The sequence below is a fragment of the Rhodoferax sp. BAB1 genome (genome assembly GCF_013334205.1).
GTDB lineage: Bacteria > Pseudomonadota > Gammaproteobacteria > Burkholderiales > Burkholderiaceae_C > Hylemonella.
Genome location: NZ_CP054424.1, coordinates 3,374,336 through 3,429,123, shown reverse-complemented (window position 1 = coordinate 3,429,123; position 54,788 = coordinate 3,374,336). Strand labels below are relative to the sequence as shown.

Genomic DNA, 54,788 nt, shown 5'->3' with positions numbered 1-54,788 from the left:
GGCTGCGCTGCAGTTCGGCCAGCTTGGTCTTGACGGCCTGGATGGTGGCCAGGGCATTCTTCCCGGTGCGCATGACGATGACGCCGCCGACAGCTTCGCCTTCACCATTAAGCTCCCCGATGCCCCGGCGCATCTCGGGGCCGATCTGCACGTTGGCCACATCCCCCAGACGCACCGAGATGCCTGCCGCGGTGGTCCGGATGGGGATGGCCCGGAAGTCGTCCAGAGATTGAAGGTAGCCACTGGCCCGGACCGCGTATTCCGCCTCGCCCAGCTCGATCACGGAACCGCCGGTTTCCTGGTTGGCACGTCCCACGGCCGCGCTGACCATGTCCTGGCTGATGCGGTAAGCCGCCAGCTTGTCGGGGTCCAGCACGATCTGGTACTGCTTGACCATGCCCCCGATGCTGGCGACCTCGGCCACATCGGCCACGGTCTTGAGCTCGAAGCGCAGGAACCAGTCCTGCAGGGCTCGCAGCTGGGCAATGTCCTGCTGGCCTCTGCGGTCGATCAGCGCGTACTGATAGATCCAGCCCACACCGCTGGCATCCGGCCCGATGGAGGAGCGGGCCGTGGCCGGCAGGCGCGACTGCACCTGATTAAGGTATTCCAGCACCCGCGAGCGGGCCCAGTAGAGGTCCACGTTGTCATCGAAGAGGACGTAGACGAAGCTGTCGCCGAACAAGGAAAACCCGCGCACCGCCTTGGTCCCGGGCACCGAGAGCATGGTGGTCGTGAGCGGATAGGTGATCTGGTTCTCGACGATCTGCGGCGCCTGCCCAGGCCAGGTGGTGCGAATGATGACCTGGGTGTCCGAGAGATCGGGCAGGGCGTCCAGCGGCGTGCGCAGCAGTGTCAACACCCCCCAGGCGCTGATGATGAGCGTCGCGATCAGCACCAGGATGCGGTTGGCGATGCTCCAGTGGATCAGGCGGGAGATCATTGGCCACCTCCGCTGCTCAGGCGTTCAAGCCGAGTGATCAGCGGCATGTCGCCGTCCTGCATCCTGAACTCGATCCTGACCTTCTCGCCGGCCGCCAGCTTGGCCGGGCGCTGTTCAGCCGGCGGCAAGCGGAAGTCCATCGTCATACCGGGCCACTTCAACGCTGGAACCGGTGGGTGCGTCAGGGTCACAGCCTCGCCCTCAATTTTCTCGATCACAGCGTCGGTCGCGTAGGCCTGTGTTGCGGCTTGGGCCGCCTGCGCTGGGCCCTGGTTGAACCGCTCCACCAGACCGCGCAGGCTGGCCTCGGAATCGATCAGGAACTGACCGGACACCACGACGTTCTGCCCCAGGTCCAGGCCAGCCAGAATCTCGATCTTCCCGTTGGCTTCGCGACCGGTTTTCACCTCGATGGGCCGGTAATACCCGTTCTCCTCGGCCAGCATCACCATATTGCGCTGTCCGGTACGGATCACGGCATCGCTGGGAACAAGCAAAGTGGCTTTGCGCGCGGCTCCGGCGAACTGCATCTGAACCAGCATGCCGGGCATGAGTTTTGTGCCCGGGTTGCGCAGCTCCAATCTGGCTTTGAGGGTCCGTGTGCTGGCATCCACCTGAGGCAGCAGGGCCTGCACCCGGCCTTCGAAGGTCGCATCCGGAAACGCCGGACTGCTGGCACGCACGGCCATCCCCGGCCTGAGCTCGGCGATCTGGCTTTCCGGCACCTCGGCCTCGGCCCAGACGGTCTGGGTCCCTTGCAGGCGCAGCAGCAGCATGCCCGGCATGACGGTGCCTCCTTCACGCACCATGAGTTCGGTCAGCACGCCGGCCTGGGGCGCGCGCAGGGTCAAGCGAGCTTGCAGGGATGCACTATCCGTCACCTGGCGTATCTGCGCTTCGGACATGCCGACCTGGCGCATGCGTTGCAGAGCGGACTGGCGCAGGACATCCAGATCAGGACCTTGCATCCGGGTGATGGCCAGGTAGTCTTCCTGCGCGGCCACCCAGTCCGGTACGTAGATGTCCAGCAGTGGTTGGTCCTTTGCCACGGTATCCAGGGGGGCACGTACATACAACTTCTCCACATAGCCCATAGCGCGACTGCTCAGCGTTGTCTGCAGCCGCTCATTCCAGGCGATGTTGCCGACTGCTGAGATGCCGGACGACAGAACACCTTCCATCACCGTAGACGTACGCAAACCGAGGTTTTGCTGGACGCGCGGACTGACGCTGACTGACCCGGCATCGGCATCACTGGCGCCGGCGTAGCGCGGCACCAGCATCATGTCCATGAAAGGTGACTTGCTCGGTGCGTCAAAGTTCTTGCCGGGCACCATGGGGTCCACGTAAAAAAGAATGGTGCGCCCGGTCTGGGGGTCTATATCACCTGCCTTCAAGCCCTCGCGCAGATGTCGGCGCGTGGCGTCCTCGCCCTGTGCCATGGACCAGGTTCCCGGGTCCTCCATAGGAGTGCTTGTGGTGCTTGCGGCCCCCGCTGTGGCTCCGCCAGTGGTCGAGGGCGCCATCCGAGCGCCGAGCCACCAGAAGCCGAGGGCTACGAGGGCCAGGATGAGGGCGACCCAATAGGCCGGGACTTGTATGGTTTTAATTTGAATCTTCATGGCTAAGCCTCATTCCCGCACCGGGGACGAATTCGGGATCAGAAATTCGAGCGCTGACCACAGACGAGCCGCCTGCAACTCGATGTCGGTGCGCTCTATGGTCAGCATCAGCGCCGCCTGACGGGCCTCCAGGACCGTCGTGAGTGGTGTCGTGCCGGATCCATAGGCGGCAAGTGCGGCTTCAACTCGCTGTTGCGCAAGCGGTAGCCGATCCCTGTCAATCAGTTGGAGTTGCGCCAGGGCAGCGCGCCAGTTGTGTTGCTGGCGCTCAATGCTCAGCATCTGTTCGCGTCGGGCTTCGTTTATTTCAGCCTCCAGTGCATCAACCTGGGCCAGGCTGGCAGCCAACTCTCGGTCCTGGCGTAGGGGGCGATCCCAGGTCAGCGGCACCGATAGCCCGACCGACATCATGTCTGAGTACTGCGGTCCACGTTTGCTCAGCGTCAACTCCACGCTCCAGTCGGATTCACGCTCCAGCTTTATCACTTCGGCATTAGCCCGTGCGGCTTCGACGCGTGATTGCATGGCGCGCAAGGCAATGTGCTGATCCATCGCCGTGGAGATGGGCTGTCCATCGAGGCTGGAGATGGAGATCGGCAGGGAATCGTTCAGCGCAATGCCGGAGGCAAGGCCCGTCCAGCGCGCGAGAGCGCTGCGCGCAGAGCCGTGGTCAGCCTGCATCTGCAGCAGCGCCTGCTCTAGCCGTGACATGGCATCCCGCGCAGCGATCGCATCGGTCTGGGAGCCACGCCCGCTGCGAAACGCCGTCTGCGCCGCGAGTACCTGACGACCAGCCTCATTGATCTGCGCTTTCAGCAAATTGACTTTGCGCTCGATAGCGCGCAGCTCAAACCAGGCGACGGCGGTTTCGCGCTGGATCTCTGTGGCCAGCATGCGCTTTTGCTCAAGGGAAGCCTCGGCTTCACGTTCGAATTTCTGGCTGCGTGCTTGACGCTTGGCCTGGCTGGGCAAGGTCTGCATGATCCCTACCGACTTCATCGTCATGAAATCATTGGTGGTGCTCCAGCGATCTGCACCGTTGACGGGCACATTGTTGAGAGACAGGTTCAGCACGGGATCTGGACGCTGTCCAGCCGCCACGGCCAATTCCCGCGCCGCTCGGGCATTGGCCGCGGGAACCGCCAGAGCTTGCGAGCGTTCCAGCGCGGCCGTGATGGCGGATCGCAAGCTGAGGTCTGCCGGATCTGGCTCAACGGCCCAGGCCGGCCTGAGTGCCAGCGCGAGCAGCAGCCCAGCGGTAACCCAGATGGCCACCCATGGAGTAAATGATGTTGTGCAGCTAACCGGCCTGTAGGGGCGGACGCCATGAATCGCCCCTGCTGGGGCGTGATGGGATAAATACATACTGACCTCCGGATACGGCAGAGCCAGGCCTAGGGCTTGGCCAGCGAATGCACGATCCCAGCCCGCAGGGGCGGGGACTCAATGCAGCGGGGTCAGATTAGGGCGGGAGGTCGCCAGATGGAACTTGGCCTTGCGGAGGGAGGCATAGTCTGGAACCATAGGGCGGGTTCCACATGGGTGTGCGCTAGGGAAAGGGGGGCCAGCATGGGCAGCGCCATGCTGGCCACTCCTCCGCACTCAAGCCCAGTTTTGCATGTCCTGCCCGTTCTCAGGGATGTGGCCAAGTCATTGCAGCATTCGGTAGCAGCTTCTTCCATGCCCATGTCTGATTCATCTGCGGCGCTCAGTGACGTCATGTCATGCATCGGGCAGGGTTGCGACATAGCGTTCAGCGTCGCACTGGCCGGCAGGGCCAATGCGAGACTCAGCAACAGGGTGAGCAGCTTGCGCATGGACGAATTATAGGAATCTTTAGAGAGATCGCCTGCCTAGGTGATGCGCGTTGAGTCTCAGCGCCTTAAACGCAGGGCGTTCCCGATGACCGACACGGAACTTAGGCTCATCGCCAGAGCTGCGATTAGCGGCGACATCAGCCATCCCGTGAGAGGGTACAGCACGCCCGCCGCCACCGGAATGCCTAGAGCGTTGTAGAGAAACGCAAACATCAGGTTCTGTTTCATGTTGCGCACGGTAGACAGCGAGAGCTCACGCGCCACAGCGATACCGCGCAGATCGCCCTTGACCAGCGTCACCTGTGCGCTGTTCATGGCCACGTCGGTACCCGTACCCATGGCAATGCCTACATCGGCTTTGGCCAGCGCCGGCGCATCATTGATGCCATCGCCAGCCATGGCCACCACCCGGCCTTCGCGCTGCAGCTGCGCAACGAGGTTCAGCTTGTCTGCCGGTTGAACCTCACCATGCACTTCATCAATGCCAAGCTTCAGGCCCACGGCTTTGGCTGTGGTCAGACCGTCACCGGTCGCCATCACGACACGCAATCCCGCGGCCTTCAGGACCTCCAGTGCCTCAGGGGTGCTGGTCTTGATCGGATCAGACACTGCGAGCAAACCAGCGAACTCTCCATCGACAGCCAGATACATGACGCTGGCCCCCTCGGCTCGGAGTTTTTCTGCCTGCGGCATCAGACCGTCTACCCCGATACCCGACTGCTGCATCAAAGCGGTGTTACCTAGCAAGATTCTCTGACCTTGCACCAGGCCACGCACGCCTATCCCCGAGCTGGACTCAAACTGACCGGGCTTGTCCAGAGTCAAGCCCTGGGCCCGGGCGGCCTGGACGATGGCTTCGGCCAGCGGGTGTTCGCTGCCCTGGTCCAGACTGGCAGCCAGACGCAAGACTTCTTGATCCGTAAACCTGAGCGTGGCAATGGCTCGATTAAAGGCGGGTCGCCCCTCGGTCAGGGTCCCGGTCTTGTCAATGATCAGCGTGTCGATCTTGCGCAGGTTCTCAATCGCCGCTGCATCTCGGAAGAGCACACCCTGCGTGGCCCCTCGTCCCGTGGCGACCATGATGGACATGGGTGTCGCAAGACCCAGGGCACAGGGACACGCGATGATGAGCACCGCCACTGCATTGATCAGGCCAAACACCCAGCTTGGCTCGGGTCCGAAGAACCCCCAGGCCAGGAAGGTTGCCACGGCTATTGCCACGACCGCTAGCACGAAGCGCCCCGCCACCTGGTCGGCCATGCGCTGCAGAGGAGCCTTGGAGCGCTGTGCCTGGGCCACCATCTGCACGATCTGCGACAACACGGTAGCGGAGCCGACTTTCTCCGCCCGCATGATGAGCGCCCCGCTGATGTTGAGCGTCGCGCCGATCAGCTTATCCCCCGCCTGTTTGCGCACGGGCAGGGGTTCTCCCGTGAGCATCGATTCGTTCACCGCGCTCTGCCCTTCGACGACGGCGCCGTCCACTGGCACCTTTTCACCGGGACGGACACGCAGTAGGTCCCCGATGTGGACATGAGCCAGCGGAACGTCCTCTTCACCACCATCCGGGCGGATGCGTCGCGCGGTCTTGGGTGCAAGCCCGAGCAGCGAGCGGATCGCCGCAGATGTCTGCGACCGGGCCTTTAGCTCCAGCACTTGGCCCAGCAGGGTCAGGGAGATGATGACGGCCGCTGCCTCGTAGTACACGCCCACGCGCCCCATGGACATGAACGAGGCCGGGAACACCCCGGGGACCACAGTAGCGACCACGCTGTACAGAAAGGCCGCACCTGTGCCCAAGCCAATCAAGGTCCACATATTGAGACTGCGTTGCATGACCGATTGCCAGCCTCGGGTGAAGAAAGGCATGCCCGCCCACAAGACGATGGGCAGAGACAGGGCTAGCTCCAGCCAGGTCTGCACACCCATGTCAAGGCCCGGCACCCGGTGCCCGGCCATGGCCAGGGCGGTGACCACCACGGTCAGGGGCAAGGTCCACCAGAAGCGTCGCTGGAAGTCACGAAGTTCTGGAACGTCCTCTTCCTCCAGAGCGGGCATGACGGGTTCCAGCGTCATGCCGCACTTGGGACAGGTGCCAGGGCGGTTCTGCCGTATCTCCGGGTGCATGGGGCAGGTGTAGATCGTGCCAGCCGGCTGAACCGAAGGTGCTGCCGTCGCCGGCTCGGCATCTGGCACGTGCGCGTGATGATCGTTCGGATGGGGGGAATGATGCCGGGCGTGGTCCATGGTTCAGGTACCGTCTTTTCTGTGGTCGTGATGCGCGTGGTGCTTTCGATGCCCATGGAACAGGTGCATCAGGGGGCACAGCATCAGAACCAGATAGGGCCACCAGCCCAAAACATGCCCCCAGTGCTCTCGCAACAGGTAGAAAACGGCGATTACGGCCACCGCCGCCCAAGCCAAGATCAGTGGCCGTCGCCACAGAGGTGTGACTTCCTCTGGGGACTGTTGTGGTGCGTTCATATTGAGTCCACCTTCCACTGTGTTCAATGCGTGCCGGTATCCCTGTCCAGCAGTGTCTTGGCTTGTTCGTAGGCCTCTGGGGTGATCTCCCCCCTGGCCAAACGCCGCTGCAGGAGCTCGTGGGGTGATTCACGCTCCCGTCGGCCCGCACGTCGCTGTGGCGACCAGCCGGTGTACACCAGGGCCACCACCAGAATCAGCCAGAAGACCCACCAGAGAGCATGCATGCCCCCCATGTAGTACCCATGATCGAAGTACATGGCTTCATCTCCTCGATTACTTGATCGTCGGGGCCGGCGGCAGGCGGTCCATCATCATTTGCATCATGGACTCCATCATCTCCATGCGCTTTTCCATCATCTGCTGGCGTTCAGCCATATTGCCCGCCATGCCAGGACCACTTTGCATGCCACCCTGCATGCCTTGCATCCCTGACATGCCTCGCATCTGACCCATCATGGTCATGCCTTCCTGCATCACTTTCATGTGCTCGGCCATCAGCGCCTGGCGCTCCTCCGGCGTCTTGGCCGCGGCCATCTTCTCTCGCATAGCCTGCATGGCTTTCATATGCTGGTCCATCGCGGCCATGCGGTCAGCCCCCATGGACCGAGGCGCCGCGTTGCCTGGCGTCGCAGCGGCCGCGCCTGCGGGATGGTGCTCTTGATGCTCTTCCTTGCTTTGGGCATAGGCGCCGATGGGCACCGCAGCGACGCACAAGGCAGCGATGAGATTGCGGATATTGATCATGGCTCACTCCTGGTTGGTTTGAAGATGACTCTGCTCACGAGACCTGAGAGCAGGAGCAGCCAGAGCTGTCCTGCGGACAGGAATTACTTTTCGGGTTGGATGTCGGACACGAAGAACTTGCCTCCTTCAGTGACGGCCATGAACTTGATCTTGTCCCCAGGCTTGACGTTGTTCAGAACACTTTTGTCCTTGGCGGTGAAGACCATGGTCATACCCGGCATGTCTAGGTGCTTGATGTCGCCGTGCTTGATCGTGACCTTGCCTGCGGCCTGATCCACCTTGCGGACCTCACCGTCCGTCATCATGGCCGCCCCAGACATACTGGAAGTGCCGTGATCCATCATCGCCTGGGCTGAACTAATCAGAGGCCACGTCACCCCCAGAGACATGGCGCTGATCAGCAGAATTTTCTTGATTGCTTTCATGACGTTACTCCAAATGAATAGTAGTGAGTGCGCGATCTGGGGTTTGACTTAATTCGAGAACACCGAGCTCTCATCGTTTTCCGACTCGAACGACGCCCTTCATGCCGGCCTCATAGTGACCGGGCATCAGGCAAGCAAAATTCACGGGGCCGGCTTTGGTGAACTGCCAGACGATTTCGCCTTGCTTGCCAGGAGCCAGCGTGACCTTGCTGGGCTCGTCGTGCTCCATGTCAGGAAACTTCTTCATCTGCTCCAGATGCTCCATCAGCTCCTGTTGCGTTCCGAGACTGAGCTCGTGCTTGACCTTGCCGACGTTCTTGACCACGAACCGGATGGTCTCGCCTTGCTTGACCTGAACGTCTGCGGGCATGTAGCGCATGCTGTCGTTCATTTCGATGGTGATCGTGCGACTGACCCGTGCTGCCACGCCGGGCTTGCCGATCGCCGTATCTTCATCACCATGCCCGTGGCCGTGGCCACCGGCATGGTTGCCGCTGGCAAAAGCCGAGCTGGACAGGGCAATTGCCATCAGGGCCATCACTTTGGCCAGGGTCTGTGTTTCGTGCGTCATGGATATCTCCTTGGATTAAAAAATCAGTGCCCGCTGTGGGACTGAGGCTTGCGAACTTTGACTTCGGTTGGTTTGCTGGGTGCCTGCACCCTGGGCATGGATTGGCCACCTTCGGCCTTGAACCGTGCAGGCTCGCTGAGAGGGCCTTCGTATTCGTGAGCAACCGTACCTTCGGGATGCTTGAACCAGCCCGGATCCTTGTAGTCACCGGGTTTCTGATCGCGTCGCACCTTGAGCACGCTGAACATGCCACCCATCTCGACCGAGCCGAACGGTCCTTCACCGGTCATCATGGGAGCGGTGTTGTCCGGGAGGGGCATCTCCATCTCTGTCATATCCGCCATGCCACGCTCCCCCATGACCATATAGTCCGGGATCAGGTTGTTGATCTTCTTGGACAGGCCACGGTGATCTACCCCAATGAGCGTAGGTACGTTGTGTCCCATCGCGTTCATGGTGTGGTGGCTCTTGTGGCAGTGGAAAGCCCAATCGCCTTCCTCATCCGCGAGGAACTCAATCTGGCGCATCTGACCGACTGCGACATCGGTAGTCACCTCATACCAGCGCGTGCTCTTCGGGGTGGGCCCGCCATCGGTTCCGGTGACAAGAAATTCGTGCCCATGCAAATGAATCGGATGATTCGTCATGGTCAAATTACCGATGCGGATGCGCACCTTGTCGTTCAGGCCAACGTTGAGACTGTCAATGCCCGGGAAAATGCGGCTGTTCCAGCTCCAGAGATTGAAGTCCAGCATGGTCATGATCTTGGGCGTGTAGCTGCCCGGATCGATGTCGTAGGCATTGAGCAGGAAACAGAAATCCCGCTGTACCTCGTCGATCAGTGGATTCTTCACTTTCGGGTGGGTCACCCAGAAGCCCATCATGCCCATGGCCATCTGCGTCATCTCGTCGGCATGCGGGTGGTACATGAAGGTACCAGGCCGGCGCGCCACGAACTCATAGACAAAGGTCTTGCCCGGCTGAATGGCCGGCTGGTTCAAACCCGCCACACCATCCATACCGCTGGGCAGGCGTTGTCCATGCCAGTGAACGCTGGTGTGCTCCGGTAGCTTATTGGTTACGAAGATGCGCACGCGGTCGCCCTCGACCACCTCGATCGTAGGCCCGGGGCTCTGACCGTTGTAGCCCCAGAGATGGGCCTTGAAACCGGGGGCCATCTCGCGTACCACCGGCTCAGCCACTAGGTGGAACTCCTTGACTCCCTGGTTCATGCGCCAGGGCAAGGTCCAGCCGTTGAGCGTGACCACCGGGTTGTAGGGACGACCACTGTTGGGAACCAAGGGAGCCATGGTGTCCGGGCTGGTCTGCATGACCGGTTCGGGCAGAGCGGCCATGGCAGCGCGGCTGACCGAGGCGGCAGCCACAGCGCCGCCAGCAATACCTGCAAACTTGAAAAAATCTCTTCTGGATGTCATTGCGGATTCCTTGGAAATCAATGGCCAGGGGTGGCAGCTGCGGGAGCAGCCGCAGCCGCCAACGCCATATTGGTCGGACGCCCGATCAGTGAGGCCTGCAGAGCCGCGTCAGCCAGCCAGAACTGCTGCTCCGTATTGATGGCAGCGATCACCGTGCTAACTTGATCTCTGGCATCCGCCAGCAGCTCGAAAACGCCGATGATCATTCCGTTGTAGCGCAGTTGGTTCTCGTCCGAGATCACCTTGCGCAGCGGGACCACCTCATCGCGGTGATGGCGCGCCACGTCATAGGCGGTCCGGTAGGCCGAATAGCTCTCGCGCAGACTTGAGCCAGCCGAGCGAACCGTGGCTTCCAACTGATTCGCGGCTGCCAGCGTACGTGCGCTCATCGCGTCCCGCTGCATGCCACCCCAGTCGAAGATCGGTAACCGAATCCCAATTTCGTAGCCACGCGGATCGGAACGGCTGCCTGATGCACTGTCTGTATTCGTGTTGCGCATCGCCGTGAGCTCGATGTCGGTGAAGCTGGTGACGGTGGTCAGCCCCTGAGATCGGGCGTAGGCTTCATAGTTCGACAATGCGAGCCGGATATCCAGCCGGTTGCGCGTTGCGTGCGCACCAGCAGTCTGGGGATCCATCGCCTGTTTGGGCAGATCGGGAAGACGCTCGGGCAGCTTGAGGTCTTTGGCCTGTGCTTCATCCAGGCCGAGGCGACGCACCAACTCCTCGCGTGTCGCCGTCGCCTGATGGTTGGCCGTCGCCAGTCGCGTCGCGGCATCGGCGTAGAACGCCTGTTCGCGGGCACGGCTGATGCGGCTGAAGTTGCCGGCGGCCTGCATGCGACGCGCGATTTCCGCTGTCGCTTCCGCGCTCTCGTACACCTGACGAGCGTACCGAAGGGTCTGCTGGGCCGCAACTGCGCGCACCCAAGCCTGGCGGACCTGTGTGACCTGGTCTACCACGTCGCTGGTCAAACGCAGCTGCGATTGCTCGATGCGGTAGCGTGAGATGCCCTGGCGCGCTGGCAGCGTCAACAGATCCAGGAGGCCAAACGACAGCGAACGTCCGATCTCCAGCTCGTCGCCTGCGACCATGCGCTCGTAGCTGAAAAAGGGATTGGCGATCCGGCCGACCTGGGCCGCGTCGGCTGATTCTGCCCAACCCTGAGCAAGCAAGGCTTGCAGAGAAGCGCTGTTGACCAGGGCCAGCTGTACGGCTTCACGCTGGCCGAGCGGCTTGGCTAGAAGGGCCTGGGCCGCCTCGGCCCGCTCCTTGCGTTCCTGCTCCGTGCGCGAAAGCGTCAGCTTCTTCTCGGTGAAGCTGCTAGCCTCTTCATTCACACGATCGACGTTCTGTTCCAGGCTGACGCTAGCGCAGCCCGAAAGAACTGCCAGAGCTACGGCCGATACCGTGAGCTTGGCGCCGCGAGATGTCAGGGTGCGTCTCATGGTTTGGAACCTCCGTGATGCCCTTCATGGGCCGTGGCTGCAGGTGCCCCGTCCTTGGCAGGGTCCGCCGTTCTGGCTTCCCTGGCATAGGTGCGCCAGCCACCGATACGGCCGACGGTGTCGTTGGCCTCCTGCCAGGACTGGACCGGCTGGTCCGTGTAGGCCTGATAGCCATTCAGGGGCGAGGTGTAACTCAACTGGGCCGGAGGCGCCAGCGGCTTCTGTTCAGCTGCGGTCTGCGCCAGGGCTGAGCTGGCAAGCAAAGCCATGGTCCAGGGAAGCAATTTCCCGAAAGACAGGCTATGGGTAGGGATGGTCATGGATTCCTCTTAGGTTGAGACGTTGATCTCAGGGAGGATTCTGTAAATCTGGGCCCGTCAGAAAGCTGACTTCAAGATTACATTTCTGTAATCTTGAAGTCAGCGACCAGAAACTCGTCAAACTGACGCCCAGTCGACTGTGGAGTGCATGCGTGAAGATATTGATCGTTGAGGACGAGCACAAAACCGGGGAGTACCTGCGCCAGGGTCTGCGGGAAGCCGGTTTCGTGGTCGATCTGTCACGAGACGGAACGGACGGGCTGCACCAAGCCCTCCAGGAGCCCTACGATCTGGTCATCCTGGATGTCATGCTGCCTGGCATCGATGGCTGGCAGGTCCTTCATGGCATACGCAAACGCGGGCTGCAGATGCCGGTGTTGTTTCTTACGGCGCGTGACCAGGTGGAAGACCGCATCAAGGGCCTCGAACTTGGCGCCGACGACTATCTGGTCAAGCCGTTTTCCTTTGCCGAGTTGCTCGCCCGGGTACGGACCATCCTGCGGCGCGGGCGCAGTGGCACGGAGCCGACCTCGCTGCTGGTGGCCGATCTGGAGCTGGATCTGCTGCGCCGCCGTGTCACCCGGGGTGGCCGGAAAATCGATCTGACGGCCAAAGAATTCGGCTTGCTGGAGCTGCTCATGCGTCGCCGGGGTGAGGTCCTGCCACGCTCCCTGATCGCCTCCCAGGTGTGGGACATGAACTTCGATGGGGACACCAATGTCATCGAAGTGGCCATGCGGCGGCTGCGGGTCAAGATCGACGAAGGCCGTGATGTCAAGCTCATCCAGACGGTGCGCGGCATGGGCTACGTGCTTGAAGCCCCGGAGGAGTCCTGAGTGCTTCGATCCCTATCGCTGACTTCCCGTCTTAGCCTGTTTTTCACGTTGCTCTCGGCAGCGGTACTCTTGGGCCTGGGCGTGATTTTTCTGATGGCGACCGAGCGCCATTTCATTGACCTGGACGACATCGCTCTGCAAGACAAACAGCGTCTGGTTGGCGAACTGCTCGCCAGGTCCAACTCGACGCAGGACGCCCAAGTCCGATTGAAGGAGGCGCTGGATCATCACCATGGCCTCTATGTACTGATCAAAGACGCGCAGGGAAGCGTCTTTTTTGAATCAGACGATTTTAATTTGCCAGAAACGGAAGCACTGCCTGCCCCCGGTAGCGCTCAGAAATCCCTGCACTGGACCAGCCGCAGTCGCGGCTACCACGGGCTGGCCCAGTGGGTGGAAAGCGATCGCAGCAAATCGCCCCGCAGACTCATCCTGGTCGCCATCGATACCGAGCACCACACCCATTTCATGGCACAGTTGCAGCGCACCCTAGTGCTGTATGCCGTATTAGCCACGCTGGTCAGCGGATTCGCCGGCTGGTTCGCCGCGCACCAAGGCATGGCCCCGCTGCGCGCCATGAAATCAAGAGCCTCGGACGTCAGTGGCCAGCAGCTCAATCCTCGTATGCCGGTCGAGGCCGTGCCCGTCGAAATGGCGGATCTGGCCAACGAACTCAACCGCATGCTAGATCGGTTGCAGCAGGATTTCCAGAGGTTGTCCGATTTTTCATCCGATCTGGCGCATGAGCTGCGCACCCCCATCAGCAACCTCCTGACTCAGACGCAGGTCGCCTTGTCCAACCGGCGTGATGCCGACACCTATCGCGACATCCTGGCGTCCAACGCTGAGGAGTTCCAGCGCCTGGCGCGCATGGTGTCCGACATGCTGTTTCTGGCCAAGACCGAAGGAGGGATCCAGCTTCCCAGCAAAGGGCTTTTCTCTGCTGCCCAGGAAGCGCAGGCTCTACTGGACTTCTACGAGGCCGTGGCCGATGAAAAAAATGTCCGCATGAGCCTGCACGGCGGCGGCAACATCCTGGGTGACCGGCTGATGTTTCGTCGAGCGGTGAGCAACTTGTTGTCTAATGCACTACGGCATACGAATACTGCTGGCGAGGTCCACATCGAGATCAGCGACACCGAGAACGCGACCCAGGTCATAGTCGAAAACACGGGCGATGAGATCGATCCGAAAATCATGCCCAGGCTGTTCGACCGCTTCTATCGTGCGGATCCGTCACGGGCGCAGCCGGACTCAGAAGGCGCCGGTTTAGGACTGGCCATCACGCGCGCGATCGTGGAGGCACACGGGGGCAAGATCGAAGTTTCATCGGCTCAGGGCCGAACAAGATTTACTCTGTGGTTCATCAAAGTGAGCCCTATGTAAGCGAGGACATTAGCAACATCTTTGCGTGCTCAACGGAGCTGCAGACCTGACGCAAATGTAATCAGCGGCACATCTTCATGTCAGGGCCGATCGACAGAATACGGGACGTGCATTCGCACAAGGTGCATGAAGTAACAGTGCACCTGTATTCAAGAAAGGATCTGATATGAACTCCCGCATCACCTCGCTCTTCGCCGCCGTCGTGCTCAGCACCCTGGCATCGGGCGCTTTTGCCTCCGACTCGCTGGCAAACAATGTCGACAAGACCTACCGTCTCAAAGACGGCGGCACTGTGTTCGTTTTCAAGGACGGAAAACTTGCCATGGCCGACAAGTTCGACCGCGCCATTCATGTCTCCAAGGGACAAGTCGTGGAGACGGCTGATGGTCAGAAGATCTCCATGACCAGTAGCGAGAGTGCGCGCCTGGACTTCCTGCAGCGGCAAGGCCACGAGAACTGAAGCCCCATCTAGGCAAGCCAAGTTTGAGGAAGTGCTCTCGCTCTTGGCGCTGGACCTCACCGGTCTTGGCGATGATCTATCTCGCCAAGACCCATGACATTTTCACCATCAGGTGATAGTCACCGGATCGATCAGTTCTCCGTGGAACATGGCAAGCTAAGGCTTATTGCGACGCCTTTTTTGCCTGTTGCGCATCTTGCGCCGGCGCCAGTCCGCATACATCTGATGAATGCAGTAGACAGCGATCAGCGCCAGCACAGAGAGGATGACGATCCGGAAGAACGTCACAAAGGGTGATGACATCTGAGCCCCCTGGACTTCCAAGCTATCCGACACACCACATCAGAAAATTCCCGCACTCATGGAAAGCTCACTTTCATAGGCCAGCGGGTCTGAATCAGGCACTGAAGCCTGTCGGGGTTCACTCCAACAAATTCCAGTGATCTACATCGTTGCCGTCTTATGGTAGGACGAACCTGGCAGTCATGGTCTTCCCGGCTTGCTTGACCAAAGCTACGGCCTTGGTTCCTTTATTGACCTTGAACTCTCCGGCCGCACCAAGCCATTCACCCTGAGGCACGAGCGCCACCGCCTGTTTGTCGGCTCCGTTGAGCAAGGTCAGTGTGGCTGTCGCGTTGCTCACGTCGACCTTCTTGCCGTGATCGCGCAGGTAGAGGCGCAGCTTGTCCTTCTGTGCCACCAGTTCAAAGTCGATGTCGCGGGCTTCGGCGACCACGCCGCCATGCATGGGTTTCTCGGCGTGGCTGTGTGGGCCCGCAGCATACGCCACGGTGCCCGAGAAAAGCGCAAGCGCAGTAATGATTGCTAGCAACTTCATGGGATTTCCTTTCGTTGAGGTAGGACTGCAGGGGGAAACTTGGTTTGCACAGATTCAGAACGCCTCGGCATTGCGGTCGTCGAGCAAGCGTTCGGCATCCTTGCGGCCGAAGAGCCAGAACATGACGGGGGTCAGGTAGGTGTCGAGGAGGGTGGAGCTGATCAGGCCCGAGAAGATCACCACTGCCACGGGATGCAGTATCTCGGTGCCCGGACGCTCGGCCTCGAACAGCAGGGGAGCCAGTGCAAAGGCCGTGACCAGCGCCGTCATCAGGACCGGGCTGAGTCGCTCCATCGAGCCGCGCAGGATCATCTTGTGATCAAAACTTTCACCCTCGGTGCGCATGAGGTTCAGGTAGTGGCTGACTTTCAGGATGCCGTTGCGCACCGAGATGCCCGCCAGCGTGATGAAGCCCACCAGGGCCGCCACCGACAGCGGCTGCCCAGAGATCCACAGACCTAGCACCGCGCCCACCAGGGCTAGCGGGATGTTGCCCATGATCAAGACGGACAGGATGACCGACTTGTAGCGGCTGTACAGCACCACGAACATCAACACCAGTGAGACGATGGACAGCAGGCCGACCAGGCGTGAGGCTTCCTCCTGTGCCTGGAACTGCCCCCCCAGGGTGATGAAATAACCCTCGGGCAGCCGGGTTTCGGCGACAACCCGGCGGATGTCGGTCACGATGTCCGAGAGGGCCCGGCCCTGGGCGTTGGCCGAGAGCACGATACGGCGCTTGCCATCGTCGCGACTGATCTGGTTGGGGCCATCCCCGTCCTCGATGGTCGCGATGCGCGACAGAGGTATTCGACCTGAGGGCGTCTCCAGCAGGATGTTGCCCAGACCCTCGACCGAACGCGCGGATTCAGGCAAGCGCACCACCAGGGCAAAACGCCGGCTGCCCTCGACGATCTGGGTGATCTTTTCGCCTTCCACCAGGCTTTGCAGGGTGCTCAGGATCTGCGGGGTCGGCACGCCGTACTGCGCCGCAGCCGCGTAATCCACCCGGACCTTGATCTGAGGCGCCAGCACCTGCTTCTCGATTTCCAGGTCGGCGATACCGGGGATGGCCGCCAGCCGGCCACGCAACACATCGGCCTGCCCACGCAGCGTGTCCAGGTCATCGCCAAAGATCTTGATGGCGATCTGGGAACGTACACCCGAGAGCATGTGGTCGATGCGGTGTGAGATCGGCTGGCCGATGGATATGGCCGCCGGCAGGTTGACCAGACGCGAACGGATGTCGGCGGAGATCTCGCCCATGGTGCGTTTGAGCTCACCGGCAGGGAGCAGGCCCACGTCGAGCTCGCTGACGTGCACCCCTTCGGCGTGTTCATCCAGTTCGGCGCGACCACTGCGTCGGCCGACATGGACGACCTCAGGCACCTGCTTGACCAGCGTCTCGGCCTGCTGCGCCAGGGCAGAGGATTCGGACAGCGTCACGCCCGGGTTGAGCCGCAGCCCGATCAGCAGCGTCCCCTCGTTGAACGGCGGCAGGAAGGTCTTGGGGAAAAACGGCACCGCGACCAATGAAATCAGCACCGCGAGGGCCGCCGTGACCAGTGCTGCCCGAGGCCGGTTCAGCACGGCTTGCAGACTGCTCTGGTACTTGCGCTTGAGCCAGGCCAGCAGGCGAGTATCCCCATGGTCCAGGGACTTCATGCGTGGTAGCAGGTAGAAGGACAGCACCGGCGTGACCGTCACCGAGACCACCAGCGAAGCCAGTGTGGAGACGATGAAGGCGATGCCCAGCGGCACAAAAAGGCGCCCCTCCATGCCCGGCAGTGCAAACAAGGGCAGGAAGACCAGCACGATGATGACCGTGGCGTACAGGATGGCCGAGCGCACTTCCATGGTGGCTGCCCCTACCAGCTCCAGGGGGTGCAGGCGATGGTCAGAGTGTTGAGCGCGATCCACCTTGAGACGGCGCAGCACGTTCTCTACCCCCACCACGGCATCGTCGACCAGCCCCCCGATGGCGATGGCCAGGCCACCCAGCGTCATGGTGTTGATGGACAAGCCGAAGTAGCGGAACACGAGGGCCGTCACGAAGATCGACACCGGGATGGCGGTCAGAGCGATGATGGTCGGCCGCAGCGTGCCCAGGAAAAAGAACAGGATCAGTGCTACAAAAATAGAAGCGCCGATCAATTTCCCCTGCAAGGTGGTGATGGAGGACTCGATGAAGCTGGCCTGTCGGAACGTCACTTTCGGGCTGTCCATGCCGGCTGGCAGGGAACGCTGCATGGCTTCCAGCGCTGACTCGATGGAACGCGTCAGCGAGATGGTGTCCGCAGCTGGCTGCTTCTGCACACCCAGGATCACGGCCGGCTTACCTTCAAAGCCGGCATCGCCGCGTTTGATGGCTGGGGCAAAGGTCACATCGGCCAGCTGGCGCAGCAGGATGGGCTGGCCGTTGCGGGCGGTGAGCGCCAGGTTCTTCAGATCATCCAGGCGCGACGTGCGGCCCAGGTTGCGGATCAGGTACTCGCGGCCGTTGAGTTCCAGAAAACCGCCCGAGGTGTTGGAGGAATAGCCTTTGAGCGCCGTCTCCAGCTGCTCATGCGTGATGCCGAGTTCCCCCATGCGGCTGGTGTTGGGCTGGACCTGGAACTGACGTACCTCCCCCCCGATCGGGATGACCTGCGCCACCCCGGGGATGGCCATGAGGCGTGGGCGCAGCACCCAGTCGGCGTACTCCCTCACCTGCATGGGAGAGATCTTGCTCGTATCGATCGGGATCGCGATCTGCATGATCTCGCCCATGATCGAGCTGATGGGGCCCATGCGCGGGGTCACGCCGGGCGGCAGACCTTCCTCCATGGCAGAAAGCCGCTCCGACACCATCTGCCGGGCCCGGAAGATTTCCGTGCTCCAGTCGAAGGTGACGTAGATGAAAGACAGGCCCGCACTGGAGACGGATCGCACGCTCTCCACACCCGGCAGACCGTTCATGGTCGTCTCCAGGGGGAAAGTAAGGAGCTGTTCCACTTCTTCAGCGGCCATGCCGCCGGCCTCGGTCATGATGGTGACCGTGGGTTTGTTGAGGTCAGGGAACACATCCACCGGGGTGCGTGAAAGCGTGAACGCGCCGTAGGCCATGAGAACCAGGCTGGCGATGATCACCAGTAGCCGGTTGCCCAGGCTGTTATCGAGTAGCCACTTGAACATGATGCGGGGCCCCCGGTCAGCGGATCTGGTTGATCAGGGCTGCGGCCTGGGTAGCCACCCGGTCGCCGGCCTGCAGGCCGGAGGTGACGGCCACGGAGGCGCCATCCAGGGGCTCGACGGTGACCACGCGCGGCTCGAACTGCTCCGGTGCCTTCTTGACCCAGACCACAGACTGGTTGGCGGGATTTTTCATGAGCGAGGCGGTGGGGACACGCAGGCCGCTGACGCGTGTCGCGGTCTGGACGTAGACCTTCAAGGGTTGGCCCACGGCCAGGCTGGAGAGCGCCACACCTTCACCCCGGAACAGCATGGGCAACGCCTGTTCGCGCAAGCTGCGGGCCGCGCCGACAAAGTTCAGGCGTATGGATTGCGTCCCGATGGCGACGCTGGCACCCGCCACATTGCGGGCCACTTCGGCGTCGTAGGCCAGGGCCTCGATGCGCAGGCGCGCAGGGTTGATGACCTCAAAGACCAGTTCACGGGCGTCGACGACCTGGCCCGCAACGACGTGGCTGGAGGCGATCACGCCGGACACCGGGGCCACCAGAGCGTCGCGATTGCTCAGTCCCGCGCCCACAGCGGCCACACGCTCGCCCAGGCTGCTGACTTCGCTCTCAGCCGCTTCCAGTTCCTTGCGCGGCACCGTGTCTGCGAGCTCCTGCAGGCGAGCCAGGCGCTTCTCTGCGAGGCTCTTGGCTGCACGCAGTTCGGCCAGCTGGGCCGACTGGTTGGAACGCTCGATCTGCCCCGATGACGGAAGCACATAGGCCAGTACCTGACCTTTGCGCACGCTTTGACCCACATTGGGCAGACCTTGTGGGCCAGGCTCGATGCGGCCCGCAACCATGGCCTGGACCTTGCCACCGGCATTGGGATCCATCACCACCTTGCCTGCCAGCTCGATTGAGCGGGGCAGCTCGGCGACACTGACGGTGGTGGTGCGCACGTTCAACTGCCGCTGGGCTGGTTTGGGCAGGAAAACGCTGCCATCGGGCAGCCGCTTGGGGCCGTTGCCGCTGACGGCTGCGGGGGCATCGCCGTGGTCATGTCCTTCGCCAGCCCATGTCAAGACCGGGCTACCGATGAGCAAGGCCAGGGTGGTGAACGCGGAAATGATATTCAGGTAACGGTTTTTCATGCTGCACCTCCCAGGAAAGGATGACGACGGCCAAATCGGCGACGCAGGCCCCAGACGATCAGGATCAGAACCACAAGAGCCAGGCCGGCATAAAGCAGCCAGGCGAGGGTCCCGGTCTGAGCGTGGCTGTGTTCGTCCTCATGCAGATCCAGCTCACCCGCCAGCAGATCGGTTTCACGGGCAGTCACCACCGTGGCCATGACGGCGTGCTGTCCGGGGGGGAGTTCCTGGGTCATGGTGGCGACAAACTCGCCGACGCCCTGGCTCTGGAGCGGGATTTTTTGCCCGGCCAGTTCGAGTTCCAGGCGCGCCTCCGGTACCGGGCTGTTGTCGGCACTGTGGTCCAGATAGAGCGTGAGCTGCTTGCCCTGCAGGATGCCCACCAGTTCGAAGCTCTCGGACACCGCCGCAAAACGCGGTGAAGCAGCACCTTCGGTCATGGCTGGGGCATCGCCGTGGTCGTGGCCGGGGCCCGCCCAGCTGGACGGGGTGATGCCCAGCGTGAGGACCGTGAGGCCCAGGGCAAGAAGTTGTTGAAATCGTTTCATGGTTGTTTCCGTTTCACGGGGTGTTTTGCTGGGGCAGCAGGCCCAGGGCCTGGCGCAGGGCCGAGATGGTGGCGGCAAGCTCGACACGGGAGCGGGCGGCCTGCCGTTCGGCGGCGATGGCTTCCAGCTCGATACGCAGGCGCGTGGGCAGATCGGTCTCGCCAGCGCGAAAGGACTTCTCGAAGAAAACGCGTGATTCACGTGCCAGCTGGGCCCGCCGCTCTGCAGCAGTTAGCTGCGTACGGGCCGATTCCAGGCGGACCCGGACGCTGTCCAGCGTGGCCTGGATACGGTCCTGTTCCAGGGCAAGTTGCGTTTCGGCTTCGATGGCCTGGGCCTGGGCGGACGCAATGCTGGCGCGATTGCGGCTGTCTGAACCGAAGGGGATACGTACGCCGACGGTGACGCTTTGCTGGTAGTTTTCACCGGACACACCGCGATCCCGACTTGTGGCCAGCATCAGCTCAGGCGTGGCCCTTGTCCTGGCCTGGGCCAGTTCTGCTGATTTGCGAGCGATCTCGGCGCGGTTGAGTAGCTCCACCACTGCGGGGTGCCGATCTCCCAGAGCGGCTGCGTCCCGCGCCGGCTCCGGTACCGGCTCGGCAGGCAAAGCGTCGGGCTGTGCCGTGCTATCGACGGGCAAGGTCAAACCGCTCAGAGCGCGCAGGCGCTGACCTGCTGCCGCCAGCGCACTGGCGGCCTCGGCCAGCTCGGCTTCGGCACCGGCCTGTGCGCCTTCGGCCTGATGTTGATCGGCACGGGCCAGATCACCAGCCCGTACACGCCGGCTGACATCGGCCGTGAGCTGCTGGGCATTCAACAAGCGCTCACGCGCCAATGCGAAGCCGATACGGGCCGATTGCCACGACCAGTAGGCATCACGCACCTCGGCAGCCGTCTGCAGCTGCGCCAGCAGGGTACTGCTTGCCGTGGCACGCTGTTCGGCTTCCGCGACGGCCATGCTGCGGGAACGCTCGTTCGGCAGCCAAAGCGGGATGGCGACAGCCGCCGTGTATTCACGACGACCCAGGTTGTTATTCAGTTGGTCGGTCTGGCCCGACAGTTCCAGGGCGACGGGCTCCGCCGTCCAACTTGCCGCCGCTTCCTTGCGCGCTGCGGCAGCATCCTGGCGAGCTTGCAGTGACCTGGCTTCAGGCTGGCGCTGCCAGGCGGCATTGAACACTTCGGTCAGTGTGAGGGTCGGGGCAGTACCGGGGATGGCTGGCGGCGGCTTGAGCTGAGCCCAGGCACTGCCGACGCTCCAGCCCAGCACGGCCAGTGCAATGCAAAAATTTCGTTCGATTCGCTGCATGCGATTCTCCAATGTGTGAAAGACATCTGGGGAATCGGCGAGGTGCGATCCTGGGATCGCTACGGACAGACCAAGCGCATCAGCGATGCGCCGGGTCAGAGAGGGGGCAGAAGTGCCTACCTCGCCGATCAGGCGAGGTAGGCCCAGTTGGGCCGTTCAGGCAGGGTGGGATGCGGAGAAGAAAGCAGGAAGCGCTCGCGGGTGTTCACGTCGGCCGCCGAGTACAGCACCGGCACGATGGTAGATGCGTGCAAGGCGGTGGCACAGCCTGCGTGACAAACCGGGCAATCGGCATCGACGGCGCCGAGGGTCTTGGTACTGGTGTCGTCTTCGGCCTTCTTGTCCGCGTGGTGCTGATGCTCGTGATGGCCAAAATGTTGGGCTGCTGCATCGGCCTCATGCTGGCAATACGTGCTCACTGCTGCCCAGCTGAGTTGCAATGGGAGCAGTGCCAGCAGAAGGATGGGGAGCCAGCGGCGCATGGACGGCATTCTAGCGGGCCTGGCCGAAACCTTGAACAGACCCTTTGCGGTCAGGGGAAAACGCAGAAGCAGGCCGCTTGAGTTTGGAGCGCACCCGGACAACATTGCGGTTCATCTGAAGCCGGATGACGTTGATGAAGAACCACTTCTTCCAACCCGTGACGTTGGTGCCATGCTCGCGATAGAACGCATCCGGGTTTTCATAGACGCCCAGGTCCTGGTGATGCCTTCGCTCTGGATGTAGGTGTCGGTTCCGCGCCATGACACCGGCGTGTCCGCTAGGTTGCCCGCCTGGCCCAACAGCCTATCGGCGAGTTCCTGCCGCACCGCTGGAAGCTCTCATGTGGGTAGTGGGACTTGGTGTCTCTCCATGGCGGCGATAAGCGGACAACGAACGTTTCGTTTGCCAGCGCCGCATAGAAGAATCAACCCGGAGAGCGCGGCTTCCATCCGCTGAAGATCCGCGAGCTTGAGCCTGACTTCGGCCAGCTTTACCTCCGCCTTCACCCGGGCTTGAGCACAACTCGCCCCATCCTCAAGTTGAAGCAACTGCGCGGTCTCGTCCAAGCTGAAGCCCAGCCGCTTCGCTGCCTTGATGAAGTTGAGTCGCGACTGGTTGGTCGGGCCATAACGTCGAATGCTGCCCACAGGTCGATCTGGCTCCGGCATCAGTCCCTTGCGCTGATAGAACCGTATGGTCTCGACATTGACACCGGCCACCTTGGCGAGGTCCCCAATGGTCATGCCAGGGTCATTCAGTGAATGTGAAGGGGTATTGCTCATGATGCTTGACTCTGTACTTTGGTACGGAAGTAAGCTTATCCCATGTCAACAAGTTCTACCGATAACCCGGACCAGGCAACTGGTGGCGGCAAGGCCCTGATCGCTGGCGGTGTGTCGGCGCTACTTGCGTCGGCCTGCTGCCTGGGTCCCTTGGTGCTGATCATGCTGGGTATCTCCGGGGCCTGGATCGGCTCTCTGACAGTGCTTGAACCCTATCAGCCGCTGTTCGTTGGTGTAGCAGCGATTGCATTAGTGTTTGCAGCACGCCGGATATGGCGTCCGGCGGCAGCATGCGAGGTGGGTCAGGTCTGTGAGCACCCCCTAGTCAATCGGTCCTACAAGGTGCTGTTTGCTCTGGTAGTGCTACTGCTGGGCACATCGCTGGTAGCTCCCTGGATTGCTCACTGGTTCTACTGACAGAGAGGTTCTACGATGAAGCGATGGATCATTACAGGAGCAATGATGCTGCTTGTGGGGCCCAGTTGGGCCACCCAGAAAAGTGCGGTTCTCTCGGTTCCAGGGATGACGTGCCCGACTTGCCCGTTCACTGTCAAGAAGGCTTTGACACGAGTCGATGGGGTCATCGATGTCAAGTCCAATCTGACCAAGCGGGAGACCACAGTGGTGTTTGACGGTGCCAGGGTCACAGTGGACGCCCTGACCAGCGCAATCAAGAACGCCGGGTTCCCATCAACCCTCGTGTCTGTAAATCCATGACCGACGTAATCCTGCAATCTGTCCTCACCTGCCCCGAATGCGGCCATGTGAAAACCGAAGAAATGCCCACCGACGCCTGCCAGTGGTTCTATGAATGCGCAGAATGTCACGCTGTCTTACGCCCGAAGGCGGGTGACTGCTGCGTGTTCTGCTCGTTCGGATCAGTGCCGTGCCCCCCGATCCAGGTCGGCGGTGAATCCAGTTGCTGCAAGCCCACGGATTGATCGTTCGCTAGGTTGCATATGGCCAGCCTAGGTCAGGATGTAATGACCGAACGCTTACGAAACTCTTATGGGCAATGATCTTCGCTCCGCAATCAAGACATTAATGTTTTGGCTCAGTTTGTAAGGGGCTTTCTCGGAAAGTCGTCCAGAGTAGCAACGCTACGCCAATACTGATGAACACGTCGCCGAAGTTGAATGCAGGCCAGTGCATTCCATTCCAATGGAAATCAAGAAAGTCCACGACCTTCCCCGTGATCATGCGGTCCATCACATTACCGACGGCCCCGCCAAGTATCAGACTCAGGCCCAGTGCCTCGTAACGCGGACGTGGCGTTTTTACCAAGAACGCCAGCCAGCCAGACACAAACAGCGCCAGAACGATGAAAAAGTAACGCTGCCAGCCTCCGGCATCAGCCAGGAAGCTGAAGGCTGCACCGGGATTCAGTACATAAACCAGATTGAAAAACGAGCTGACAGGAACCTGCTCACCAAGCGTCAGCATTCCGTCTATCAGACTTTTGCTTGCCTGATCCAGTAGCGCTGCAGATAAGGCCAGACCATGCCAGCGCCAGTTTGAGATTGGCATGAAGTTCATTTGCGCAACAGCCTCAAGCCGTTGAACACCACGATCAGGCTCGCGCCCATGTCGGCGAACACAGCCATCCACATGGTGGCGCTGCCCAGGATGCTCAGCACCAGGAAGACCGATTTGATGCCCAGGGCCAGGACAATGTTCTGCCACAGCACGGCCCGGGTGCGGCGTGACAAGCGGATGAGTTCCGGGATGCGCCGCAGGTCGTCGTTCATGATGACCACGTCGGCTGCCTCCATGGCTGTGTCCGTGCCGGCAGCGCCCATGGCGATGCCGATGTCCGAGCGCGCCAGAGCGGGCGCATCGTTGATGCCGTCGCCTGTCATCGCGGTGACGCCGTATCGGCCTTGCATGTCCTCGATGGCTGTCAGCTTGTCTTCGGGCAGCAGGTTGCCGCGGGCATCGTCAATGCCGGCCTGCCGGGCGATGGTCTGCGCGGTGTCCGGGTTGTCGCCCGTCAGCATGACCGAGCGCACGCCCAGAGCGTAAAGTTCGGCCAGAGCCTCACGTGAACTCTCCTTGATGGTGTCGGCCACGGCAAAGATGGCCAGCACCTGGCTGTCCATGGCCAGCATCGTCACGGTGCGACCTTGCGCCTCATGTTCTGCCAGCCGCGCTTCGATGGCCGGGCTGCACAGGCCCCGCTCTTCGATCAGGCGATGGTTGCCCAGGACCAGTATCTGACCATCTACGCGAGCCTGGATGCCCCGGCCGGGCAGGGCCGTGAATTGTTCCAGTTGCCCATTGCCCCGATCCAGATCCTGCGCGATGGCCTTGGACACGGGGTGATCGGAATGAGCTGCCAGGTCTCCCGCCCAGCGCAGCACCTGTGCTTCCTGGAGCGGCGAGGGCAGGACCTCGGTGGCCACCAGTTTGGGCTTGCCCTCGGTAATGGTCCCGGTCTTGTCCAGCGCGATGACCTTGATCTTGTGCGCGCCTTCCAGGTAGACCCCGCCCTTGATGAGGATGCCGCGTCGCGCTGCCGAGGCCAGGCTGCTGACCACCGTGACCGGCGTGGCGATGACCAGGGCACAGGGGCAGGCGATAACCAGCAGGACCAGTGCCTTGTACAGGGCCGCCATCCAACTGAGCTCCATGAGCCAGGGCGTCAGCAACGCCACGGCCACGGCAAGCGCGAACACTGCCGGGGTGTAGATGGCGGCGAAGCGGTCCACAAACTGCTGGGTCGGCGCCCGGCTGCCCTGGGCCTGTTCTACGGCCTGGATGATGCGGGCCAGCGTGGTGTTGCCGGCGGCGGCGGTCACGCGCACTTCGAGCGCGCCGGTGCCGTTGATGGTGCCTGCGAAGACCTGCTCACCCACCGCCTTGTCGATGGGCATGCTTTCGCCCGTCACGGGCGCCTGGTTGACCGCACTGTTGCCATCGACGACCACACCGTCAAGCGGAATGCGCGCACCGGGCTTGACCCGGACCACGGCGTCCAAGGCCACGTCGGCAGCCGCAGCCAGCAACCAGTCGCCGTCGGGCTGTTTGACCTCGGCCGTATCCGGCGTGAGATCCAGCAGGCTCTTGATCGCATTGCGCGCCCGGTCCACGGCCCGCGCCTCGATGAGTTCTGCAATGGCATAGAGAGCCATCACCATGGCCGCTTCGGGCCACTGGCCGATCAGGAAGGCGCCTGTCACAGCCACCGTCATCAGGGCGCTGATATTCAGTCGCCCTTGCCGCAACGCGGTCAAGCCCTTGCGGTAGGTTGAAAAGCCGGCCAGCCAGATGGCCGCCGCCGCCAGGGCCATGCCGGCCCCTTTGTAGACAGCGGTCTCCGGCGCGAAAAAGTCCAGCAGCTCAGCGGCGATGGCCAGCAGCAGGGAGGCGCCCAGACGCCCCAGCCCTGCGGCACTGGGGGCGTGCTGATCAGCCTGTTCCAACGGTGTTACGGGCTGGGGATCAAAGCCGGCCTGGCGGATGGCGTCCAGGGCGCGCGGCAGGACTTCAGCGGGGGCATCGATGCGCAAGGTGCGCGCCGACAGCTGGAAGCCCAGGCCCCGCACGCCGACGATGGCGGCCAGCGCACGCCGGATCTCGCTTTCCTCGGATGCACAGTCCATTGTCGGAATGCGGAAAACCGTGCCGGAGGTGTCGGGTTGTCCACCCTCGATGCAGGCGGGCGCGGGCATGCTGCTGCAGCCGCTCTCGCAAGCGCATCCGATGTCCTTGTCCGGTTCTGAGCTGTTCTGTCCTTGCATTTCTACTCCTTGTTGAACGGAATTAGAAACCCTGTAGCGGCTATAGAGTCAAGCCGCTAAGATGCAATAACCCTGACACCCTATCCGCCTTGCCATGCTTGAAACCCTGCGCGCCTCAGTTCTGTTCGTCCTCACCGCCGTGGCGGAGATTGTCGGCTGCTACCTGCCCTGGTTGGTGCTGGTCCAGGGACGCACCCCATGGCTGCTGCTGCCAGCGGCGCTGGCCTTGGCATTTTTTGCCTGGCTGCTGACCCTGCACCCGCAGGCCGCTGGTCGTACCTATGCGGCCTATGGCGGTGTCTATGTAGTGGTGGCGCTGCTTTGGCTCTGGCGTGTGGATGGTGTCGCGCCCACCCGTTGGGATATTTTGGGCGGCGCTATCTGCCTGCTGGGTATGGCCCTGATTGCTTTCCAGCCTCTAACGGTTGCAGCCTGACCCGGGAGACGTGCATGATGAAGATCGGTGATCTGTCCAAACGGACCCAGACCCAGGTCGAGACCATCCGGTACTACGAGCATGAAGGTCTGCTCCCCGAGCCGGAGCGCACAGAAAGCAACTACAGAATCTATGGTGAGGTCCATGCCGAACGGCTGGCCTTCATCCGCCATTGCCGCAGTCTGGACATGACGCTGGATGAAATTCGGCAGCTGCTGCGCTTCAAGGACGACCCCGCAGCGGACTGCGGTGACGTGAATGCACTACTAGATGCGCACATCGGTCATGTGGCTGACCGGATCCGGGAGCTGCGTGCTCTGGAGAAACAGCTCAAGAGCCTGCGCGAGCGTTGCTGCGATGCTCAGCTTGCCGCAAGCTGTGGAATTCTCGGTGAGTTGTCTCGGCCGACCAACGATAAAGATTCGAGAGATTCTTCAAAGAGTCACGTCCGCAAATCTCACCTTTCTGTTGCGGGAAGAGATTGATTCGCGGCAAGCCCAGAGTCGTCGGCAGATCCTCGTACACAACTAGCCTCCTCGATACCCAGGGGGATTCGAAGCCCAACCATCGCCAGAGCCTGTCTTCTGTTGATGAGCCTGCGCTTGCGGACTACAACGAGACCAACAAACTGTCTCCGTCTATCGCCGCGAAGATGCAGCGTTCTGCTGAAAGCTCTAGCGTCGAGGAGCCGCTCCTTTGAGCACTGAGGGGCCGCTATGCGGTCGCAACTGGACGGTCAGGATTCCGAAGTGACAGGCAGAAATCGCTGCCTAGCAGTCGTTCAAGTTATATGTGCGACCTACTGCAACGGGTCGTCCCCTGGCATGGGAAAAGCTTCCTAGTCTCAGAAGCCTCCAACCGAGTGGGTCCAATTGCCCTTGGTAGGCCCTCAGTAGCAAAACTACCCCGATTGCTTCGATCCCCTTGGAGATCGATCCGATGGCTTCAACGCCACTCCCACGGCCGAAAGCCCCTTTTTCGTATATGCAATGGAAAACCGCGTCAACCTTGGAAATTGCAGGCGCCAACTTCAGAAAAGCAGGCAGCATATTTTGATACCTCCACCTCTCATCCCGCCTTGGTGCGTAGCCAGCACCCCCATGGGGCAGTTTGGCCTGGATTTTGCTTGTCATTGGTGCATTTCTTAAAAATTCTGGTTTTTGCACCAGACAAAAGCATTTTTTCGGAGATCTCACAATGGACGCACTAAAGCAGGGCGCTGATGCCCTGTTCATCCTGCTCGGCGCCATCATGGTCCTGGCCATGCACGCCGGCTTTGCCTTCCTGGAGCTGGGCACCGTACGGCGCAAGAACCAGGTCAATGCCCTGATCAAGATCCTGGTGGACTTCTCGGTCTCCACCGTGGTCTATTTCCTGGTCGGTTATGGCGTGGCCTATGGCACGAGTTTTCTGGTCGGTGCCGAGCAGCTGGTGGCAAAGAATGGTTATGAACTGGTGAAGTTCTTCTTCCTGCTGACCTTCGCCGCGGCCATTCCGGCCATCATCTCGGGCGGCATCGCCGAGCGCGCCAAGTTCTGGCCGCAGCTGATCGCCACCGCCATCATCGTCGGTTTTGTCTACCCCTTCTTCGAAGGCATCGTCTGGAACCAGGGCCTGGGCGTGCAGGCCTGGATCAAGGCCACGACGGGCGAGGAATTTCATGACTTCGCAGGCAGCATCGTGGTCCACGCCGTGGGTGGCTGGATCGCGCTGCCGGCCGTGCTGCTGCTCGGGGCACGTTACAACCGCTACCGCAAGGACGGCGGCGTATCGGCGCATCCGCCTTCGAGCATTCCCTTCCTGGCCCTGGGCGCCTGGATCCTGACGGTGGGCTGGTTCGGCTTCAACGTCATGAGCGCCCAGACCCTGGACAAGATCTCCGGCCTGGTCGCCGTGAACTCGCTGATGGCCATGGCCGGTGGCACCCTGGCCGCGCTGGCGCTGGGCCGCAACGACCCGGGCTTCGTGCACAACGGGCCACTGGCCGGTCTGGTGGCCGTCTGCGCCGGCTCGGACCTGATGCACCCCATGGGCGCATTGGTGGTGGGCGGGGTGGCCGGTGCCATCTTCGTGCTCATGTTCACGCTGACACAGAACAAATGGAAGATCGACGACGTGCTGGGTGTCTGGCCGCTGCACGGGCTGTGCGGCGCCTGGGGCGGCATCGCCGCCGGCATCTTCGGCAGCAAGGCCCTGGGCGGCCTGGGGGGTGTCACCCTGACGGGCCAGCTGATCGGCACCGGCCTGGGCGTGCTGTGGGCCCTGCTGGGCGGTTTTGTGGTCTACGGTGTGCTCAAGCTCACCATGGGCCTGCGCCTGAGCCAGGAGGAGGAGTTCGATGGCGCCGACCTCTCCATCCACAAGATCGGCGCCACGCCGGACCGCGACGTCAACTGGTGAAGCCGGCGGGTCGGCTGCCCGTGCGTTCCAGCAGCCAGGGCCAGACCCGCTGCTCCAGCGACCAGCGGCCGGGCCCGTAGATGGCCAGTCCTGCCAACAGCGCGCCCCAGAGGATGTGCTGTTGCAGGGCGGCCGGCGCGATTTCGGCCAGGCTGAGCACGGCGACCACGTTCACCACGCTCAGGCCCAGGGCGGCGAAGCGCCCGCCCAGGCCAAACAGCAGCAACACCGGCAGCAACAGTTCGCCGGCCGTGCCCAGAGCGGCCGCCAGCGGTGGTGAGAGCCAGGGCACCTGGTATTCGTCCTCGAACAGGGCCAGGGTGATCTCCCAGTCGCGGATCTTGGTCAGGCCCGAGAGGAAAAAGACCTGGGCCAGGTAATAACGGGCCAGCAAGGCGGCGGCCGGCTGCAGCGCCGCCAGGCCGCGACTCAGGCGGGACCACAGGCTCAGAAACAGATGCCAGGTCGCTTGTACTGTCGTTTTCATGGTGTCGCCTTGTCGCGAGATGTGGATGGAGCGTTCAGCCGGCGCGGCCATCGTTGGCCACGACGCCAAGCAGCAGGCCTTCGTGGACCGCCGGGGCCAACCAGGCCTGGAAATCGAACGCCGTCGCCTCAGCCAGCGCCTGGTGCAGGCTCTGGCCGGCCAACAGCGCTGCGACAAAAGCCGCCTCCCCGGGCTGTGCGACCCGCAACAGGGGGCGGTACGCCTGGCGCCAGACCAGGGCGGTTTCGCCCAGACCAGCAGCCAGGCACCGGGCCGCCCGCTCAAGCTCGGGGGGATCAATGGCGTGGGCATCGATCAGCGTCGCCACCGGCCAGCGGCTGACCAGGCAGACCGTGCCGGGCGCGAGCACCAGCGACAGATCGTCCGGATCGACACTCGCCAGCAAGGCGTAACTTTGTGGATCGGGCTCGGCATCGGCCGCCGTGGCGGCTTCGTGCAAGGCCCATTCGGTGCGTGCCACATCGGCTAGATAAGGCTCGGCGGCGGCCAGGTCGGGCAACTGCTCGATCAACTGCGCCAGCGCACCGCCCCACAGGGCGATATCTCCGCGCAGCGGTGGCCGCTCAGACCAGAGCTTGCGCGCCAGCGCGTCGAAGTTTTCATCCCCCAGCAGGCGCGCCAGCACCGGGTAGGCGGCACCCAGGGTGCGCGTGGCCTGGGCCGCAGCGTGGCTGCGATAGGCAGCCAGCCCGCGCCACAGATGGGCGGAGGCGTCGGCGCCCGCGGCATCAGTGTGCCCGGACAGCAGGTCCCGGGCGGCATCGTGCGTCGGCGCCCATAGGGCACTGAGCAAGGTTTGTTGCCAAACCTCCAGTGTCGGAGCGGCAGACGGCGCGTTCAGGCGCATGCTGTCTCCGGCGCAGGAATAGGCAGGGCCGCCGCGCGGGCCGCCTCGTCGAGCAGCACGGACAGCGCCGGGACCCCGGTGTCCCACTCGATCAGCGTGGGCACCGGGCCCAGCCGCGCGCGGGCATGGGCATACAGGGCCCAGACTTCTTCGCACACGCGGCTGCCATGGTCGTCGATGACCATTCGCACGCCGGCTTCTGCCACCTCGGCATGGCCGGCCAGGTGGATCTCGCCCACGTGGGCCGGGTCCAGCGCATCGATGGTCCGGCGCACGGCCGCCAGCGGCTCGACCCCCTCCCCGCGCAGCGCGGCATTGCGTGCATTGACATAGAGGTTGTTCACGTCCAGCAGCAGGCGGCAGCCGCTGCGCCGTGCCAGTTCACTCAGAAACTGCGCTTCGTCCATCTCCTGTCCCGGACAGGGGATGTAACTGGACAGGTTCTCGACCAGCAAGGGACGGCGCAACCGCTCCTGCACCTGCTGGACGTTGCGGCACAACACAGCGAGTGCCTCTGAACTGAAGGGAATGGGCAGCAGGTCGGCCGCATGCACGACCGCGGATGGTCCCGCCAGGGGCGCACGCGCAAAACAGGCGTGCTCACTGACCAGCAGGGGCTCGATGCGCTGCACCAGGGCCGCCAGGCGGTCCAGGTGCCAGGGGTCGATCCCGGCCACCGAGCCCAGCCCCAGGCCAACCCCGTGCAGGCTGACCGGGTAGTGGGCACGCCCCTGTTCGAGCACAGCCAGCGCGGCGCCACCGGCGCCGAAAAAATTTTCCGAATGGACCTCGAGAAAAGCCAGTGCCGGTAATGCTTCCAGCACTTCGCCGTAGTGCGGATGCCGCCAGCCTATGCCCACGCCCGCCACCTCGTTGGGGGCGGCGGCAGGGGGCACGAGCCGGCGCTCCACCATGGCTGGATCAGCTCTTTTTGCCGGCGGCCATCTTGGCTTCGTCGACAGTCATGCCCATCATCTGTTTGCAGGTGCCCTTGGCCACGTATTTCCACTCACCCTTGTCGTTGTCCAGCTTGGACTGGCCGGCACAGGAGTGCGAGCCCGAGAGGTTGGCGCAGTCGTTCTGGCCGGCCTTGGCGATGCCGTAGCATTTTTCCTTGCTCTGTGCCATGGCCGGGGTGGCCACGAACAGGGTAGAGAGGAGGGTGGCCGCAGCGGCGGCGACGATGGCACGTTGGTTCATGAAATGACTCCTGGTGGATAAGACCGGACGACCATCGTCCGGCTACAGGTTTGGTCGGGTCCTGTCCCGTTTTCTTACAGAAGGTCGGCAATGTCGTCCCAAGCCTCGGGCGGAATGCGTCCGGTATAGGTCTTTTCCACCTGGCCGTTCTTGTTGATGATGAAGGTGGCCGGCAGCAGGGATTTGGCGCCAAAGCTGTCGGCATACCCTGCCTGACCGGCCCACAACTGCGGAAAGCGTTGCGCACGCGGCACGGTCATGGCAATGATCTGTTCGTAGGCGTGGACGTCCTGCACGCGCCGGTCCGTGCTGACCAGCACCATCTCGAAGGGCTGGGCGCGCCAGCCCTCGTAATTGGCGCGCAGCTCGGACATCTTGTCCCGACACACCGCACAGCTGGTCGACCAGAAAACCACCAGCACCACCTTGCCCCGCAGGCTGGCCAGGTCAAAAGCCTGGCCGCCCAGGGTCTGGCCGCTGAGGCGGGGCTGGCCTGCCTCGCTGGGCTTGGCGGGTTCGCGCACCGCCTGCGCCGGTACCGCCATGGAAAAGGCCAGGAGGGCCAGGGTCAGGAGACAGCCGCTGATTTTGCGCATGATGGAACTTCCAAAGGGCCTGGTTTGTCGCGTCGGAGCGATAGATTCTTACAGTTTCGGCGTCTGGCCGCATTTTTATCTGGCGTTTCCTGGAAATCGCGCATAATGATTTCGTACTGCTGTATGACGGTGGTATTTATTAGCGGTGATTCGTCGGTTTTGCGTTTGCTTTAAGTCTTCAGTGCTTTGTTGCTCGCGGCTATCGGACTCCATCGCCTTATCTGAGTCTTTTTGAGGAGTCCTTTGATGGGCAACAAACTTTACGTGGGCAACCTGCCCTATTCCTTCCGCGACGAAGATCTGCAACGCGCCTTCTCTGCCCATGGCAGCGTCAGCAGCGCCAAGGTCATGATGGAGCGCGACACCGGCCGTTCCAAGGGTTTCGGTTTTGTCGAAATGGGTAGCGATGCCGAGGCACAAGCCGCGATCGCCGCCCTGCATGGCCAGCAACAAGGTGGCCGCGCCCTGGTCGTCAATGAAGCCCGTCCGATGGAAGCCCGTCCCCCCGCAGCGGCGGCGGCGGCGGTGGTTATGGCGGCGGTGGTGGTGGCGGCTACGGTGGTGGTGGTGGCGGCGGTTACGGCGGCGGTGGCGGTGGCCGTCGTGAAGGTGGCGGTGGTGGCTACGGCGGTGGCCGCAGCAGCTACTAAGCTCCAGCCCCCCAAAAAAAGGACCCCGCGCGGGTCCTTTTTTCATGGTTTTTCCTAGGCTGCAGCACCTTGTCTGAACCGGATTTCTGTGTCAATAATAAAAAAATGGGGGCCGTGAAGCCGCTCACAGGGATTGCGGTGATCTGCCGAATTCGCATTCGTCGACACGAATTGATTGCGTTTCTGGGACTCCATCGCTTGTTTTTGGTTTTTCAGGAGTCCCCGCATGGGCAATAAACTTTATGTCGGAAACCTTGCCTATTCCGTTCGCGACAGCGACCTGGAACAGGCCTTCAGCCAGTTCGGTGCTGTCAGCAGTGCCAAGGTGATGATGGAGCGCGACACCGGCCGCTCCAAGGGTTTCGGTTTCGTCGAAATGGGCAGCGATGCCGAAGCACAGGCCGCCATCAACGGCATGAACGGCCAGCCCCTGAGCGGCCGCAGCATCGTCGTCAACGAAGCCCGTCCCATGGAGCCGCGTCCTCCGCGCACCGGCGGATATGGCGGTGGCGGCGGTGGTGGTTATGGCGGCGGCGGACGACGTGAGGGCGGCGGCGGTGGATATGGGGGCGGTGAGGGTGGGGGCGGTGGGGGCGAAGGCGGTTTCCGCAGCCCCTACGGCAACCCGCGCGGTGGTGGCGGTGGTCGTCGCGGCTACTGAGCCCGCTGGCGTTTTCCGTGACAGGCCCCGTAAGGGGCCTTTTTCTTTAGGTATACGCGGGTTCCCTATGCTGGCAGCCGCAGCAAGGGCGCTGCGGCTGCCCTGGGGCATCACAGGGATGACACGCGATGCTTGCGCGGCCGCCCGGCCAGCAGACGGTCGAACAGTGCGTCGGGCAAGAGCCGCAGCAACTTGGCCGCCACGCCCATCTGCCAGGGTATGACGCGGTAACTGACCCCGGCCTCGATTGCTTTCAGGGCGCGTTCGGCAAAAACCGGTGCCGGCATCAGGAAGGGCATGGGGTAGCGGTTCTGTTGCGTCAGTGGCGTCTTGATGTAGCCCGGCGCGAGCGTCACCACACGCACGCCGCTGCCACGCAGTTCGCCGCGCAGGCTTTCGCAATAGCTGATCACGCCGGCCTTGCTCGCACAGTAGGCCCCATGGCCGGGCAGGCCGCGGATGCCGGCCACGCTGGCCACGCCCACCAGGCGACCGGAGCCGCGAAGGCGCATGGGCGCGATGAAGGGGTGGAAGGTGGCGGCCAGGCCGGTGTTGTTGACGGCAAAAGTACGCGCCATGACCGCCAGATCCTCATGCTGGGCCGTATCCATGCCGATGCTGATGCCGGCATTGGCCACCACCACGTCGGGCAGGCCCTGCTGCGCCAGGCAAGCCTGTCCGGCCGCCACGATACTGGGCACATCCGCCACGTCGGCGGCATACAGACGATAACGCGCTGCATCGAGCCGATGGGCCTCGGCCCACTGCTGCATCTCATGCACACGCCGCGCCACCAGGGCCAGGTCGTAGCCGGCCTGGTAGCAGCGCCAGGCCAGGGCCTGGCCGATGCCGCTGGAAGCGCCCGTGATGAAGACCAGCTTGCGCATCGAGGACGGCTCAGCGTTCCGGCGGGGGCAGCAGGATGCCACGCACGCGCCCGCGCAACTCCATGACTTGGTCGAAATTGCTGTAGTCCAGGCTGTCGGCCGTGATGCGATCACTGCCGCGCACAAGCTCGACCGGCTTGTGCGACTTGATGCGTTCCTCTTCGAGGTAGGCGTGCAGAAATTCACCGCTGAAGCTCACACGCGGCAAGGGGGTGCCGCTGCGGTCCACCGTGGCTTCACGCACCACCTGGGCGTCGCCGATGAGTTGCACCTCGGTGGCATCGTTGTTGGCCAGGGCACGTTTGGCGGTTGCAACGGTCAGGTAACCACGCTGGTTGAAGCTGCGGATCCGGACCCGGTCGATCTCCAGCACATCGGTATGCGGGTAATGGCGGGCCTGCTCGCCATAGACCTCACTTTTGAGCCGGCCATTGCCGTCGAAGGTCTTGATGGAGAAGCGCTCCATCTGGTAGTCAGGGTCCTCGCGCAATGGCTGCTCCGTCACCCCGGGCTCGAGCAGGGGCGTGCTGCGCACCAGCCAGTAGGTGCCCAGCGCCAGCAGGCCCATCAGCATGATGGGCAGGTAGATCGACAGCCGGTCCCAGGCCAGGCGCACAAAGCGGATCACTGGCCGTACTCCTGCAACAGCTCGGCATACCGGCCACTGGCTATCAGCAGCAGGTCGCAAAACTCGCGGGCCGCGCCCGACCCGCCCGGCACTCGGGTGACATGGTGCGCACAGGCGCTCGCTTCGGCGTGGGCATTGGCAGGAGCACAGGCAAAAGCACAGCGCCGCATGACCGGCAGATCCGGCCAGTCGTCGCCGATGGCTGCCGCCTGCGACCAATCCAGCCCCAGGGCTTGCAGCGTCAGTTCGGCCGCCGGCCGCTTGTCCTCGGTGCCGTAGTGAACGTGGTGGATGCCCAGCGCCTGGAGGCGCACGCGCAGGGCCGGGCTGTCACGGCCGGTGATCACCGCCGGCGTGATGCCGGCGCGCTGCAGGAGCTTGAGGCCGTGGCCGTCGAGCGTGTTGAAGCGTTTGAGGCTTTCACCGCTCTCGCCGATGTACAGGCCGCCGTCGGTCAACACACCGTCGACGTCGAAGAAGGCGACACGGACGCCCTGCGCGCGCAGCAAGAGCTCGGGCGCAAAGTTCAGTGCCGGTCGCAGAGGGTTCATATGACTTTCGAACGCATCAGGTCGTTGCTATTCAAAGCCCCGCACAGCCGTCCTTCCCCATCGACCACCAGCACACTGGTGATGCGGCGCTCCTCCATGATCTCGGCCGCCTCCACCGCGAGGGCATCGTGCCCGATGGTGACCGGATTGGGATGCATGAACTGCTGGGCACTGCCCGTGCGCATGTCCACACCCTTTTCCAGCAGGCGTCGCAGGTCGCCGTCGGTGAAGATGCCCAGCACCCGGTCCTGCGCATCCACGATGGCCGTGGCCCCCAGGCCCTTGGCGCTCATCTCGCGCATGATGACGCTGAAGCCGGCGTCGGGGCCGACCTTGGGCACGGCATCGCCCTGGCGCATCACGTCGCTGACATGTGTCAGCAGCTTGCGCCCCAGCGAGCCGCCGGGGTGCGAGCGGGCAAAGTCCTCTGCCTTGAAACCGCGCGCATCGAGCAAGGCCACGGCCAGGGCATCGCCCAGGGCCAGCTGCGCCGTGGTGCTGGCGGTGGGTGCCAGGTTCAGGGGACAGGCTTCCTTTTCGACGCCGGTGTCCAGCACCAGATCGGCATGACGACCCAGGGTGGACTGGGGCTGGCCGGTCATGGCGATCAGGGGCACGCCCTGGCGCTTGAGCACCGGCAGGATGGCCGTGAGCTCTTCGGATTCGCCGCTGTTGGAGATCGCCAGCAGCAGATCGGCGGCGGTGATCATGCCCAGATCACCATGGCTGGCTTCGGCCGGGTGCACGAACATGGCGGGGGTTCCCGTGGAGGCCAGGGTGGCCGCCATCTTGCGGCCGATGTGCCCGCTCTTGCCCATGCCCATCACGACCACCCGTCCGGGCACCTTGAGCATCAGGCCCACGGCCTGGGCAAAGTGGTCGCCGATGCGCTGGCGCAGGCCCAGCACGGCGGCGGCTTCGATCTCGAGGGTTTCGTGCGCAAGCCGGATGACCCGGTCTGCGTCCAGGGGTGCGGGTACCTGCTTGCTGTCGCTCATGCATGGATTCTATCGGGGCCTACTGTCTTGCTAGTATCCGGGTATGACCGGGCTTGAACTCACCTTGATCTACCTGCTGGCGGCCGTGCTCGGGGTGGTGGTTTTTCGCAGTCTCAAGCTGCCCCCCATGCTGGGTTATCTGGCCGTCGGCGTGGTGATCGGACCCAATGCGCTGGCACTTGCGCAGAACTCGGAAGGGATCCGGCACTTGGCGGAGTTCGGCGTGGTGTTCCTGATGTTCGCGATCGGCCTGGAGTTCAACCTGCCACGCCTGCGCGCCATGCGTCGCCACGTTTTTGGCCTGGGCCTTCTGCAAGTGGTGTTCACCATGCTGCTGACACTGGCCGGCGCCTACCTGCTGACCCTGCTGCTGCCCGATCTCTGGTCGATCAGCTGGCAAACCGCCCTCGCGCTCTCCGGGGTCATGGCCATGAGCAGCACGGCCATCGTGGTCAAGCTCATGGCCGACCGGCTCGAACTGGAGTCCGAACATGGCAAGCGTGTCATGGGCATCCTGCTGTTCCAGGACCTGGCCGTGGTGCCGCTGCTGGTGCTGATCCCGGCCCTGGGCAGCCCCGCCAATGAACTGCTGGGCTCGCTCGGCCTGGCCCTGCTCAAGGCCGTTGCGCTGCTGGCCCTGCTGCTGCTGGGGGGCCAGCGCCTGATGCGCCGCTGGCTCACCCTGGTCGCGCGGCACAAGAGCAATGAGCTGTTCATGCTCAACCTCCTGCTGATCACACTCGGGCTGGCCTGGCTGACCGAGCTGGCTGGTCTGAGCCTGGCGCTCGGCGCCTTCGTGGCCGGCATGCTGATTGCCGAAACCGAATTCAAGCACCAGGTGGAAACGGACATCCGCCCCTTTCACGATGTGCTGCTCGGCCTCTTCTTCATCACCATCGGCATGATGCTGGACTGGAGCATCGTGTGGCAGCGCTGGCCGCTGGTCCTCATGCTCATGGTTTCTTCCCTGCTGCTCAAGCTGGTGCTGATCACCCTGCTCACGCGCGCCCTGGGTGCCACCATGGGCGTGGCATTGCGCACCGGGTTGTACCTGACGCAGGCGGGTGAATTCGGCTTCGTGCTGCTGACGCTGACGCATCAGCAGGGTCTGATCGAAGCAGCCATGCTCAACCCCATCCTGGCCTCCATGGTGCTGTCCATGCTGGCCACGCCTTTCATCATCATGTACAGCAACCGGCTGGTCTTGCGGCTGGTCGCCAGCGAATGGCTGCAGCAGTCGCTGCAGATGACCAGCATCGCGCGCCAGGCCATCGGCACCAGTGGCCACGTCATCATCTGCGGCTACGGCCGCTGCGGCCAGAACCTGGCACGCATGCTGGAAGGCGAGAAGATCCCGTACATGGCGCTGGACCTCGACCCCGACCGGGTACGCCAGGCCACGGCCGCCGGCAACAGCGTCGCCTATGGTGATGCCGCACGCCTGCAGGCCCTGATGGCTGCCGGTCTGGGTCGCGCCAGCGCCGTTGTCATCACCTACCTGGATATCCCGGGGGCCCTGAAAGTGCTGGCCAGTGTGCGTGAGCACGCCCCGAATGTCCCGGTGATCGTGCGCACGCAGGACGATTTCGCACTGGACCGGCTGCGTGCGGCCGGGGCCACCGAGGTGGTGCCCGAGTCGATCGAGGGCTCGCTGATGCTGGCCAGCCACGCCCTGGCCCTGGTGGGCGTGCCGATGCGCCGTGTGATCCGTCTGGTGCAGGACCAGCGCGATGCCCGCTACAACCTGCTGCGCGGTTATTTCCACGGCGCCGACGACAGTGCGATCGATGATGGCGCGCAGGAGCGCCTGCAGTCCCTCACCCTGCCGGCCGGCGCCCATGCACTGGGTCAGTCGCTGGGCGCGCTCCTGCCCCGCCTGGCCGACACCCGCATACTCAGCCTGCGCCGGCGCAACGGCAAAAGCCTGAGCCCTGACAACGGCCTGACGCTGGAGGACGGTGATACGCTGGTGCTTTCCGGGCAGGCCGAGGCACTGGCACTGGCCGAGGAAAAACTGCTGCGCGGTTGAAACGCTGCTACACCATCACTCCACGCCTTGAGTCCACCATGCAGGATCACTACATCACCGACTATCTGAGAAACCATATCCGCACCGTGCCGGACTGGCCGTCACCTGGGGTGCAGTTCCGAGACATCACCCCGCTGTTGCAGGACCCGAAGGTTTTCCGTGTCATGGTCGACGCCTTCGTGCATCGCTACATGGACCCGGGCATGCGTCCGGACGTGGTCGCCGGGCTGGATGCACGCGGTTTCATCCTGGGCTCGGTGATCGCCTATGAACTGGCCGTGGGTTTCGTGCCCATCCGGAAAAAGGGCAAGCTGCCCTTCACGACCGTCGAGGAAACCTACGAGCTGGAATATGGCAGCGCCACGGTGGAGTTGCACACGGATGCCGTCAAGCCCGGCCAGCGCGTCCTGCTGGTCGATGACCTCATCGCCACCGGCGGCACCATGATGGCCGGCAAGCGGCTATTGGAAAAACTGGGGGCGCAGGTGGTGGAAGGTGCCGCCATCGTTGACCTGCCGGAACTTGGCGGCTCCGCCCGTTTGCGCGAAGCCGGTCTGGCCCTGTTCACCCTGCTCGATTTCGCCGGCCACTGAGACGCCTGACGGCACCGGGGACAGGGATCAAATCAGGTCGCCGTACTGGGTCCGGCTCAGCGGCAGGCGCTCCACCTCTTCATCCATCCGCGTTTCCTCGAATTCGGTCGGAGGAAATTCGGTAGGGGCAAAGTCTGCCGGTACAGGCCTGGCCGTTGCAGCCAGACGGCCTTTATCACCCGAGGCCAGCGCTTGCTTGAAAGCGTTGACCTCGTCGGGACGGATGGGTTCGAAGCGGCGTTTGCGATCGCCTGCTGCAGGCGGGACCGGCATGGACTCGGGGCGGGTTTCCCTGGCAGGAGGGACGGCCGAGAGCGCCACACCAAGTTCGCTTTCAGGTCGCGGCTTGCGCAAGACCGGCATGCTGGTCTTGCCCAGCTCATTGATGCGCCAGTACACGGCGGTCACATCTATCTTGTGCCGCTGACGCGCGTTCTGGGTGACGACCGCCTCGATCTCGGCCAGCTGGCCGATGTGCTCTGCCATCTCCTTGGGCAGGTCCATCATGATCAGGTACTGGCTGCCGCGCGAGTCGAGCGACAAGACCTTGTATTTGTAGCTGGACGAGAGCATGCCCACGCGCGCCATGGACTCGCGCACCACGGCGTACAGCAGTTCCCGGCGCTCCAGCCGCTGGGTCTTGCGGTCCAGGGCCTGCTCCTCATCAGGCGGCAGATTGGTCGGACCGGCATCCTCCACAGGCGGGGTTTTGGCCGTGGATTTTTTCGAGAAGAAGTTGTCCAGACGTACCATGTTTTGTTCCGATGGTGCAGCTTGCACAATAGGGGCGCAGACGGGTGAGCCTGCAAACCGCATTTTCTTCCTAAATACTCAGCCGTGCAGCGACTGTGGCCCGGTCGGCGTAAGCAATTGTTTCCAGGTCCATCTGGCGCGCAAGCGGTCTGCACTGCACAGTACGCCCATTTCCCGGCCTTGACAACGGGCCTGCGGCCATCCGGCATACACCGGCTTATTTGCCGATGCAGAAACGGGAAAAAATGACCCCCAGCAGGTCGTCCGACGTGAACTCCCCGGTAATTTCATTGAGTGCGTTCTGGGCCAGGCGGAGTTCCTCGGCCAGCAGGTCCAGCGCCTGGGCCTGAGCAGCCAGGTGGGCCGCTGCCTGCGCCAGATGGTCCCGCACGCGATGCAAGGCCTGCACATGGCGTTCGCGTGCGATATAGAGCCCTTCGGGCGCGGCCTGCCAGCCCACGGTTTCCAGCAATTGGCGGCGCAGCGCCTCCAGGCCGGTCCCGGTCTTGGCCGACAGGCTCAGGCCCGAGGCGGGCCCGGGCGCCGCGTCGGCCTTGTTCCAGACATCCAGCACCGGCACCCGTGCTGGCAGGCGTTGCGCAAGCATCCGGCTAATGTCCTCATCGGCCAGGCGATAGTCGGGCAGGGCCTGGCGCGTGAGATCGTGCAGAAACAGCACGGCATCCGCGGCCTCGATCTCGGCCCAGGCACGGGCGATGCCGATGCGCTCCACCTCGTCGCTGCTCTCGCGCAAACCGGCGGTGTCGATCACATGCACAGGCACGCCTTCGATCTGGATGGTCTCTTGCACCTTGTCACGCGTGGTACCGGGTATGGGCGTGACGATGGCCAGTTCGGCCCCGGCCAGGGCATTGAGCAATGAGCTTTTGCCGGCATTGGGCTGGCCGGCGATCACCACCTTGATGCCCTCGCGCAGCAAACTGCCCTGGCGCGCATGCTGCAGCACGGTCCCGAGCTGCTCCTGCAGGCGTCGCAACTGCCCCTGCGCGTCGGCCTTCTTCAGGAAGTCGATCTCTTCTTCGGGAAAATCGAGCGTGGCCTCCACCAGCATGCGCAGCTGGATCAGGGCCTCGCGCAACACGGCGATCTCGCGCGAAAAAGCCCCGTCCAGCGAACGGCTGGCACTGCGTGCGGCCGCTTCGGTGCTGGCATCGATCAGGTCGGCAATGGCCTCGGCCTGGGCCAGGTCGATCTTGTCGTTGAGAAAGGCGCGCTCGGTGAACTCACCGGGCTGCGCCAGCCGCAGGTGTGGCAGACAGGCTGACCCCTTGTGCGCATGGGCCTGGGCCGCGACCTCCAGGCAGCGCGCCAGCAGCAGCTGCAACACGACCTGGCCGCCATGCACCTGCAGCTCCAGCACGTCCTCGCCGGTGTAGGAATGCGGGGCCGGGAAATGGATGGCCAGGCCATGGTCCAGCACCTCACCCGCAGCATCGCGCAAGGGCAGATAGGTGGCATGGCGTGCTTGCAGATCGCGGCCGCACAAGGCGCTGACGAAGGCGCCCAGGCCACGGCCACTGACCCGCACGATGCCAACCGCTCCACGCCCTGGAGCGGTGGCGACGGCGACGATGGGTTCCTGTTGGCGTGCCAGCATGCTGCGCTATTTTGCGGCCATGTGGCCTGCAATTGAAAGGGCCGCTAACGCGGCCCTTGTGTCTGTGCTTACTTGAACTTCGGCAGGTTGAACTGCGGGGGGACACCCATGCGGGTGTTGATGACCCACTGCTGGGCGATCGACAGGATGTTGTTGGTCAACCAGTACAGCACCAGGCCCGACGGGAAGAAGAAGAACATCACGCTGAAGATCAGCGGCATGAACCACATCATCTTGGCCTGGATCGGATCCGGCGGCGTCGGGTTCAGGGCCGTCTGCAACATGGTGGTGACCGTCATCAGCAGCGGCAGGATGTAATAGGGGTCTTCTGCCGACAGGTCCTTGATCCACAGGATCCAGGGTGCGTTGCGCATTTCCACGCTGGACAGCAGCACCCAGTACAGGGCAATGAAGACCGGGATCTGGATCATGATGGGCAGGCAGCCGCCCATGGGATTGACCTTCTCTTCGCGGTAGATGCGCATCATCTCCTGCTGCATCTGCTGGGGCTTGTCCTTCAGGCGTTCGCGCATCTCGGTGATACGCGGTGTCACCGCCTTCATTTTGGCCATGCTGGCGTAGGCCTTGGCGTTCAGCCAGTAGAAGGCGATCTTGAGCAGCAGCACCAGGGCCACGATGGACCAGCCCCAGTTGTACAGGATGCTGTTGAGTTGATCCAGCAACCAGTACAGCGGCTTGGCCAGGATGGTCAGCCAGCCATAGTCCTTGACCAGTTCCAGGCCGGGCGCAATGGCTTCCAGCTTCTTTTCTTCCTGCGGCCCAACGAACAGGCGCGCCTCGACGCTGCGGCTGGTACCCGGCGCCACGGCTTCCAGCGGGGCAATCATGCCGACCGCATACAGATTGGTGTCGACCTTGCGTGCGAAGATTTCACGCTGCACGCCTTCGCCCAGCAACCAGGCACTGGCAAAGTAGTGCTGGACCATGGCCACATAACCGTTGGGCGACTGTTTCTCGAACTCGGCCTTGTTCTTCTCGATGTCGCTGAACTCGACCTTCTGGTATTTCTTGGCGTCGGTATACACCGCCGGACCGGTGAAGGTGGAATAGAAGGAGGACTCACCGGCCAGCTTGTTGCCATCGCGCACCAGCTGCAGATACAGCTGGGGGGCCGCCGGCGCGCTGCCCACGTTCTGCACTTCGTGCTTGACGTCGATGGTGTAACTGCCGCGCTTGAGGGTGTAGGTCTTGAGCAGTCGCACACCGCCGATTTCCGGCGACTCGAACTTCACCACCAGTTCATCGACCCCATCCTTGAGCTCGCGCACACCGGGCAACAGCTTCATGGGCGTCTTGTGCGTCGGAAGGCTTCCGCCGGCGGCGCCGGCAATCAGACCGGACTGGGAAAGATAGACACGGTCCTTGCTTTCATCCAGCAAGACGACATAGGCCTCCGGATTTTTCTGGTCGCGGTGCTTCAGAAACTCGGAGCGGACGAGTGAGCCGCCTTCGGTGTCGAAGTTCAGCTTGAGCACGTCGCTGCTCACCTGCACCCGCTCGCGGACCACGGGCACCTGCGCCTCTGCCTTGGCTATGCGATCGCTGCTGTTGCCGGCCGACTGCTGCACGGGCGTGGCGGCCGGCACTGCTGCCGGCATCGAGGTCGCCGCTTCTGGCGCCGCGGCTGCCGTCTTGGCGGGCGGGCCGGGGAAGAAGGTGGCCTGACGGCCATTGTGGATCTGCCACTGGTCCCACAGCAGGACCAGGGAAAAACCAAAAATCACCCACAGGATGGTGCGGCGAATATCGTTCATGAAGACTTCTTTTCAGAGGAGGAAGTAAGCAGGCCGGTGAAGAGACCGGGTTTTTGCACAGGCACAGGATCATGCCCGCCATCACACCAGGGATGGCAGCGCAGGAGCCGGCCGACGGTCAGGTAGCTGCCAGCCAGGGCACCATGCTGGCGCAATGCATCGATGGCATAAAGCGAGCAGCTTGGCTCAAACCGGCAGGCCGAGCCCAGCCAGGGGCTCAGAAAGAAACGATAGCCCTTGACCAGTCCGATAAGCAGTTTGCTGATCATGCCGCACCTTTGGCAGGCCGCAGGACCTTGCTGAAGAGCTGTTCGATCTCGCCACGCACTGCGTCACGCAGGACATCGGATGCCGGGCTGGTGAACTGCAGGCGGTCAAAAGTGCTGCGCAGCCGGACGAGGTAGGCATGCGCAGGCAGTGCCGGTGCATGCTGCTCGGCAAGGCTGTAGATTTGTCGCTTGATCAGATTGCGCGTCACGGCGCGACGCGCCCAGCGCTTGGGAACCATCGCCCCGATCCAGGGACCTTCAGAAGCAAAGGGGGCCTGTGACACGGCTTGCGTGCCTGAGGCCTCCAGAACCATGCGATGCATGACGAAGTGTTCCGTCCGGGCAAAGGGGGGACACGCCAGCACGACCTGAAACTGTTCCCGGGTTTTCAGTCGCCGCGCCTGCATGCTGCGCCGTTGAATGCACTGCGCAAAACCGGTACAGGTCTCTGGCAGTGCCGTCGTCCGGCTTAGACGGCCAGACGCTTGCGGCCCTTGGCGCGGCGTGCGTTGATCACGGCACGACCGCCACGGGTTTTCATGCGGACCAGGAAACCATGGGTGCGCGCACGGCGGATCTTGGAAGGCTGATAAGTACGTTTCATCTCGAAATCCTAGTAAGCGGTGGAGTTTTTCTGTCCATGCGGTCGCGCTACCCTCAGCGGTAGCGATTCCCATGAAATGTCCCGACCACAGGTCCGTGACCTCGGTTGCGGCCTTGCGGCGCAGTCCGGGCACGTCACAGGCCTCGGGAAAACCATCGATTATCGCAAAAATTTCCAATGCTGGCAATGTCTTGGCTTTCTAAATGCGTGCAGCACATGAGGCCCGCCCAGCCCCGGGCCTTTTGTGGATAAATTCTTGATAATTTACAATTCGGGCTCTCGTTCAGCATAAATATCCACAATAATCAGTACGCATGAGTGAGGAACAAAACAACAAACACGCCGCAAGCATTGGGCAGGAAGCAGGCCAGGGATTGTGGCAGGCCTGTGTTGATCAGCTGGCCCAGGAACTGCCCGAACAGCAGTTCAATACCTGGATCAAACCCTTGACAGCCCAGGTGGCTGAAGACTTTTCCCGGGTCACTCTTTTTGTCGTCAACCGCTTCAAACTGGACTGGGTGCGTGCCCAGTACAGCCATCGCATCGCGGCCCTGCTCGAGAAGGTGTATGGCCAGCCCATGCAACTTGAGTTGGCGCTCACCCTCAGAGAAAATCAGGTCCGACCTAAAGAGTCATTGGTCGAAGCTGATGTTCTGCCGGCCGAGGAATCGTATGCGGCAAGCGCGGAACGTAACCATCTGGCGAACCGGACCCGCCTCAACACCGCCCTGACCTTTGAAACCCTGGTCGAGGGCACGGCCAACCGCATGGCGCGCGCTGCCGCCATGCATGTGGCCAGTTCCCCGGGCCAACTCTACAACCCCTTGTTCATCTATGGCGGGGTCGGCTTGGGCAAGACCCACCTGATGCATGCCGTGGGCAACCGGCTGCTGGCCGAACGTCCCAACGCCAAGGTTCTCTACATCCATGCCGAACAATTCGTTTCGGATGTGGTTAAGGCCTATCAGCGCAAGACTTTTGACGAATTCAAGGACAAATACCACTCGCTCGACCTGCTGCTGATCGACGATGTGCAGTTCTTTGCCAACAAGGACCGCACACAGGAGGAGTTCTTCAACGCCTTCGAAGCCTTGCTGGCCAAGAAATCCCATATCGTGATGACCAGCGACACCTATCCCAAGGGCCTGCTCGACATTCACGAGCGCCTCGTGTCACGCTTTGATTCCGGGTTGACTGTGGCCATCGAACCCCCCGAGCTGGAAATGCGGGTGGCCATCCTGATCAACAAGGCACTGAGTGAAGGCAGCGAGATGCCCGAGGAAGTCGCCTTCTTCGTGGCCAAGAATGTGCGCTCGAACGTGCGCGAACTCGAAGGTGCCTTGCGCAAGATCCTGGCTTATTCGCGCTTCAACCAGAAGGAAATTTCCATCCTGCTGGCCCGCGAGGCCTTGCGGGATCTGCTGTCCATCCAGAACCGGCAGATTTCCGTGGAAAACATCCAGAAAACGGTGGCTGACTACTACAAAATCAAGGTCGCCGACATGTATTCCAAGAAGCGGCCGGCCAGCATTGCACGCCCCCGACAGATTGCCATGTACCTGGCCAAGGAACTGACCCAGAAAAGCCTGCCGGAGATCGGCGAACTGTTTGGTGGTCGCGACCACACGACCGTCCTGCATGCGGTCCGCAAGATTTCCGGGGAACGCCAGCAATTGACCGAATTGAACCAGCAACTGCACGTACTCGAACAGACTCTCAAAGGATAGAAGGAGCCATCACCCGACATCAAACAGCGACCCAAAACCCTGTGGACAGTTGTGGCACAAGTCATGACTTATCCACAGAGGAAGCTGGTTTAGCCAAGTTATGCAGTTTCAAGCCGGGCCGGACCTGGCCACTTCACACATGGTTAAACAACGCTCAAGTCGTTGATAAAAAAAGGGAAAATGATGCTATCCACAGAAAGCGGCCCGCTCTATCTACTACTACTAATTTGAAATAGAGAAATCTAAGAAGAGGTTGACATGATCGTCCTGAAGGCAACACAAGACAAAGTCCTATCCGTTTTCCAATCCGTCTCGGGCATTGTGGAACGGCGCCACACCCTGCCCATTCTGGCCAACGTGATGATTCGCAAGACCGGCAGTGCCTTGCAGTTCACGACCAGTGACCTGGAGATCCAGATCCGTACCACGGCCGAGCTCGATGGGGATGCGGGCAACTTCACGACCACGGTCGGCGCACGCAAGCTGATTGACATCCTGCGTACCATGCCGGCGGACCAGACGGTTTCCCTGGAGTCCAGCCAGAACAAGCTCATCCTCAAGGGCGGCAAGAGCAAGTTCACGCTGCAGACCCTGCCGGCCGAGGATTTTCCGCTGGTGCAAGAAGCCGCCAATTTCGGCCCGGCTTTCAGTGTCCCGCAGAAGACTCTCAAGGAACTGCTGAGCCAGGTTTCGTTTTCGATGGCCGTGCACGACATCCGTTATTACCTCAACGGCATCCTGTTCGTCGCTGAAGGCAAGCAACTCAGCCTGGTTGCGACCGATGGCCACCGCCTGGCTTTTTCCTCGGCCACGCTGGACGTGGAAGTACCCAAGCAAGAAGTCATCCTGCCGCGCAAGACGGTGCTGGAGATGCAGCGTCTGCTGAGCGATACCGAGGGCGCTATCGAGATGCAGTTCGCCAGCAACCAGGCCAAGTTCAGTTTTGGTGGCATGGAGTTCGTGACCAAGCTGGTCGAGGGCAAGTTTCCCGACTACAACCGTGTGATTCCGAAGAACCACAAGAACGCCATCATCCTGGGCCGCCAGCCCCTGTTGGCCAGCCTGCAGCGCACTGCCATCCTGACCAGCGACAAGTTCAAGGGCGTGCGGCTCAACATTGATCCCGGTACCTTGCGCGTGGCGTCCAACAACGCCGAGCAGGAAGAGGCCGTGGATGAGCTGGATATCGATTACAGCGGTGACAGCATCGAGATCGGTTTCAACGTGACCTATCTGATCGACGTGCTGACCAATATGGAACAGGACATGGTCAAGGTGGAACTGTCGGATTCGAACAGCTCCGCCCTCATCACCATCCCCGACAACCACAGCTTCAAATACGTCGTGATGCCCATGCGTATCTGATCCGGTGCGTGAAACCATGACCCGCGATGAACCTCAGGTTCATGGCGGGTCTGTTCATTCAAGAGTTTGAGTAGTGTTCGAAAAGCAAGCCATGACCGAAGAAAACAAGCCCAGCGCTGCCGAGAATTTCAGCGCCCAGCCCCGCATTGATGCCCATCAGATCGGTGCATCGGAAGGTTATGGCGAATCGTCTATCCAGATCCTGGAAGGACTGGAAGCGGTGCGCAAACGTCCCGGCATGTACATCGGCGATACCTCCGATGGCACGGGTCTGCACCACCTGGTATTCGAGGTGGTGGACAACTCCATCGACGAGGCATTGGCGGGTCACTGCGATGACATCGTGGTCACCATCCACCTGGACAATTCCATCAGCGTGGTCGACAACGGCCGTGGCATCCCGACCGGTGTCAAGATGGACGACAAGCACGAGCCCAAGCGCAGCGCGTCCGAAATTGCCCTTACCGAGCTGCACGCCGGTGGCAAATTCAACCAGAACAGCTACAAGGTCTCCGGTGGCTTGCACGGTGTGGGCGTGTCCTGCGTCAATGCCCTGTCCAAGTGGCTGCACCTGACCGTGCGCCGCGAAGGCAAGGTGCACCAGCTCGAATTCGCGCGTGGTTTCGTGCAGAACCGCATCATCGAGCAGGCGGGTGGTGTGGATGTGTCGCCGATGAAGGTGATCGGTGCGACCGAGAAGCGCGGCACCGAAGTGCACTTCCTGCCCGATGTCGAGATCTTCCAGCAGAACCATGAGTTCCACTACGACATCCTGGCCAAGCGCCTGCGCGAGCTGAGCTTCCTGAACAACGGTGTGCGCATCCGCCTCAAGGACGAGCGCAGCAACAAGGAAGACGACTTTTCCGGCGCAGGTGGTGTCAAGGGTTTTGTCGACTTCATCAACGCCAACAAGAAGGTTCTGCACCCCAATGCCTTCCATGCCATGGGCGAGCGCCCGGCCGACACCTACGGCGGCATTCCCGGTACCAATATCGGCGTCGAAGTGGCCATGCAGTGGAACGACGGCTACAACGAATCCGTTCTCTGTTTCACCAACAACATCCCGCAACGCGACGGCGGCACCCACCTGACCGGCCTGCGCGCGGCCATGACCCGCGTGATCAGCAAATACATCGAGAGCAATGAACTGGCCAAGAAGGCCAAGGTCGAGATCTCGGGCGACGACATGCGTGAAGGCCTGTGTTGCGTGCTCTCGGTCAAGGTGCCCGAACCCAAGTTCAGCAGCCAGACCAAGGACAAGCTGGTGTCCTCCGAAGTGCGCGCGCCCGTGGAAGACATCGTGGCCAAAACGCTGACGGATTTTCTGGAAGAACGTCCCAACGACGCCAAGATCATTTGCGGCAAGATCATTGAAGCCGCCCGCGCCCGTGAAGCTGCCCGCAAGGCGCGCGAGATGACACGCCGCAAGGGCGTGCTCGATGGCATGGGCCTGCCGGGCAAGCTGGCAGACTGCCAGGAGAAGGATCCTTCGCTGTGCGAGATCTACATCGTCGAGGGTGACTCGGCCGGTGGTTCCGCCAAGCAGGGCCGTGACCGGAAATTCCAGGCCATCCTGCCGCTGCGCGGCAAGATCCTGAACGTGGAGAAGGCCCGTTACGAGAAGCTGCTGACCAGCAACGAAATCGTGGTCCTGATCACGGCGCTGGGCACCGGCATCGGCAAAGCCGCGGCGGAAAGCGGCAAGTCGGCGGTGGATGACTTCAACATCGACAAGCTGCGTTACCACCGCATCATCATCATGACCGACGCCGACGTGGACGGCGCCCACATCCGCACCCTGCTGCTGACCTTTTTCTACCGGCAGATGCCGGAGCTGGTCGAGCGCGGCCACATCTACATCGCCCAGCCCCCGCTGTACAAGGTCAAGTCCGGCAAGGAAGAGCTTTACCTCAAGGACGCATCGGCGCTCGATACCTACCTGCTGCGCATTGCCCTGATCAACGCCTCCATCCATACGGGCGGCGCCAATGGCACCGTGATCACCGGCGACACCCTGGCCGAACTGGCACGCAAGCACCAGCTGGCCGAGCGTGTGATTGCCCGCCTGCACAATTTCATGGATGCCGAAGCCCTGCGTTCGATTGCCGACGGCGTGGAACTCAAGCTGGATACCGTGGCCGAAGCAGAAGTTTCGGCCGCCGCCCTGCAGGCCAAGCTGGCCGGCGCGGAAGTGGCTGGTGAATTCGATGTCCGCACCGACAAGCCTATCCTGCGCATCAGCCGGCGCCACCATGGCAACGTCAAGAGCAGCATCATCACGCAGGATTTCGTGCATGGCGCCGACTACGCCGCCCTGGCCGAGGCCGCCAACACCTTCCGTGGCCTCTTGAGCGAGGGCGCCAGGGTCATGCGCGGCGAGGGCGAGAAGCAGAAGGAAGAGAAGGTGAACGACTTCCGCCAGGCCATGGCCTGGCTGATCGTGCAGGCCGAAAACGCCACCGCGCGCCAGCGCTACAAGGGACTGGGCGAGATGAACCCGGAGCAGCTGTGGGAAACCACCATGGACCCCCAGGTGCGTCGCCTGCTGCGCGTGCAGATCGATGATGCCATCGAGGCCGACCGCGTCTTCACCATGCTGATGGGTGACGAGGTGGAACCACGGCGCAACTTCATCGAGGCCAACGCCCTGCGCGCCGGCAATATCGACGTCTGACGCTCAGCGTCGTTTCAGGTAGACGTACTGGCCCTGGACCGCCCGCTGTTGGTCAAAGCGGATGGGCTCATCGTGCACGGCCATGGTCTCGAAGCCATGGCGCTGCGCCAGTTCCTCCAGATAGGGGGCAGAGTGGGCATACCGCAGGCTGGGCAGCAGTTCGACCGACTGCTCCGGCGCCGCCGCCTCGACCGTGAAAGCAAGCCAGCTTCCGGTCTGCATGCGGGACGCCAGCAGGCCAAAGACCTCTTCCAGTGCGCCCACGTAGATGAAGACGTCGGCGGCGAGCACCAGGTCGTAAGCCGCCTGCGGCTGGGCCAGGAAGTCGCAGATGTCACCCGCATAAAGCGAGTCATAAACGGCGCGTTGCCTGGCTTTCTCGACCATGGCCGGGGACAGGTCGACACCGGCCAGGTAATCCACACGTGAACGGACGTAGGCGCCGCACAGCCCGGTGCCACAGCCCAGATCCAGCGCCCGGGAAAACCGCGGGCCGGCCGCAGGCGGCAGGCGGTCGATCAGGGCCTGATGGCCCCGGTAGCCCAGTTGCTTCACCAGATGGGCATCGAACTCGTCGGCGTATTCGTCGAACAGCTGCTGGACATATTGCCGGGGCGGTGCCGAAACGTCATCCTGTCTGGTCACGGCGGCCAGGAAATAGCCCACGATGTCAGGATCGGCCCCCCGGGCCAGGGCCTGCCGGAAGCAATGCGCCGCCTTGTCGTACAGGCCGGCTTCACGGTAGAGGCTGCCCAGTTCGGTCAGGGCGGCGATATGGTTCGCATCGCATGCCAGGGCGTCCTGGTAGGCACGCAGGGCCTGGTCGCTGCGTCCCAGCCGAGTCAGGCACTGGGCATACTGGGCATAAAGCTCGGCTGACGCCAGGCCCAGGGCAAAACAGCGTTCGTAGCTGTTGCAGGCTTCTTCAAGGTGCTGCAGTTGCAGCTGGGTGAGTGCCAGCGCCTGCCAGGCGCCGGCCTGTTCCGGCTCGGCCGCGAGCGCCGTGCGCAAGAGGGGCTCGGCCTCGGCATAACGCCCCAGCCGGACCCGGGTGATGCCCAGGTTCTGGATCACCGAGGTCCGCCCCGGGGCCCGGGCCAGCGCCTGCTCGAAATGTGCTTCCGCCTGTGTCCAGTGACCCGCTTCGAAAGCTTGCAGGCCTTGAAGAAAGCATGCCTTGGCCTGTAGCAGATCGTTGTCGCTCATCCGTTAATTATGCGTTTGTGCCGGGGCAGGACGGGTGCATGGTCCGCTGGGGGCCTGCGTTACAGTGGCTTCGTGAAAACATGTTCCCGGCACTTGATGCTCTCTGTACTACCGATGGGCGGGACCGAATGAAGCCCCTGGCGGTGATCGACTTCGAGACGACGGGCATCTCGCCGGAGCAGGGGGCTCGTGCCACCGAAGTGGCCATCGTGCTGCTGGAAAACGGGCGTATCGTCGATCGTTTCCAGAGCCTGATGAACGCGGGTGTTCGCATCCCGGCCTTCATCACCGAACTCACGGGCATCAGCAACGCCATGGTGGCGGCAGCTCCTGCGGCGGCCGAGGTCATGCGGCAGGCCAGCCGCTTTGTCGGGGACGCCCCCATGGTGGCCCACAACGCCTCCTTTGATCGCAAATTCTGGACAGGCGAGCTCGCCCGCCTGGGCTTGCCGGCCGACCAGCCCTTTGCCTGCACCATGCTGCTGTCGCGCCGGCTCTATCCCCAGGCGCCGAACCACAAACTGGGAACGCTGGTGGATTACCACGGCTTGCCACGCACGGGTGCCGCCCACCGGGCCCTGGCCGATGCCGAAATGGCTGCCGAACTGCTGGTCCGCATCCAGCAGGACCTGCAGCGGCGTCACCATGTCGCGGACGTCGACCATGGGCTGTTGATGCGTCTGCAGCAATGCCAGCGCCAGGGGGTAACGGCCCTGCTGTCGCGTCACGCCCGGGCATAGGATGTGGCCAGGCCGCATAATCAAAAGATGCCGGCCGAACCGTTCATTCCATGAGTGATAAAAAACCTTTCGAGATCGCGCGCGAGGCGCTCAAGCAGATCACGGCGCGCCAGCTGGCGCCCACGCCGGTCAATTACCAGGCGATCTACAACGAGATTGCGGGTTTGCCGAACGTGCAACCGTTCCCGGAAGAGCCGCTGCGGCAGATTGCCCAGGCCCTGCCGGCGCGCAATCCCGGACAGGAAAAGCAGCGCAGCCTGCTGGAGTACGCGATCGGGCAGCGCAACTGGCTGGGCGTGCAGAACGCGCTGGTGGCCTACAGCGGTTTTGCCATGCCGGGCAGTGGCGATTCGGCCCCGGCACCGCTGGCACCCACGCCGGCCACGGCACCGGCGCTGACGCCGGAATTCTTCGAGCAGATCGCGCGCCTGATCGAATACGCCAGGCCCGCCCTGGGTACGGACGATGCCCGCTTCCAGGAGCAGATGCAGTTGCTCATCCAGGCGCTGCGCGATCCGGCGGCCGAGGCCTACAAGGTCAAGGCCCAACTGGCGGACTTCAGCCATCGCCTGTCCTTTGCGGCCGAAGACCAGGCCGAGATCCACCTGACCCTGCTCAAGCTGCTGCAGCTCATCATCGACAACATCGGCGAGCTCAGCCCGGACGACAACTGGCTCAAGGGCCAGACCGATGCGTTGAAGGAGGCGGCCCAGCCGCCGCTGACTTTGCGCCGCCTGGACGACGTGGAGCGCCGTCTCAAGGATGTGATCTTCAAGCAGACCGAGGCCAAGGGGCGGGCGCAGGAGGCCCAGGAAGAATTGCGCCAGATGCTGGCCACCTTCATCAGCCGGCTGTCGCAGATGAGCGAGACCAGCGGCGCATACCAGGGCAAGATGGAAGAGAGCATGCGCCAGATTGAGCAGGCCAAGAAGATCGAGGAGATCGCGCCCGTGCTCAAGGAGGTCATCAGCGCCACGCGGCACATGACCAGCGAGTCGACCAGCGCGCGTGACGAGCTGCGTGCCATGCGCGAGAAGGCGCAGGCCACCGAGGCCGAGATGGTCAAGCTGCACCGCGAGCTCGACCGCGTCAGCGCCCAGGCGCGCCACGACAGCCTGACTGGCGCGCTGAACCGCCAGGGCCTGGACGAGGCCATGAACCGCGAGGTGTCCAGCGTGCGCCGCAAGGACGCCATCCTGTCCGTGGCCCTGCTGGACATCGACAACTTCAAGAAACTCAACGACGGCAAGGGGCACGAGACCGGCGACGCCGCGCTCAAGCACCTGGCCACGGTGGCGCGCGAATGCATGCGGCCGCAGGATACGCTGGCCCGTTATGGCGGCGAGGAGTTCGTTGTCCTGCTGCCGGACACGCCGCTGGACAAGGGCGTGGAGGCCATGACACGCCTGCAGCGCGAGCTGACCAAGCGGTTCTTCCTGGCGGGCAACGAGAAGATACTGATCACCTTCAGCGCCGGTGTGGCCCAGCTGGCCGCGGGTGAAACCGGTGCCGACGCCATCAAGCGCGCCGACCAGGCCATGTACCTGGCCAAGCGCGCCGGCAAGAACCGCGTCATCGGCGCCTGAACTTTCCTTCCAGGAGACCCCCATGAAAATGCTGATCGCCGGATTGCTGATTTTCCTGGGGGTGCACTCGCTGCGCATGTTCGCCGAGGATTGGCGCCACCGCATGCGCACCCGCCTGGGCAAGGGGGTCTGGAAAGGCGTGTATTCCCTGCTGTCGCTGCTTGGGCTGGCGCTGATCGCCTGGGGTTTCGACCTGGCACGCGAGCAGCCCGTGCTGCTGTGGACGCCACCGACGGCCATGCGCCATGGCGCGTCCCTGCTGACCCTGCTGGCTTTCGTGCTGCTCGCGGCCGCTTATGTGCCGGGCAATGCCATCAAGGCCCGTCTGCACCACCCCATGGTGCTGGGCGTGAAGGCCTGGGCCCTGGGCCATCTGCTGGCCACCGGCATGCTGGCGCACCTGCTGCTGTTCGGCGCCTTCCTGATCTGGGCCATTGTCAATTTCAGCATCTCGCGCCGCCGTGATCGGCGTGATGGTGTTCAGTACCCGCCGGGCCGTGCGCTGGCCACCGGCGTGACCGTGGTGCTGGGGGTGGCCGCCTGGGCTGCGTTTGCCTTCGGCCTGCACGGCCTGCTGATCGGTATCAAGCCGTTTGGCTGACGCGCCGCGGCCTTATTTTTCCAGGACCCACTGGATCACGAACTTGGCGGCGAAGCCCACCATGCCGAAGGCCAGGCCCAGGAACAGCACGAAGGTGCCGAAACGCCCGGCCTTGGATTCCCACGCCAGGTGGGCGATGATGAACAGCATGTAGAGCATGAAGGCGCCCACGCCGAAGGACAGGCCGAAAGCGGCGATCTGTTCCTCGGTGTAGCCGAACATCAATACGCTCCCGGTTGGCCCGTCGTGCGCTCGGGCCAGGCCGAGGCATCCACCAGGTCACGGTAGGCATGCCAGCTGGCATGCCCCAGCAGGGGCATGACGGCAATCAGGCCGAGCAGGGCCGACAGCAGGCCCAGCAGGGTGAGACCCATGA

At 62.7% G+C, this 54,788-nt stretch carries 59 protein-coding genes and 1 pseudogene (2 of these 60 running past the window's edge); 20 read left to right on the top strand and 40 right to left on the bottom strand.

The features are described 5' to 3' along the window. The 12 genes from HTY51_RS16650 to HTY51_RS16595 all read right to left on the bottom strand — a co-directional run. Window positions 1–943, bottom strand: the 5' portion of a protein-coding gene (locus tag HTY51_RS16650) for an efflux RND transporter permease subunit (protein ID WP_174253776.1). It extends 2,195 nt beyond the left edge of the window; only the first 943 of its 3,138 coding nucleotides appear in the window; the start codon lies at window positions 941–943; its stop codon lies beyond the left edge, outside the window. Further along, window positions 940–2,565 (bottom strand): efflux RND transporter periplasmic adaptor subunit, encoded by a 1,626-nt coding sequence (locus HTY51_RS16645; RefSeq protein ID WP_174253775.1) that lies wholly within the window; start codon window positions 2,563–2,565, stop codon window positions 940–942. The genes HTY51_RS16650 and HTY51_RS16645 overlap by 4 nt, the downstream gene beginning before the upstream one ends. Before the next feature lie 9 nt (window positions 2,566–2,574). Next, complete coding sequence (locus HTY51_RS16640; RefSeq protein ID WP_174253774.1) at window positions 2,575–3,753, bottom strand: TolC family protein; 1,179 nt, start codon at window positions 3,751–3,753, stop codon at window positions 2,575–2,577. A gap of 686 nt (window positions 3,754–4,439) precedes the next feature. Next, window positions 4,440–6,509 carry a copper-translocating P-type ATPase gene (locus HTY51_RS16635; RefSeq protein ID WP_174254320.1) on the bottom strand — a complete coding sequence of 690 codons (2,070 nt, stop codon included), beginning with the start codon at window positions 6,507–6,509 and terminating at the stop codon, window positions 4,440–4,442. A gap of 123 nt (window positions 6,510–6,632) precedes the next feature. Further along, on the bottom strand, window positions 6,633–6,866 hold the full coding sequence (locus HTY51_RS16630; RefSeq protein WP_174253773.1) for a DUF2933 domain-containing protein: 234 nt from the start codon (window positions 6,864–6,866) through the stop codon (window positions 6,633–6,635). Window positions 6,867–6,889: 23 nt separating this feature from the next. Beyond that, complete coding sequence (locus HTY51_RS16625; protein WP_174253772.1) at window positions 6,890–7,126, bottom strand: SHOCT domain-containing protein; 237 nt, start codon at window positions 7,124–7,126, stop codon at window positions 6,890–6,892. A gap of 16 nt (window positions 7,127–7,142) precedes the next feature. Further along, on the bottom strand, window positions 7,143–7,613 hold the full coding sequence (locus tag HTY51_RS16620; RefSeq protein WP_174253771.1) for a hypothetical protein: 471 nt from the start codon (window positions 7,611–7,613) through the stop codon (window positions 7,143–7,145). An 83-nt stretch (window positions 7,614–7,696) separates the two neighbouring features. After that, window positions 7,697–8,038: a copper-binding protein gene (locus HTY51_RS16615; RefSeq protein ID WP_174253770.1), complete on the bottom strand. Its 342-nt coding sequence runs from the start codon at window positions 8,036–8,038 to the stop codon at window positions 7,697–7,699. Window positions 8,039–8,108: 70 nt separating this feature from the next. Continuing rightward, the gene (locus HTY51_RS16610; RefSeq protein ID WP_174253769.1) at window positions 8,109–8,609 is read right to left on the bottom strand and encodes a plastocyanin/azurin family copper-binding protein; all 501 of its coding nucleotides are present in this window, start codon (window positions 8,607–8,609) and stop codon (window positions 8,109–8,111) included. Between the two features lie 23 nt (window positions 8,610–8,632). Next, window positions 8,633–10,045: a multicopper oxidase family protein gene (locus tag HTY51_RS16605; protein ID WP_174253768.1), complete on the bottom strand. Its 1,413-nt coding sequence runs from the start codon at window positions 10,043–10,045 to the stop codon at window positions 8,633–8,635. 17 nt (window positions 10,046–10,062) lie between these two features. After that, the gene (locus HTY51_RS16600) at window positions 10,063–11,493 is read right to left on the bottom strand and encodes a TolC family protein (protein ID WP_174253767.1); all 1,431 of its coding nucleotides are present in this window, start codon (window positions 11,491–11,493) and stop codon (window positions 10,063–10,065) included. Beyond that, window positions 11,490–11,813: a hypothetical protein gene (locus HTY51_RS16595; RefSeq protein ID WP_174253766.1), complete on the bottom strand. Its 324-nt coding sequence runs from the start codon at window positions 11,811–11,813 to the stop codon at window positions 11,490–11,492. The genes HTY51_RS16600 and HTY51_RS16595 overlap by 4 nt, the downstream gene beginning before the upstream one ends. A gap of 152 nt (window positions 11,814–11,965) precedes the next feature. Between HTY51_RS16595 and HTY51_RS16590 the strand changes: the two genes are divergently transcribed. The 4 genes from HTY51_RS16590 (at window position 11,966) to HTY51_RS16575 (ending at window position 14,792) form a co-directional block, all read left to right on the top strand. Then, window positions 11,966–12,649 (top strand): heavy metal response regulator transcription factor, encoded by a 684-nt coding sequence (locus HTY51_RS16590; RefSeq protein WP_174253765.1) that lies wholly within the window; start codon window positions 11,966–11,968, stop codon window positions 12,647–12,649. Continuing rightward, window positions 12,650–14,035, top strand: a complete 1,386-nt coding sequence (locus HTY51_RS16585) for a heavy metal sensor histidine kinase (protein WP_174253764.1) — start codon at window positions 12,650–12,652, stop codon at window positions 14,033–14,035. Window positions 14,036–14,201: 166 nt separating this feature from the next. Further along, on the top strand, window positions 14,202–14,495 hold the full coding sequence (locus HTY51_RS16580) for a CopK family periplasmic copper-binding protein (protein WP_174253763.1): 294 nt from the start codon (window positions 14,202–14,204) through the stop codon (window positions 14,493–14,495). A gap of 93 nt (window positions 14,496–14,588) precedes the next feature. Next, on the top strand, window positions 14,589–14,792 hold the full coding sequence (locus HTY51_RS16575) for a hypothetical protein (RefSeq protein WP_174253762.1): 204 nt from the start codon (window positions 14,589–14,591) through the stop codon (window positions 14,790–14,792). Window positions 14,793–14,955: 163 nt separating this feature from the next. Here the strand turns inward: HTY51_RS16575 and HTY51_RS16570 are convergent, their stop codons facing one another. The 8 genes from HTY51_RS16570 to HTY51_RS16535 all read right to left on the bottom strand — a co-directional run bounded on the left by HTY51_RS16570 (window position 14,956) and on the right by HTY51_RS16535 (window position 22,770). Continuing rightward, the gene (locus HTY51_RS16570) at window positions 14,956–15,333 is read right to left on the bottom strand and encodes a hypothetical protein (protein WP_174253761.1); all 378 of its coding nucleotides are present in this window, start codon (window positions 15,331–15,333) and stop codon (window positions 14,956–14,958) included. A gap of 54 nt (window positions 15,334–15,387) precedes the next feature. Further along, window positions 15,388–18,507, bottom strand: a complete 3,120-nt coding sequence (locus tag HTY51_RS16565) for an efflux RND transporter permease subunit (RefSeq protein ID WP_174253760.1) — start codon at window positions 18,505–18,507, stop codon at window positions 15,388–15,390. Window positions 18,508–18,523: 16 nt separating this feature from the next. Beyond that, the gene (locus HTY51_RS16560; protein WP_174253759.1) at window positions 18,524–19,645 is read right to left on the bottom strand and encodes an efflux RND transporter periplasmic adaptor subunit; all 1,122 of its coding nucleotides are present in this window, start codon (window positions 19,643–19,645) and stop codon (window positions 18,524–18,526) included. Further along, window positions 19,642–20,193: a hypothetical protein gene (locus HTY51_RS16555; protein WP_174253758.1), complete on the bottom strand. Its 552-nt coding sequence runs from the start codon at window positions 20,191–20,193 to the stop codon at window positions 19,642–19,644. Before HTY51_RS16555 ends, HTY51_RS16560 begins: the two co-directional genes overlap by 4 nt. A gap of 13 nt (window positions 20,194–20,206) precedes the next feature. Continuing rightward, the gene (locus tag HTY51_RS16550) at window positions 20,207–21,505 is read right to left on the bottom strand and encodes a TolC family protein (protein ID WP_174253757.1); all 1,299 of its coding nucleotides are present in this window, start codon (window positions 21,503–21,505) and stop codon (window positions 20,207–20,209) included. Between the two features lie 128 nt (window positions 21,506–21,633). Then, window positions 21,634–21,987, bottom strand: coding sequence for a cation efflux protein, CzcI family (czcI, locus tag HTY51_RS16545; protein WP_174253756.1), 354 nt, complete (start codon window positions 21,985–21,987; stop codon window positions 21,634–21,636). A 10-nt stretch (window positions 21,988–21,997) separates the two neighbouring features. Further along, window positions 21,998–22,249, bottom strand: coding sequence for a hypothetical protein (locus HTY51_RS16540; RefSeq protein ID WP_174253755.1), 252 nt, complete (start codon window positions 22,247–22,249; stop codon window positions 21,998–22,000). Window positions 22,250–22,326: 77 nt separating this feature from the next. Then, window positions 22,327–22,770, bottom strand: a complete 444-nt coding sequence (locus HTY51_RS16535) for a MerR family DNA-binding protein (protein ID WP_174253754.1) — start codon at window positions 22,768–22,770, stop codon at window positions 22,327–22,329. A gap of 42 nt (window positions 22,771–22,812) precedes the next feature. Between HTY51_RS16535 and merT the strand changes: the two genes are divergently transcribed. The 3 genes from merT to HTY51_RS18685 are packed head-to-tail and all read left to right on the top strand — an operon-like array spanning window position 22,813 to window position 23,711. Then, a complete protein-coding gene (merT, locus tag HTY51_RS16530; RefSeq protein ID WP_174253753.1) occupies window positions 22,813–23,187 on the top strand; it encodes a mercuric ion transporter MerT in 375 nt (124 codons plus the stop codon). 15 nt (window positions 23,188–23,202) lie between these two features. After that, window positions 23,203–23,487: a cation transporter gene (locus tag HTY51_RS16525; RefSeq protein ID WP_174253752.1), complete on the top strand. Its 285-nt coding sequence runs from the start codon at window positions 23,203–23,205 to the stop codon at window positions 23,485–23,487. Beyond that, entirely contained in the window at window positions 23,484–23,711 is a 228-nt protein-coding gene (locus tag HTY51_RS18685) for a GDCCVxC domain-containing (seleno)protein (RefSeq protein ID WP_254606913.1), read from the top strand. The genes HTY51_RS16525 and HTY51_RS18685 overlap by 4 nt, the downstream gene beginning before the upstream one ends. 100 nt (window positions 23,712–23,811) lie before the next feature. On the opposite strand, the gene lspA is transcribed toward HTY51_RS18685, so the two are convergent. Together lspA and HTY51_RS16515 are read right to left on the bottom strand one after the other, a co-directional pair. Then, a complete protein-coding gene (gene lspA, locus HTY51_RS16520; RefSeq protein ID WP_174253751.1) occupies window positions 23,812–24,306 on the bottom strand; it encodes a signal peptidase II in 495 nt (164 codons plus the stop codon). Further along, window positions 24,303–26,510 (bottom strand): cation-translocating P-type ATPase, encoded by a 2,208-nt coding sequence (locus tag HTY51_RS16515; protein WP_174253750.1) that lies wholly within the window; start codon window positions 26,508–26,510, stop codon window positions 24,303–24,305. The genes lspA and HTY51_RS16515 overlap by 4 nt, the downstream gene beginning before the upstream one ends. A 94-nt stretch (window positions 26,511–26,604) precedes the next feature. On the opposite strand from HTY51_RS16515, the gene HTY51_RS16510 reads away from it, so the two are divergent. The 3 genes from HTY51_RS16510 (at window position 26,605) to HTY51_RS16500 (ending at window position 29,346) form a co-directional block, all read left to right on the top strand. After that, on the top strand, window positions 26,605–26,946 hold the full coding sequence (locus tag HTY51_RS16510) for a YnfA family protein (RefSeq protein WP_174253749.1): 342 nt from the start codon (window positions 26,605–26,607) through the stop codon (window positions 26,944–26,946). A gap of 17 nt (window positions 26,947–26,963) precedes the next feature. Then, complete coding sequence (cadR, locus tag HTY51_RS16505) at window positions 26,964–27,431, top strand: Cd(II)/Pb(II)-responsive transcriptional regulator (protein ID WP_174254319.1); 468 nt, start codon at window positions 26,964–26,966, stop codon at window positions 27,429–27,431. Window positions 27,432–28,143: 712 nt separating this feature from the next. After that, window positions 28,144–29,346: an ammonium transporter gene (locus HTY51_RS16500; RefSeq protein ID WP_174253748.1), complete on the top strand. Its 1,203-nt coding sequence runs from the start codon at window positions 28,144–28,146 to the stop codon at window positions 29,344–29,346. Here HTY51_RS16500 and HTY51_RS16495 read toward each other — a convergent pair. From HTY51_RS16495 to HTY51_RS16475, 5 genes are all read right to left on the bottom strand, one after another. Next, window positions 29,336–29,833, bottom strand: a complete 498-nt coding sequence (locus HTY51_RS16495; RefSeq protein ID WP_174253747.1) for a DoxX family protein — start codon at window positions 29,831–29,833, stop codon at window positions 29,336–29,338. The genes HTY51_RS16500 and HTY51_RS16495 overlap by 11 nt on opposite strands. Window positions 29,834–29,867: 34 nt before the next feature. Next, entirely contained in the window at window positions 29,868–30,701 is an 834-nt protein-coding gene (locus HTY51_RS18810; protein WP_174253746.1) for a DNA-binding domain-containing protein, read from the bottom strand. Further along, entirely contained in the window at window positions 30,692–31,597 is a 906-nt protein-coding gene (locus HTY51_RS16485) for a DUF692 domain-containing protein (protein ID WP_254606912.1), read from the bottom strand. Before HTY51_RS16485 ends, HTY51_RS18810 begins: the two co-directional genes overlap by 10 nt. A gap of 25 nt (window positions 31,598–31,622) precedes the next feature. After that, a complete protein-coding gene (locus tag HTY51_RS16480; protein ID WP_174253744.1) occupies window positions 31,623–31,901 on the bottom strand; it encodes a DUF2282 domain-containing protein in 279 nt (92 codons plus the stop codon). 74 nt (window positions 31,902–31,975) lie between these two features. Then, window positions 31,976–32,497, bottom strand: a complete 522-nt coding sequence (locus HTY51_RS16475; RefSeq protein WP_174253743.1) for a peroxiredoxin — start codon at window positions 32,495–32,497, stop codon at window positions 31,976–31,978. A 246-nt stretch (window positions 32,498–32,743) separates the two neighbouring features. Between HTY51_RS16475 and HTY51_RS16470 the strand changes: the two are divergent. Continuing rightward, window positions 32,744–33,147, top strand: a pseudogene (locus HTY51_RS16470) (RNA recognition motif domain-containing protein). 226 nt (window positions 33,148–33,373) lie between these two features. After that, window positions 33,374–33,808, top strand: a complete 435-nt coding sequence (locus tag HTY51_RS16465) for an RNA-binding protein (protein WP_174253742.1) — start codon at window positions 33,374–33,376, stop codon at window positions 33,806–33,808. A 110-nt stretch (window positions 33,809–33,918) separates the two neighbouring features. On the opposite strand, the gene HTY51_RS16460 is transcribed toward HTY51_RS16465, so the two are convergent. From HTY51_RS16460 to HTY51_RS16445, 4 genes are read right to left on the bottom strand one after another with little or no spacing between them, the layout of a single operon-like run. After that, window positions 33,919–34,695 carry an SDR family oxidoreductase gene (locus tag HTY51_RS16460; protein ID WP_174253741.1) on the bottom strand — a complete coding sequence of 259 codons (777 nt, stop codon included), beginning with the start codon at window positions 34,693–34,695 and terminating at the stop codon, window positions 33,919–33,921. Window positions 34,696–34,705: 10 nt separating this feature from the next. Beyond that, window positions 34,706–35,323, bottom strand: coding sequence for an LPS export ABC transporter periplasmic protein LptC (lptC, locus tag HTY51_RS16455; protein WP_174253740.1), 618 nt, complete (start codon window positions 35,321–35,323; stop codon window positions 34,706–34,708). After that, window positions 35,320–35,874, bottom strand: a complete 555-nt coding sequence (locus HTY51_RS16450) for an HAD family hydrolase (protein ID WP_174253739.1) — start codon at window positions 35,872–35,874, stop codon at window positions 35,320–35,322. Before HTY51_RS16450 ends, lptC begins: the two co-directional genes overlap by 4 nt. Further along, window positions 35,871–36,872 (bottom strand): SIS domain-containing protein, encoded by a 1,002-nt coding sequence (locus HTY51_RS16445; protein WP_174253738.1) that lies wholly within the window; start codon window positions 36,870–36,872, stop codon window positions 35,871–35,873. Before HTY51_RS16445 ends, HTY51_RS16450 begins: the two co-directional genes overlap by 4 nt. Before the next feature lie 43 nt (window positions 36,873–36,915). Here HTY51_RS16445 and HTY51_RS16440 point away from each other — a divergent pair, with 43 nt between their 5' ends. Together HTY51_RS16440 and HTY51_RS16435 are read left to right on the top strand one after the other, a co-directional pair. Continuing rightward, a complete protein-coding gene (locus tag HTY51_RS16440) occupies window positions 36,916–38,901 on the top strand; it encodes a monovalent cation:proton antiporter family protein (protein ID WP_174253737.1) in 1,986 nt (661 codons plus the stop codon). Between the two features lie 38 nt (window positions 38,902–38,939). Beyond that, window positions 38,940–39,494, top strand: coding sequence for an adenine phosphoribosyltransferase (locus HTY51_RS16435; protein WP_174253736.1), 555 nt, complete (start codon window positions 38,940–38,942; stop codon window positions 39,492–39,494). A gap of 27 nt (window positions 39,495–39,521) precedes the next feature. On the opposite strand, the gene HTY51_RS16430 is transcribed toward HTY51_RS16435, so the two are convergent. The 6 genes from HTY51_RS16430 to rpmH all read right to left on the bottom strand — a co-directional run bounded on the left by HTY51_RS16430 (window position 39,522) and on the right by rpmH (window position 44,513). Next, window positions 39,522–40,247, bottom strand: coding sequence for a hypothetical protein (locus HTY51_RS16430; RefSeq protein ID WP_174253735.1), 726 nt, complete (start codon window positions 40,245–40,247; stop codon window positions 39,522–39,524). Between the two features lie 217 nt (window positions 40,248–40,464). After that, a complete protein-coding gene (mnmE, locus tag HTY51_RS16425; RefSeq protein ID WP_174253734.1) occupies window positions 40,465–41,865 on the bottom strand; it encodes a tRNA uridine-5-carboxymethylaminomethyl(34) synthesis GTPase MnmE in 1,401 nt (466 codons plus the stop codon). A gap of 68 nt (window positions 41,866–41,933) precedes the next feature. Beyond that, window positions 41,934–43,640: a membrane protein insertase YidC gene (gene yidC / locus HTY51_RS16420; RefSeq protein ID WP_174253733.1), complete on the bottom strand. Its 1,707-nt coding sequence runs from the start codon at window positions 43,638–43,640 to the stop codon at window positions 41,934–41,936. After that, the gene (gene yidD, locus HTY51_RS16415; RefSeq protein ID WP_174253732.1) at window positions 43,637–43,909 is read right to left on the bottom strand and encodes a membrane protein insertion efficiency factor YidD; all 273 of its coding nucleotides are present in this window, start codon (window positions 43,907–43,909) and stop codon (window positions 43,637–43,639) included. Before yidD ends, yidC begins: the two co-directional genes overlap by 4 nt. Next, window positions 43,906–44,316, bottom strand: coding sequence for a ribonuclease P protein component (gene rnpA, locus HTY51_RS16410; RefSeq protein ID WP_174253731.1), 411 nt, complete (start codon window positions 44,314–44,316; stop codon window positions 43,906–43,908). The genes yidD and rnpA overlap by 4 nt, the downstream gene beginning before the upstream one ends. Before the next feature lie 62 nt (window positions 44,317–44,378). After that, on the bottom strand, window positions 44,379–44,513 hold the full coding sequence (rpmH, locus tag HTY51_RS16405; RefSeq protein ID WP_006299042.1) for a 50S ribosomal protein L34: 135 nt from the start codon (window positions 44,511–44,513) through the stop codon (window positions 44,379–44,381). A 314-nt stretch (window positions 44,514–44,827) separates the two neighbouring features. On the opposite strand from rpmH, the gene dnaA reads away from it, so the two are divergent. The 3 genes from dnaA to gyrB all read left to right on the top strand — a co-directional run bounded on the left by dnaA (window position 44,828) and on the right by gyrB (window position 50,279). Beyond that, window positions 44,828–46,240: a chromosomal replication initiator protein DnaA gene (dnaA, locus tag HTY51_RS16400; protein ID WP_174253730.1), complete on the top strand. Its 1,413-nt coding sequence runs from the start codon at window positions 44,828–44,830 to the stop codon at window positions 46,238–46,240. A gap of 258 nt (window positions 46,241–46,498) precedes the next feature. Continuing rightward, window positions 46,499–47,605 (top strand): DNA polymerase III subunit beta, encoded by a 1,107-nt coding sequence (gene dnaN, locus HTY51_RS16395; protein WP_174253729.1) that lies wholly within the window; start codon window positions 46,499–46,501, stop codon window positions 47,603–47,605. 91 nt (window positions 47,606–47,696) lie between these two features. Further along, window positions 47,697–50,279, top strand: a complete 2,583-nt coding sequence (gyrB, locus tag HTY51_RS16390; protein WP_174253728.1) for a DNA topoisomerase (ATP-hydrolyzing) subunit B — start codon at window positions 47,697–47,699, stop codon at window positions 50,277–50,279. Window positions 50,280–50,282: 3 nt separating this feature from the next. Here the strand turns inward: gyrB and HTY51_RS16385 are convergent, their stop codons facing one another. Further along, window positions 50,283–51,485 (bottom strand): tetratricopeptide repeat protein, encoded by a 1,203-nt coding sequence (locus HTY51_RS16385; RefSeq protein ID WP_174253727.1) that lies wholly within the window; start codon window positions 51,483–51,485, stop codon window positions 50,283–50,285. Between the two features lie 128 nt (window positions 51,486–51,613). Between HTY51_RS16385 and HTY51_RS16380 the strand changes: the two genes are divergently transcribed. From HTY51_RS16380 to HTY51_RS16370, 3 genes are read left to right on the top strand one after another with little or no spacing between them, the layout of a single operon-like run. Beyond that, a complete protein-coding gene (locus tag HTY51_RS16380) occupies window positions 51,614–52,225 on the top strand; it encodes a PolC-type DNA polymerase III (RefSeq protein WP_174253726.1) in 612 nt (203 codons plus the stop codon). 50 nt (window positions 52,226–52,275) lie between these two features. Further along, window positions 52,276–53,811: a GGDEF domain-containing protein gene (locus HTY51_RS16375; protein ID WP_174253725.1), complete on the top strand. Its 1,536-nt coding sequence runs from the start codon at window positions 52,276–52,278 to the stop codon at window positions 53,809–53,811. A 22-nt stretch (window positions 53,812–53,833) separates the two neighbouring features. Further along, on the top strand, window positions 53,834–54,412 hold the full coding sequence (locus HTY51_RS16370; RefSeq protein WP_174253724.1) for an NnrU family protein: 579 nt from the start codon (window positions 53,834–53,836) through the stop codon (window positions 54,410–54,412). Window positions 54,413–54,424: 12 nt separating this feature from the next. On the opposite strand, the gene HTY51_RS16365 is transcribed toward HTY51_RS16370, so the two are convergent. After that, a complete protein-coding gene (locus HTY51_RS16365) occupies window positions 54,425–54,634 on the bottom strand; it encodes a DUF2788 domain-containing protein (protein ID WP_174253723.1) in 210 nt (69 codons plus the stop codon). Then, window positions 54,634–54,788 carry the end of a DUF2189 domain-containing protein gene (locus HTY51_RS16360; RefSeq protein WP_174253722.1) on the bottom strand. 667 nt of this gene lie beyond the right edge of the window, so only the last 155 of its 822 coding nucleotides appear in the window; its start codon lies beyond the right edge, outside the window; its stop codon occupies window positions 54,634–54,636. The genes HTY51_RS16365 and HTY51_RS16360 overlap by 1 nt, the downstream gene beginning before the upstream one ends.

Bases quoted from the DNA above. Each gene is read 5' to 3' on its own strand.
- HTY51_RS16645 (WP_174253775.1), bottom strand. From the start codon at position 2,565: ATGAAGATTCAAATTAAAACCATACAAGTCCCGGCCTATTGGGTCGCC.
- HTY51_RS16635 (WP_174254320.1), bottom strand. From the start codon at position 6,509: ATGCACCCGGAGATACGGCAGAACCGCCCTGGCACCTGTCCCAAGTGC.
- HTY51_RS16630 (WP_174253773.1), bottom strand. From the start codon at position 6,866: ATGAACGCACCACAACAGTCCCCAGAGGAAGTCACACCTCTGTGGCGA.
- HTY51_RS16625 (WP_174253772.1), bottom strand. From the start codon at position 7,126: ATGTACTTCGATCATGGGTACTACATGGGGGGCATGCATGCTCTCTGG.
- HTY51_RS16620 (WP_174253771.1), bottom strand. From the start codon at position 7,613: ATGATCAATATCCGCAATCTCATCGCTGCCTTGTGCGTCGCTGCGGTG.
- HTY51_RS16615 (WP_174253770.1), bottom strand. From the start codon at position 8,038: ATGAAAGCAATCAAGAAAATTCTGCTGATCAGCGCCATGTCTCTGGGG.
- HTY51_RS16610 (WP_174253769.1), bottom strand. From the start codon at position 8,609: ATGACGCACGAAACACAGACCCTGGCCAAAGTGATGGCCCTGATGGCA.
- HTY51_RS16605 (WP_174253768.1), bottom strand. From the start codon at position 10,045: ATGACATCCAGAAGAGATTTTTTCAAGTTTGCAGGTATTGCTGGCGGC.
- HTY51_RS16600 (WP_174253767.1), bottom strand. From the start codon at position 11,493: ATGAGACGCACCCTGACATCTCGCGGCGCCAAGCTCACGGTATCGGCC.
- HTY51_RS16595 (WP_174253766.1), bottom strand. From the start codon at position 11,813: ATGACCATCCCTACCCATAGCCTGTCTTTCGGGAAATTGCTTCCCTGG.
- HTY51_RS16580 (WP_174253763.1), top strand. From the start codon at position 14,202: ATGAACTCCCGCATCACCTCGCTCTTCGCCGCCGTCGTGCTCAGCACC.
- HTY51_RS16575 (WP_174253762.1), top strand. From the start codon at position 14,589: ATGACATTTTCACCATCAGGTGATAGTCACCGGATCGATCAGTTCTCC.
- HTY51_RS16570 (WP_174253761.1), bottom strand. From the start codon at position 15,333: ATGAAGTTGCTAGCAATCATTACTGCGCTTGCGCTTTTCTCGGGCACC.
- HTY51_RS16565 (WP_174253760.1), bottom strand. From the start codon at position 18,507: ATGTTCAAGTGGCTACTCGATAACAGCCTGGGCAACCGGCTACTGGTG.
- HTY51_RS16560 (WP_174253759.1), bottom strand. From the start codon at position 19,645: ATGAAAAACCGTTACCTGAATATCATTTCCGCGTTCACCACCCTGGCC.
- HTY51_RS16555 (WP_174253758.1), bottom strand. From the start codon at position 20,193: ATGAAACGATTTCAACAACTTCTTGCCCTGGGCCTCACGGTCCTCACG.
- HTY51_RS16550 (WP_174253757.1), bottom strand. From the start codon at position 21,505: ATGCAGCGAATCGAACGAAATTTTTGCATTGCACTGGCCGTGCTGGGC.
- czcI (WP_174253756.1), bottom strand. From the start codon at position 21,987: ATGCGCCGCTGGCTCCCCATCCTTCTGCTGGCACTGCTCCCATTGCAA.
- HTY51_RS16540 (WP_174253755.1), bottom strand. From the start codon at position 22,249: ATGGCGCGGAACCGACACCTACATCCAGAGCGAAGGCATCACCAGGAC.
- HTY51_RS16535 (WP_174253754.1), bottom strand. From the start codon at position 22,770: ATGAGCAATACCCCTTCACATTCACTGAATGACCCTGGCATGACCATT.
- merT (WP_174253753.1), top strand. From the start codon at position 22,813: ATGTCAACAAGTTCTACCGATAACCCGGACCAGGCAACTGGTGGCGGC.
- HTY51_RS16525 (WP_174253752.1), top strand. From the start codon at position 23,203: ATGAAGCGATGGATCATTACAGGAGCAATGATGCTGCTTGTGGGGCCC.
- HTY51_RS18685 (WP_254606913.1), top strand. From the start codon at position 23,484: ATGACCGACGTAATCCTGCAATCTGTCCTCACCTGCCCCGAATGCGGC.
- lspA (WP_174253751.1), bottom strand. From the start codon at position 24,306: ATGAACTTCATGCCAATCTCAAACTGGCGCTGGCATGGTCTGGCCTTA.
- HTY51_RS16515 (WP_174253750.1), bottom strand. From the start codon at position 26,510: ATGCAAGGACAGAACAGCTCAGAACCGGACAAGGACATCGGATGCGCT.
- HTY51_RS16510 (WP_174253749.1), top strand. From the start codon at position 26,605: ATGCTTGAAACCCTGCGCGCCTCAGTTCTGTTCGTCCTCACCGCCGTG.
- cadR (WP_174254319.1), top strand. From the start codon at position 26,964: ATGAAGATCGGTGATCTGTCCAAACGGACCCAGACCCAGGTCGAGACC.
- HTY51_RS16500 (WP_174253748.1), top strand. From the start codon at position 28,144: ATGGACGCACTAAAGCAGGGCGCTGATGCCCTGTTCATCCTGCTCGGC.
- HTY51_RS16495 (WP_174253747.1), bottom strand. From the start codon at position 29,833: ATGAAAACGACAGTACAAGCGACCTGGCATCTGTTTCTGAGCCTGTGG.
- HTY51_RS18810 (WP_174253746.1), bottom strand. From the start codon at position 30,701: ATGCGCCTGAACGCGCCGTCTGCCGCTCCGACACTGGAGGTTTGGCAA.
- HTY51_RS16480 (WP_174253744.1), bottom strand. From the start codon at position 31,901: ATGAACCAACGTGCCATCGTCGCCGCCGCTGCGGCCACCCTCCTCTCT.
- HTY51_RS16475 (WP_174253743.1), bottom strand. From the start codon at position 32,497: ATGCGCAAAATCAGCGGCTGTCTCCTGACCCTGGCCCTCCTGGCCTTT.
- HTY51_RS16465 (WP_174253742.1), top strand. From the start codon at position 33,374: ATGGGCAATAAACTTTATGTCGGAAACCTTGCCTATTCCGTTCGCGAC.
- HTY51_RS16460 (WP_174253741.1), bottom strand. From the start codon at position 34,695: ATGCGCAAGCTGGTCTTCATCACGGGCGCTTCCAGCGGCATCGGCCAG.
- HTY51_RS16450 (WP_174253739.1), bottom strand. From the start codon at position 35,874: ATGAACCCTCTGCGACCGGCACTGAACTTTGCGCCCGAGCTCTTGCTG.
- HTY51_RS16445 (WP_174253738.1), bottom strand. From the start codon at position 36,872: ATGAGCGACAGCAAGCAGGTACCCGCACCCCTGGACGCAGACCGGGTC.
- HTY51_RS16440 (WP_174253737.1), top strand. From the start codon at position 36,916: ATGACCGGGCTTGAACTCACCTTGATCTACCTGCTGGCGGCCGTGCTC.
- HTY51_RS16435 (WP_174253736.1), top strand. From the start codon at position 38,940: ATGCAGGATCACTACATCACCGACTATCTGAGAAACCATATCCGCACC.
- HTY51_RS16430 (WP_174253735.1), bottom strand. From the start codon at position 40,247: ATGGTACGTCTGGACAACTTCTTCTCGAAAAAATCCACGGCCAAAACC.
- mnmE (WP_174253734.1), bottom strand. From the start codon at position 41,865: ATGCTGGCACGCCAACAGGAACCCATCGTCGCCGTCGCCACCGCTCCA.
- yidC (WP_174253733.1), bottom strand. From the start codon at position 43,640: ATGAACGATATTCGCCGCACCATCCTGTGGGTGATTTTTGGTTTTTCC.
- yidD (WP_174253732.1), bottom strand. From the start codon at position 43,909: ATGATCAGCAAACTGCTTATCGGACTGGTCAAGGGCTATCGTTTCTTT.
- rnpA (WP_174253731.1), bottom strand. From the start codon at position 44,316: ATGCAGGCGCGGCGACTGAAAACCCGGGAACAGTTTCAGGTCGTGCTG.
- rpmH (WP_006299042.1), bottom strand. From the start codon at position 44,513: ATGAAACGTACTTATCAGCCTTCCAAGATCCGCCGTGCGCGCACCCAT.
- dnaA (WP_174253730.1), top strand. From the start codon at position 44,828: ATGAGTGAGGAACAAAACAACAAACACGCCGCAAGCATTGGGCAGGAA.
- dnaN (WP_174253729.1), top strand. From the start codon at position 46,499: ATGATCGTCCTGAAGGCAACACAAGACAAAGTCCTATCCGTTTTCCAA.
- gyrB (WP_174253728.1), top strand. From the start codon at position 47,697: ATGACCGAAGAAAACAAGCCCAGCGCTGCCGAGAATTTCAGCGCCCAG.
- HTY51_RS16385 (WP_174253727.1), bottom strand. From the start codon at position 51,485: ATGAGCGACAACGATCTGCTACAGGCCAAGGCATGCTTTCTTCAAGGC.
- HTY51_RS16380 (WP_174253726.1), top strand. From the start codon at position 51,614: ATGAAGCCCCTGGCGGTGATCGACTTCGAGACGACGGGCATCTCGCCG.
- HTY51_RS16375 (WP_174253725.1), top strand. From the start codon at position 52,276: ATGAGTGATAAAAAACCTTTCGAGATCGCGCGCGAGGCGCTCAAGCAG.
- HTY51_RS16370 (WP_174253724.1), top strand. From the start codon at position 53,834: ATGAAAATGCTGATCGCCGGATTGCTGATTTTCCTGGGGGTGCACTCG.
- HTY51_RS16365 (WP_174253723.1), bottom strand. From the start codon at position 54,634: ATGTTCGGCTACACCGAGGAACAGATCGCCGCTTTCGGCCTGTCCTTC.